The sequence below is a fragment of the Micromonospora sp. DH14 genome (genome assembly GCF_029809455.1).
Lineage (GTDB): Bacteria > Actinomycetota > Actinomycetes > Mycobacteriales > Micromonosporaceae > Micromonospora > Micromonospora parva.
The window spans coordinates 1-57281 of record NZ_JARVKT010000036.1; the positions used below are offsets into that span (position 1 = coordinate 1).

Genomic DNA, 57281 nt, shown 5'->3' on the forward strand with positions numbered 1-57281 from the left:
GATCAAGCCTGACCGCCCTGCGCCGGGCGGGCTGCCCCGGAAACCCAGAAGAGCAACCACAGGCGAGCAGATCAGGCAGCCGGCCAGTCCTGGGAGGCCATACGCGGCGAGACCGCCCCCGGAGGGGCGGCCTCGAGCCAAGAGAGGAAACCGGTAACTGTCGATCGCGCCATGGCGATCTCCACCGGTGCGTGGTGACTGGTACAGCGGAGAATCACCCAGTCGGCCGGCATGGAGAACCGTTCCTGACCTTCGGGCAACCGGCGGCGCTCCACGGCCAGCCCTTTACGGGAGAGCACCCGCTTGGGCCGGATGGCGAAGCTGAACATGCGGTACCAGCGCAGCTCGTCACCGACGAACCGACCGAAGCCGGGCGACCAGCCACGGCCGTCGAGCATGGTGGAGACCCGGACGCTGAGCCGGATGATGCCGCCGCTGCGGGTGACCAGAGCTCGCCGGACGAAGAGGATCAGAAGCGCGCCGAGGATGACGACAACGCCGATTCCGAAACCTTCGACGATCTCCATCCCCGGTGTGGCTCAGCGGCTCTGCGCGGAGACCGGGGTTGCGCTCTCGGCCAGCACGGTGACACCGTCGGCGCTCACCGAGAGGAAGCCGCCGGCCACCTCGTAGGCGACCTGCTCACCGCCGGCGAGCTTGATGCGCACCTGGCCGGGCTCGGCGAGCTGGCCGAGAAGCGGCGCGTGCCCCGGCAGGACACCGAGCTCGCCCTCGGTCGTCCGGGCGACGACCATCTCGGCGTCACCGGACCAGACCTTCTCCTCAACGGCGACGAGCTCGACGTGAAGCTGCTGTGCCACGCTGTCTCCTTGCTGCGGCTACGGATTGCCGAAAGTCTAGCCTGACGGTGCGGCGCGCCCAACGCGGGTGGGGACAACGACGCCGGGACTACTTGGTCTTGTTGACGAATTCCGGGTGCTCGAGCAGGAACGGGTCGAGTTGCTCGTTGTGCAGGGCGGTGAAGAAGTCCGGGACCCCTTCCTTGAACTGCTCACCCAGGTACTTCTTACCGTCGAAGACGCCACCACCGGGCAGCTTGATCATTTCGATGGTGTTCGGGCGGATGTCCTTCAGCGCGAGCCCGAAGTCGACAACGCTGTTTCCCCGACCATTGAAGATCAGCGACTGCCCGGCGGCGCGGAGCACCTTGTCCAGCTTGATGGGATTGGACACCACGTCGGCGCTGAACGCCTGGCCGACCATGGCCTTGACGAACTGCTGCTGGTGGCGCTGCCGCCCGTAGTCGGAGTCCGGGACGCCGTTCTTCGGGTACCGCTGCCGGACGTAGTCCAACGCCTGCCACCCACTCAGGTGCTGGTTGCCCTTCTTGTAGACCGCCTGCGGGCCGACGTAGCCCTCGCCACGGGTGTTGCCCGGACGCGGCGTGCCGTCCGGCTTCTTGTGCTCGGACCGCACGTCGCGCTCGATGTACATGTCGACACCACCCATGGCGTCGACGATCTTCTGGAAGCCGGTGAAGTTGATGATCGCGCCCGCGTCGAACCGCTTGATGCCGGTCACCTTCTGCACGGTGGTGGCCAGCAGCTCGAAGCCCCGTGCCGCGTCGGGGTTGGCCCCCGGCACCCTGCTGCCGAACGACATGGCAGCGTTGATCTTCGTGGTCTCGCCCGGGAACTCGGCCTTCTTGAACGCCGGAATATGCACGTAGAGGTCGCGCGGCAGCGAGAACAGGTAGGCCCGGTCCATCGACGCCGGCACGTGCAGCACCATGATCGAGTCGGCCAGTGGCGCGGCCGTCGGCGTACGCGGGTCGATGCCGACGAGCAGGATGTTGAGCGGACCCTTGATCTCGCTCTTCTTCGCCTGGGCACCCGCCGCCTGGTCGCCGAACAGGTCGGCCTTGCCGACGGCCCCCTCGTAGCGGGCCATGAGCACCTCGGTGCCAACCAGCACCGCACCGCTGAGCACTGTCAGCACGGCGCCGAACACCGTGCAGATCCTGGCCCACCGTGGCACACCTCGCCAGATGGACGGCTTGCGGCCACTCTTGCCGGCCTTACCCACGAGCATCTCCGTTCGTTACGCCCACGACGAGAAAGACGGGCGCACGTCCTCGAAAGGTTGCAAAGATCAACGCTCGTTCAGGTGAGCGCGCGGAACGAACCGTAGCTCGGGAGTCGCGGAAGTGCCGACCACGAGTAACGGACCGCGACGATGGTAAGACGCGAACATGAACAAAAGACTGCCCCGGCATTGCCGGGGCAGTCTTTTTGTTGCGGATCCGAGAGGGCTGGTCAGCCCTTCATCAGCTCCTCAGCCTTCTTCTCCAGGTCGTCGAGACCGCCGCACATGAAGAACGCCTGCTCGGGGAAGTGATCGTACTCACCCTCGCTGATCTTGCGGAACGCCTCGATGGTCTCCTTGATCGGGACCGTCGAGCCCGGCACGCCGGTGAACTGCTCCGCCGCGTACGTGTTCTGCGACAGGAAGCGCTCGATCCGCCGGGCCCGGGCCACGGTGATCTTGTCTTCCTCGGAGAGCTCCTCGATACCGAGGATGGCGATGATGTCCTGCAGGTCCTTGTAGCGCTGCAGGATCCGCTTCACCTCGGTGGCGACCTGGAAGTGCTCCTGGCCGACGAACTCCGGGGCGAGGATCCGGGACGAGGACGCCAGCGGGTCCACGGCCGGGTAGATGCCCTTGTCGGAGATCGACCGCTCCAGGTTGGTGGTCGCGTCCAGGTGGGCGAACGTGGTGGCCGGGGCGGGGTCGGTGTAGTCGTCCGCCGGCACGTAGATCGCCTGCATCGAGGTGATGGCCTGGCCCCGGACGGAGGTGATCCGCTCCTGGAGCTCGCCCATCTCGTCGGCCAGGGTCGGCTGGTAACCAACGGCGCTCGGCATCCGGCCGAGCAGGGTGGAGACCTCCGAACCGGCCTGGGTGAAGCGGAAGATGTTGTCGATGAAGAGCAGCACCTCCTGCTTCTTCACGTCCCGGAAGTACTCCGCCATGGTCAGCGCGGAGAGCGCCACCCGCAGACGGGTGCCCGGCGGCTCGTCCATCTGGCCGTAGACCAGCGCGGTCTTGTCGATAACGCCGGACTCGGTCATCTCGGCGATGAGGTCGTTGCCCTCACGGGTGCGCTCACCCACGCCGGCGAAGACCGAGGTACCACCGAAGTTACGGGCAACACGGGTGATCATCTCCTGGATGAGCACCGTCTTGCCCACGCCCGCGCCGCCGAACAGGCCGATCTTGCCGCCCTTGACGTACGGGGCGAGCAGGTCGATGACCTTGATGCCGGTCTCCAGCATCTCGGTCTTCGGCTCCAGGTCCGCGAAGGCCGGGGCCTTGCGGTGGATACCCCAGTGGTCGTCCGGGGTGAGGGTCTCGCCCTCTTTGAGGTTGAGCACCTCGCCGATCGCGTTGAACACGTGGCCCTTGACCGCGTCGCCCACCGGAACGGTGATCGGCTCGCCGCGGTCACGAACCTCCGCGCCGCGGACCAGGCCGTCCGTCGGCTGCATCGAGATGGCGCGGACCAGGTTGTCACCCAGGTGCTGGGCGACCTCCAGGGTCAGCGTCTTCTCACCGCCGGACAGGTCCACGGTGACGTTCAGGGCGTTGAACAGGGCAGGCATGGCGTCGCGCGGGAACTCGGCGTCGACGACCGGGCCGATGACCCGGACCACGCGACCCGTGGCCGTCTTGGTCTCTACTGGGGCAGTCATCACACTTCACTTCCCGACGCGGCCAGCGCGTTGGCGCCGCCGACGATCTCGCTGATCTCCTGGGTGATCCCAGCCTGGCGGGCCGAGTTCATCTCACGCGTGTACTTCTCGATCATCTCTTCGGCGTTGTCGGTGGCGCTCTTCATCGCCCGCCGCCTCGCCGCCGACTCACTCGCCGCCGACTCGATCAACGCCGCGTAGATCCGCGTGTTGATGTACCTCGGCAGGAGCGCGTCGAGCAGCGCCTCCGCCTCCGGCTCGAACTCGTACGCCGGCAGCAGCCCCTCGGAGCGCGGCCGGTCCTCCACCTGCATCGGACCAATGATCTTGGTGACCGGGTTCTGCGTCATGAGCGAGTGGAACTCGGTGTAGACGATGTGCAACTCGTCGACGCCGAGCACCCCGTCCGCTCCGGCGCCGCCGTCGACGTCGTCCGCACCGGCGGTGAACGCCTTGATCAGCGTCTCACCCACGGCGCGGGCGTCCTCGAACGACGGCTGCTCGCTGAACCCGGTCCAGTTCGCCTCGATCGGCCGGTCGCGGAACCGGTAGAACCCGACCCCCTTACGCCCGATGACGTAGAGCACCGGCTCCTTGCCGTCCGCCTTGAGGCGTGCGATCAGCGACTCGGCCATCCTGATCGCGTTGGAGCTGTAACCACCGGCCAGGCCACGGTCGCTGGTGACCAACAGGACGCCGGCCCGCCGCACCCGCTCGCGCGGGGTGAGCAGCGGGTGGTCGATCCGCGCGTTGGACGCCAGCGCCGTGAGCACACCGGTGATGGCCTGGGCGTACGGCAGGGACGCCTGCACCCGGGCCTGAGCCTTGGCGATCCGGCTCGTCGCCACGAGCTCCATCGCCTTGGTGATCTTCTTCATCGACTTCGCCGAGCGGATTCGTTGACGAAGAACGCGTACCTGGGCCGCCATCAGATCAGCTCTCGGCCGGGCGGTCGGTCGCGCCGTCGCGGAAGCGGGTCACCGTCTCGCGGTTCTCCTCGCCCTCAAGCGGGGCGGCCGGCGCGTCGTTGACCTTGCGCTCGTCCTCCTTGTTGAGGAAGACCTGCTTGAACTCGGTGATCGCCGTGTCCAGCGAGCTGACGATGTCGTCGCCCCACTGGTTGTCGGCGATCCCGGCCAGCACACCCTCGTGCTTGTGCCGCAGGTACTGGAGGAACTCCGACTCGAAGCGCCGGATGTCACCCACCGGGATGTCGTCCAGCTTGCCCTCGGTGCCGGCCCAGACCGAGACGACCTCTTCCTGCACCGGGTACGGCGAGTAGTTCGGCTGCTTGAGCAGCTCGACCAGCCGGACACCGCGGTCCAGCTGGGCCCGGGAGGCCCGGTCCAGGTCGGAGGCGAAGGCGGCGAACGCCTCCAGCTCGCGGTACTGGGCCAGGTTGAGCCGCAGCGAGCCGGCGACCTTGCGCATCGGCTTCACCTGGGCGGCGCCGCCGACCCGGGAGACCGAGGTGCCGACGTTGATCGCCGGACGAACGCCCTGGTTGAACAGGTCGGTCTCCAGGAAGATCTGGCCGTCGGTGATCGAGATGACGTTGGTCGGGATGAAGGCCGAGATGTCGTTGGCCTTCGTCTCGATGATCGGCAGACCGGTCATCGAGCCGCCACCCAGCTCGTCGGAGAGCTTCGCGCAGCGCTCCAGCAGGCGCGAGTGCAGGTAGAAGACGTCACCCGGGTACGCCTCACGGCCCGGCGGGCGACGCAGCAGCAGCGACACGGCCCGGTACGCCTCGGCCTGCTTGCTCAGGTCGTCGAAGACGATCAGGACGTGCTTGCCGCCGTACATCCAGTGCTGTCCGATGGACGAGCCGGTGTACGGGGCGAGGTACTTGAAGCCGGCCGGGTCGGACGCCGGCGAGGCGACGATGGTGGTGTACTCCATCGCGCCCGCCTCCTCCAGCTGCCCCTTGATCGAGGCGATGGTGGAGGCCTTCTGGCCGATGGCGACGTAGATGCAGCGAACCTGCTTCTTCGGGTCGCCGGTGCGCCAGTTGTCGCGCTGGTTGAGGATGGCGTCCAGGGCGACGGTGGTCTTGCCCGTCTTCCGGTCACCGATGATCAGCTGCCGCTGGCCCCGACCGATCGGGGTCATCGCGTCGATCGCCTTGATGCCGGTCTGCAGCGGCTCGAACACCGACTGCCGGGACATCACGTTCGGAGCCTGCAGCTCCAGCTCGCGGTAGCCCTCGTCGGCGATGTCGCCGAGCCCGTCGATCGGCTGGCCGAGCGCGTTGACCACGCGGCCGAGGAAGGCGTCACCAACCGGAACCGAGAGCACCCGGTTGGTGCGCTTGACCCGCTGCCCCTCCTCCAGCTTGGCGGAGTCACCGAGGACGACGACGCCGATCTCCCGCACGTCGAGGTTCAACGCCACGCCGAGCGTGCCGTCCTCGAACTCCAGGAGCTCGTTGGTCTTGGTCGAGGGCAGGCCCTCGACGTGGGCGATGCCGTCACCGGTGTCGGCGACGGTGCCGACCTCCTCGCGGGAGACGTCGGACGTGTAGGAGGAGACGTAGCGCTCCAGGGCGCCGCGGATCTCCTCCGTCGAGATGGTCAGCTCGGCCATCCTCTGCTTCCTTAAAATTCAGGGGCCCGGGATACCTAGTACCAACCGGTCCGAATGGCGTCTGTCAATCCGGGCGCTGCGGCGGCGGAGCCGCCCCAACGGTGAGGCGGCGGAACCACCGCATTGCTGGCGGCGAAGCCGCTCAGCGCTTCGCGAGCGCGTTGCGGGTCTCGTTGAGGCGGCGCAGGATGGTGCCGTCGTACAGGTCGGAGCCGACCCGGACGCTCACGCCACCGAGGACGGCGGGGTCGACCGTCTGCTTGACGGACACCTCTCGACCGTATATCGCGGTGAGGCTCGCACCCAGCCGACGCTCATCCTCGTCACTCAACGGGGCCGCGACGGTCACGTACGCCACCTGCCGGTCACGCCGGTCGGCGGCCAGCTCGACCAGCCGGGTGAGCGCTCCGCTGAAGGAGCGTCCCCCGAACCCGCCGAGCGCCGCCTCGACGAGGCGGACGGTGACCGGACGGGCCTTGTCGGCGAGCAGCTCGCGGGCCAGGGTGGCCCGCTGCTCGACCGGGGCGACCGGGTCGGCGAGCGCGTTGCTCAGCGCCGGCTGACCGGCCACGACCTGGCCGAAGCGGAACAGCTCGTCCTCGACCTCGCCCAGCTCGCCGGCGGAGTCGGCGCTGGCGAGCAGCGCCTCCACGCCGAGGCGCTCGGTGCCGTCGAGCAACTCCGACGGTGCCGACCAGCGGCCGGAGACCAGCACCACGAGCAGATCGAGCGCGTCGGCGCCGATCCGCCCGCCGAGCATGTCGCCGAGCAGAGCGCCACGATCCTCGCCGGACCGGGCCGGCTCGGAGAGCGCCCGGCGCAGCCGCGGCTCACGCCGCAGCAGGGTCGCCACGGAGAGGATGGCGTCGGCGGTGGAGGCCACCGCCGACGGCTCCGCGCCGCGGACGTACGCGTCGAGGCGCTCGGCCGCGATCTTGTACGACTCCCGGCTGGCGGCCTGCATCAGCGGGCCCCCGTGCTCTCGAGACCGCTCAGGAACCGGTCGACGGTGCCCTTACGCCGTGCCTCGTCGGCCAACGACTCGCCGACGATCTTGCTGGCCAGGTCCACCGCGATGGTGCCGACCTCCGCGCGCAGCTCGCGCACGATGGTGGCCCGCTCGGCGGCGAGCGCATCCTTGCCAGCCTGGATGACCCGGTCGGACTCTTCCCGCGCCTTGGCGAGGATGTCCTGCCGGATGCCCTCGGCGTCGGCCCGAGCGTCGTCACGGATCTTGGCGGCGTCGGTCCGGGCCTCGGCGAGCTGGGCACGGTACTGCTCGAGCAGCTGGTTCGCCTCGGCCTGGGCGGCCTCGGCGCGCTTGATACCGCCCTCGATCGCGTCGACCCGAGCCTGGAACGTCTGCTCCATGCGCGGGAAGACGAACTTCATCAGCACGAAGCAGAGCACGGCGAAGGCGACCGAGCCGACCACGACCTCCTGCCAGAGCGGGATGATCGGGTTGTGGGTCGACTCACCACCCTCAGCGGCGAGGAAAATCATGGTTACCTCCCGGTCAAAGGGTGGATCAGGCTGCGGAGCCGGCCCAGATGAAGCCGAAGGCGATGCCCAGCAGCGCCAGCGCCTCGATGACGGCGAAGCCGATCCAGACGTACGGCAGGGTCATCCGCGACGACTCCGGCTGACGGGCGGTCGACTGGATGTAGGCAGCGAAGACCAGGCCGACGCCGATGCCGGGGCCGATGGCGGCGAGGCCGTAGCCGATGGCAGCGGTGCTACCGGTGACCTCGGCGAGAACGCTAGCGTCCATTGGTGTGGTTCCTCCTGGTTATCACGCGTGACTCTCACGCGGGACGACAACGGTTGGTGCGGTGGATCAGTGCTCGTCGGCGAGCGCGCCCTGCACGTAGCTGGCGGTGAGGACGGTGAAGACGTATGCCTGCAGGCAGATCACCAGGAACTCGAGGAAGGTGAGCGCGATGGTCATCACCCAGGAGAGCACCGAGACCGGAGCAAGCCAGGCGTTGGCGCTCAGCATCGCGAAACCGCCGAGCGTGAAGACCAGCAGGAGCATGTGACCGGCGAACATGTTCGCGAAGAGACGAACCGCGAGCGAGAACGGCCGGACGATGAAGGTCGAGAAGAGCTCGATCGGGATCAGCAGCGGCAGGATGTACCACGGTGCCGGCGGGATGAGCGAGTTCTTGAAGTATTTGACGAAGCCGTGCTTCTTGATGCCGATGTAGTTGAACAGCACGTAGCTGATGATCGCGAGGATCGCCGGGAAGGCGATGTGCGAGTTCGGCGAGATCTGGAAGAGCGGCACGATCGCGAAGAAGTTCGTCAGCAGCACGAAGCAGAACAGCGTGGTGAAGTAGGGCGCGAACCGCACACCCTGGTGACCGATCATGTCGACGGCGATGTTGTTGCGCACGAAGCCGTAGATCGACTCGGCGAACCACTGCTTCTTGGTCGGCACCAGCTGCGGGTTCCGGTAGGTCGCCAGGAAGAAGATGATCAGGACGCCGACCGCGATCCAGACCATCGCCGTGATCTTGGTGAACCAGATTGAGTCCTGACCCCAGGGCAGGATGCTGGGCAGGTAGAAGTCGTCCACCGTGGGTGGGAATCCCGCCTGGCCCGCTGCCAGAACGTTCGCCTGTCCGAACACCGCGTCCCTTCCTAAGTTGGCGTGCCGAGCCGGCGAACGACCAGGATGATCCCCCCGGCCATACCGAGCACGACTCCGATGCCGGTGGCGACGCCACCGGTGTCGAGCCACTGGTCAACCAACCAGCCGATGAAACCCCACACGAGCATGCCTCCGACGAGGTAGCTGAGCGCGGTCCAACCCTGACCGGCGCCGGACGGATAATCGTCCGGTTCACCGGCGGGACGGGGGGTTTGGTCACCAGCCATGACGGGGCGAACGATATCAGCCGGGAAGACGAGGCTGTGCCTCACCCCCCGCACAACCGTGGTTGTGTGGGCTTCTCGTGGGCGCCGTCGTCTGTGGGCACGCTACTCCCCTTCCGCCCGTCGGAAAATGACCGGAGGCCGACACATTGCGGCGCGTCCGAAAGGTGGGACGACCGTCAGGTCAGCTGTGCGCGCGACGAGCGTGCACCGTGGTCAGCCACCAGATGTGTACCGCCGTCCACACTGCCACCCCGGCGACGATGCCGAGGCAAAGCGGGATCAACCCCGCCCAACCGGTCGACGCCACCGCCACCAGCACCCCACCCAGCAGGCTGAACTTCAGCACGTACAGCCCGACGCCGAGCGGCAGCAGCAACTGCGGGTTGACCTGGTCGGCCCGGGCCAGCACCACAGTGGTCAGGGTGTAGCTGAACACCGTGACACCCACGCCGGCCGCCGCGCCGAGCGCCCCGGTCAGACCGCCGGTCACCCCGCCCACCAGCGCGGCGACCGCGGCCAGCACCGCCGACGCGGCCAGCAGCACCGGCAGGTGCCGCAGCCGCCACCGCCGGTCGGTGTCCGGCTCGACCACCCCGGGCTCAGCCACGGGGGTACGCCGGGAACGTCGCGACCAGCTCGGCCACCTCGGCACCGAGCCGGGTCAGCTCATCGGCCCCGCCCGGAGCGTCGGGATCGGTGCGTACCGCGCGGGCGATCATCGTCGCCACCTGGCGCAGCTCCCCCTCGCGCATCCCCTGCGTGGTCACGCTCGGTGTGCCCACCCGGATGCCCGAGGCCACCATCGGCGGCTGCGGGTCGTACGGAATCGCGTTCTTGTTCAGGGTGATCGAGGCGGCGTCGCAGCGACGCTCGGCCTCGGTGCCGGTCACCCCCAGCTCCCGCAGGTCGATCAGGGCGAGGTGGGTGTCGGTGCCACCGGACACCGGGCGCATCCCCTCGTCGGCCAGCCCGGCGGCGAGCGCCTGGGCGTTGCTGACCACCTGCCGGGCGTACGTCTGGAACTCCGGCTGGGCGGCCTCGCGCAGCGCTACCGCCTTGGCCGCGACCGCGTGCATCAGCGGGCCACCCTGGGTGAACGGGAAGACCGCCTTGTCGATCCGCTGCGCCAACGACTCACGGCACAGGATCATGCCGCCGCGCGGGCCACGCAGCACCTTGTGGGTGGTGGCGCAGACGACGTCGGCGTACGGCACCGGGGACGGGATCGCCCGGCCGGCGACCAGGCCGATGAAGTGCGCCGCATCGACCATCAGGTACGCGCCGACCTCGTCGGCGATCTCCCGGAAGCGGGCGAAGTCGATCAGGCGCGGGTAGGCGGTGGCTCCACAGATGATCAACTTTGGTCGGTGCGCCCGCGCCAGGTCGCGTACCTCGTCGTAGTCGATCAGCTCGGTGTCCGGCCGGACCGGATAGCCGACCGGGTGGAACCACTTGCCGGAGAAGTTCACCCGGCTGCCGTGGGTCAGGTGCCCGCCGTGCGGCAGGTCCATCGCCAGCACCGTGTCCCCCGGCTGCACCAGCGCGGCGTACGCGGCCAGGTTGGCGCTCGCCCCGGAGTGCGGCTGGAGGTTGGCGTGCTCGGCCCCGAAGAGCTCCTTGGCCCGGGCGATGCCGATCTCCTCAGCCCGGTCCACCTCGGCGCAGCCGCCGTAGTAGCGCCGGCCCGGGTAACCCTCCGCGTACTTGTTGGTCAGCGTCGAACCGAGCGCCGCCAGCACCGCGGGCGAGGTCAGATTCTCGCTGGCGATCAGCTGCAGGCCACCCCGCAACCGGTCCAACTCGCCGAGGACCACCCCGGCGATCTCCGGATCGGTGGCCCTGAGCTGGGCGAAATCCGGCCCCCAGAAGGTGCTCGTCTCGGTCTCCACAGCAAACGAGTCTAGGGGGCAGCAGACTGGGACCCGTGAGATGCCTCGTCACCGGAGCGACCGGCTACATCGGCGGGCGGCTGACGCCGCTGCTGCTCGCCAACGGGCACACCGTGCGCTGCCTCGCCCGTAAGGCGGTGCGGCTGCGCGACGTCCCCTGGGCCTCGGCGGCCGAGATCGTCGAGGGCGACCTCAGCAAACCGGAGACGCTGGCCGCCGCGTTCGCCGACGTGGACGTCGCGTACTTCCTGGTGCACTCGCTGGGCCGGTCCGACTTCGAGGCGGCCGACCGGGCGGCGGCGACCAACTTCGCGGCGGCGGCGCGGGCGGCCGGCGTACGGCGGATCGTCTACCTGGGCGGCCCGGAACCGGCCTCCGACGCGGAGGTGCCATCCCCGCACCTGCGTTCCCGCGCCGAGGTGGGCCGGATCCTCCTGGCCAGCGGGGTGCCCACGGCGGTGCTCCGGGCCGCGGTGATCATCGGGTCCGGCTCGGCGTCGTTCGAGATGCTGCGCTACCTGACCGAGCGACTGCCCGTCATGGTCACTCCACGGTGGGTGCACAACCGGATCCAACCGATCGCGGTCCGCGACGTGCTGCACTACCTGGCCGGCTGCGCCGACCTGCCGGCCGAGGTCAACCGGGGCTTCGACGTCGGCGGGCCGGACGTGCTGACCTTCCTCGAGATGATGCAGCGCTACGCGCGGGTGGCCGGCCTGCGCCGACGGGTCATCGTGCCGGTCCGTCCGCTCACCCCGTCGCTCTCGTCGCACTGGGTCGGCCTGGTCACCCCGGTGCCCAACAAGATCGCCCGCCCGCTGGTGGAGAGCCTGATCCACGAGGCGGTCGCCCACGAACACGACATCGCCCGCTACGTCCCGGACCCGCCCGACGGCCTGACCGGCTTCGACCAGGCGGTGGCGCTGGCGCTGGCCAAGGTACGCGACGCCCAGGTGGAGACCCGCTGGTCCACCGCGAGCGGCCCGGACGCGCCCGCCGAGCCGCTGCCCAGCGACCCGGACTGGTCCGGCGGCACCGCCTACACCGACGTGCGGGAGCGGATGGTGGACGCCCCACCCGCGGCGCTCTGGCGGGTCGTCGAGGGCGTCGGCGGCGAGCACGGCTGGTACTCCTTCCCCCTCGCCTGGTCGATCCGGGGCTGGCTGGACCGGCTGGTCGGCGGGGTCGGGCTGCGGCGGGGTCGACGCGACCCGCACCGCCTCCAGGTCGGTGAGGCGCTGGACTTCTGGCGGGTGGAGGAGATCGTCCCGGGCGAGTTGCTGCGACTGCGTGCCGAGATGCGGCTGCCCGGCCGGGCCTGGCTGGAGATGCGCGTGCTGCCGGCCGAGGGCGACCGCAGCCGCTACCAGCAGCGCGCGGTCTTCCTGCCGCGCGGCCTCGCCGGGCACGCCTACTGGGGATCGGTGGCCCCGTTCCACGCTGTGGTCTTCGGCGGAATGGCCCGCAACATAGCCCGCAACGCCGAACAACCCCGCTGACGTCGTCGGTTAGTTGCCGGCCTGGGGTTGGGTTTGGAAGGCCGTTCGCTCGCTCGGCGGGACGAAGTCGCGGACCGGTTCGTCGCGCAGGGCGTACGACAGCACCGCACCGACCGCGTTCACCATCTGGGCCTGCACCGCCTGACCGACCGCGTCGCGGGGATCGTCCGGGTTGGCGGCCATCGAGGCGACCGCGAGCTGCGGCGTGAACGCCACCACCGTTTCCGTCTCGTACCGTTCCGAGCTGCCGGTCTTGCCGGCCACCGGGCGACCGAGCTTCGCCCTCAGCCCCGGTGCGGTGGCACCGTCGCAGCGCCCGTACATCGACTGGTCCCCGACCGGGCAGCGAGCCGCGTCGGTGGCCGCCCGCGCCACGTCGGCGTCGAGCACCTGCCGGCAGTCCGGCTTGGCGGCGTCGACCGGCCGGCCGTTCGAGTCGCTGATCGAGACCACCGGCAACGGCGCGCACGAGGTCCCCTCGGCCGCCACCGTGGCGTACGCGCTGGCCAGGTCCAGCGGGGTGGTCGCGGCCACGCCCAGGGTGAACGGCCCCCAGTCCTTCGCGCCGTAGCGGGCCAGCTCGGCGTCGGACTTGGCCCGCAGCACGATGCCGAGCCGCTCGGCCATCTCCACCACCCGGTCGGCACCGACCTTCTCGGTGAGCCAGGCGAAGTACGTGTTCACCGAGCGGCCGAACGCGCCCCACATGGTGCGGGGGCCGTCCATCGACGACGGGCTGGCGTTCGCCGGGCACCAGCGGCCGTCGCAACTCGCCGCCCCGGTCACCGGGAAGCGGGTGAGCAACTGGGTCGGCGCCACGAACTCGGTCGACAGCGGCAGGCCCGACTCCAACGCCGCCAGCAGGGTGAAGAGCTTGAACGTCGAACCGCCCTGGTACCCCTCGATCGCGCCACCGCCGGCGATCAACTGGTTGACGGTGTTCGGGTGGTTCTTCTGCCCGACCGGGTTGTCCGCCACGCTGTACGCGCGGTTCACCGACATCGCCAGCACCCGCCCGGTGCCCGGTTGCACGACGGCGGTGGGCACCGCCTCGGCCCGGCTCATCGGGTAGATCTTCAACACCTGCTCGGTGGTGGCCCGCTGCACTCCCGGGTCCAGCGACGACACGATGGAGAACCCGCCCCGGCGCAGCGCGCGCTGTCGCTCGTCGGCGGTCGCCCCGAACGCGGACTGGCTGCTCCACCAGCGGGTGAACCAGTCGCAGAAGAAGCCCCAGTCGTTGTGCGCGTCGGGCACCCCGGTGCAGTCGTTCGGGGTCGCGCTGGGCCGCAGCTGCAGCGGTTCGGCGCGCGCCGCCGCCGCCGCGTCCGCCGGCACCTGCCCGGACTCCACCAGCCGTTCCAGGACGTACGCCCGCCGGGCCACCGCGCTGTCGGCGTCGCCGTTGATCGGGTCGTCGCTGTCCGGCGAGCGCACCAGGCCGGCGAGCAGCGCCGCCTGGGCCAGGGTCAGCTCGGCCGGGGACCGGGAGAAGTACCGCTTGCTGGCCGCCGCGATGCCGTACGCCCCGGCCCCGAAGTAGGCGATGTTGAGGTAGCGGGTCAGGATCTCGTCCTTGTCGAGCTCCCGTTCCAGGGCGAGCGCGTACCGCATCTCCTGGAGCTTGCGGACGGTGGTGAGCTCGGTGGCTGCTTCCCGTTGCGCCTCGGTGAGCCGGGGGTCGTTGCTGAGCACGTTGCGGACGTACTGCATGGTCAGCGTGGAGGCGCCCTGGCGGGTCTGGCCGTCGCGCTTGTTGACGGTGAACGCGCGGACCACGCCCCGCAGGTCGACCCCGCTGTGCTGGTAGAACCGGACGTCCTCGGCAGCCACTATCGCCTGGCGCATCACCGGGGCCACCTCGTGCAGCGGCACGTCCACCCGGTCCTCCTGGTAGAAGGATGTGATCAGGGTGGTGCCGTCGTTGGCGTAGAGGTTGGACCGCTGCGCGGTGGGCGGCGTACGGAGTGTGTTCGGCAGCTCCGAGTACGGCGTCGACAGGGCGCTGAAGCCGATCCCGAAGACCAGGGCGAGGGGCAGGGCGGCGGCGGCCAGCACCAGCCCGGCCAGCACGCCGGCGATCACCACGGTCAGCAGTTTGTCGAGATGGGCCCGGATCATCAGCTCTCCCCGCAGGAGCCGGTCACGCTAGGACCCGTTCAGAATGACCCGGAACGCACCTTTAGCCCCGGGTTTTCCCCAAACCCGGAGGAAACTCGCACCACGCCCTGAGCGGCAGCGCGCACCATGCTCAGGGCAGCAGTACGCCGGCCAGCGGGTGGACCGTCTCCTCGATCTCGTCGGCGACCCGGCTGAAGCACTGGTCGCCACGACCCCACGGGTCGTCCAGGTCATCGGTGGGCAGCGCCGAAGCGCCCAGCCGCGCGTCGTGGGCCGCCGCCACCACTGCCACGCCCCGGGCGTACACGGCCTCCGGGGTGGCGTCGCCCGGCGGCAGTGCGGCAGCGTCCACCGCCGCCAGCAGCCGACCGAACTCGCCGAGGACGAACGTGCGGGCCGCCGCGTCCGGGCGGAGCGCCACCACGTACTCCTGCTGGTCGGCGGTGGCGGTCAGGACCAGGTCGGCGGCGTCGATGTGGTCCGAGCGCAGCTTGCGCGCCGCGAACCCGTCCACGTCCCCGCCACGGCCGGTGACCTGCCGTGCCGCCGGCGGGTTCATCTCCTCGCCCGCGTGCCAGCCACCCGTGCCGGCGCTGTGGCTGTGCACCAGCTCCTCGGCCTGGGCCGGGTCCTGCGCACGCCGGGTCAGGCGCTCCCGCACCGCCAGGGCGAGCAGCCGCTCCGCCATCGGCGAGCGGCAGATGTTGCCCATGCACACGTGCAGAACCGTGAACGGGGGCACTCAGACCGCCCGACCGTCGACGAGATCCGGAACCACGTCGCGCAGCTTCTCCAGTGGGATCGCCCCGGCCCGCAACAGCTGCGGCACCTCACCGGTCAGATCCACGATCGTGCTGGGCACCGGGTCCGGGCACGGCCCGGCCTCCAGATAGGCCCGCACCGAGTAGCTGAGCTGATCACGCGCCTCGTTGGCGGTGACAGCGGCCGGCTGGCCGGTCTTGTTCGCCGACGACACCGCCATCGGGCCGGTCTCGCGCAGCACCTCCAACGCCACCGGGTGCAGCGGCATCCGCACCGCCACCGTGCCGGTCTTGTCGCCCAGGTCCCACTGCAGGCTCGGCGAGTGCTCGACCACGATCGTCAACGCACCCGGCCAGAACGCCTCCACCAGGTCCCGGGCGGCGGTGGGCAGCGAGAAGACCAACCCGTCGAGGGTGTGCCGCGAGCCGATCAGCACCGGCGGCGGCATCTGCCGACCCCGGCCCTTGGCATCCAGCAGCGCCTTCACCGCGTACGGGGTGAACGCGTCCGCGCCGATCCCGTACACCGTGTCGGTCGGAAGAACAACCAGCTCGCCGTTCTTGACCGCCTCGATCGCCGCAGCGATGCCGCGGTCCCGATCGGCGGGCGACCGGCAGTCGTAGAGCATCACGAGGAGTCAGTCTGCCACGCCTCCCCGATCTAGGCCCGCTGGCCGTCCGCCCGTCGGGACGCGGTGGCGAAGCGGGGACGCCCGGTGAGGTCCGGATGCTCCGCCACGGCGGTGAAGCCGCCGTGCTCGGCGAGCAGCCCGGGCACCGCCACCCCGTGGGTGTCGTCGTGCTCGACGCCGAGGACGCCTCCAGGGCGCAACAGCACCGCCGCCCGGGCGACCACCGGCCGGATCACCGCCAGACCGTCCGCGCCCCCGAAGACCGCCTCCGCCGGGTCGTGCCCGGCGACCTCGGGCGGGACCACCACGTCGTCCGGCACGTACGGCGGGTTGCACAGCAGCACGTCCACCCGGCCCACCAGCTCGGCCAGCAGGTCCGGCGCGGTCACGTCGGCCTCGACCACCTCGATCGGCCGGTCCCCCGCCGCCGCCCGCTCCGCCGCGTTGCGCCGCAGCCAGGTCAGCGCCGCCGGGGACCGTTCCACGGCGACCACCCGCGCCGCCGGCAACTCCTGGGCCACCGCCAGGGCGATCGCGCCCGAGCCGCTGCACAGGTCCACCACCAGCGGCTCCGGCCGACCCTGGGCCTGCTCGATACCCCAGCCGGCCAGCAGCTCGGTCTCCGGCCGGGGCACGAAGACACCAGGGCCGACCGACAGCTCCAGGTGTCGGAACCCGGCCCGGCCGGTCAGGTGCTGCAACGGCTCACGCGCCGCGCGGCGGCGGGTCAGCTCGTCGAGCCGCACCAACTGGTCGCCGCTGAGGTCGTCGGCGAGCGCCAGTCGGCCCCGGGGAACCCCCAGCACGTACGCCGCCAACACCTCGGCCTCCACGCGGGCGGAGCCGACCCCGGCGGCGGCGAGCGAGCGGGCCGCCCGGGCCACCGCGGCGGACGGCCGGACCGGGCCTGTCCCTTCGGGGGGGTGTTGCGGCAAAGTACTCACGACATAATCATGAAGCGTCGCGGGCGACGTGACGAACAGGTGCGCCCTGGCGCGCACGACAGGAGGTTGGCGGGTGGGCTGGCTCGACCGGGTCGAGGACCAGGTTGACGCCCTCACGCACGCCCGGGCGTTGCAGGAGGCCAGCCGCTCCGCGGAGTCGTACGTCCTGCTGGAGCGTGTGATCCGCACCACCAACGACCCGGCGGCGCGAGCGGACGCCATGGTGCAGCGCCTCTCCGCGCTGATCAATCTCGGCCGTACCGCGGAGTTCACCAGGGCCATCGAGGAGGCGTCGGCGGCCGTCCGCGACCTCGCCGAGCCGTACCTGCACGGTCACCTCAACGCGCTGGCCGCGCTCGCCGCGCACCACCAGGGCGCACTGGACCGCTGCGTCATGCACCTCGTCCGTGCGGCCCGCGCGCTGGGCGCCGTCGCCGACCCGGACCGGGACACCGCCTGGGGCTGGCACGACCTGGCCATGGCCTACAGCTACCTGAGCTTCCACGGGTACGCGCTGGGCGCCATCGAGCGGGCCCGCCAGCTCGGGCTGACCGCCGGGATCCCGGAGGAGACGTTCGCCGCACCGGGCATCCGGCTGCGCAACGCCGTGGCCCTGGACCACAACGGCGACAGCGACGGTTGCCTGCGGGTGCTGCGGGACGTGGCGGCCGACCTGGCCCGCTTCGTCCGCGCCGGGCGGGCCGGGCAGCTGCGCCCGAGCAGCCTCGCCGCGTACGGCTACGCGGCCGCCCGACAGGCGGCGCTCGGCGACCAGGTGGCGACCGAGGGCACCGAGCCAGCCCGGTTGATCAGCCACGGTGGGGACAGCGCCCGTGCCCGCGACCTGCGTCAACTCGGGCAGGTGTGCCTCGCGGTCGCCGACGGTCGGCCGATCGAAGCGGTCGCCCGGCTGGACACCGTCCAGGTGTCCAACGAGACGCTCGGGGCGGCCGAGCCGGCCCGGCTGCGCAGCATCGCGCTGACCCGCGCCGGGGACCACCTGGCCGCGCACCGGGCCGACCGGCTGGCGTTCCGGCTCGCCGCGCAGCGCAACGACCGGCTGCGCGACGTGTACATCGACGGCATCGCCGCTCGCATCGACCACGAGGAGATGCGCCGCGAGGCGGCGCGCTTCGAGGGTGAGGCGTTGACCGACCCGCTCACCGGGCTGCCCAACCGCCGCCGGCTGGAGCGCTACATCACCGCAGTGGTCACCCGTGGCGAACGGGTGGTGATCGGCGTCTGCGACCTGGACGGCTTCAAGGCGGTCAACACCCGGCACGGGCACCACTCCGGCGACCTGGTGCTCCAACGCATCGCCGGCGTGATCAACCGGGTGATGCGCCGGGGCGACTTCGTGGCCCGCTACGGCGGTGACGAGTTCGTGGTGGTGCTGCCGGACACCGGCATGGCCGAGGCCGCCGAGGTGGCCCGCCGGATCGAGGCAGCGGTCCGACTGGAGGACTGGGAATCGTTGGTGCCGGGCACCCCGGTCGGGGTGAGCATCGGCTTCGCCGAGGTCTCCGGCGGCAGCGGGCTGCGCGACGCGCTCAGCGTCGCGTTCGAGCAGGCCGACCGCGAGATGCTCCGCGCCAAGACCCGCCCCCGCGCGAGCTGACCGCCCGGGGGGTGGCGTCGATCAAGGAGTTGTGGTGCCTCACAAAAAGCCCAGGGCACAACAATTCACCCACCACAAGTCCATGATCGACGAGGTGGGCCGCGATCAGCGGCGGGACAGCTCGGTGTCGCCGGCGAGCCGGGCGGCACGGTCGGCCTCGGTGAGGGCGTCCAGCACCCCGTCCAGCTCGCCGCCGAGCGCCAGGTCCAGGTTGTACGCGGTGTAGCCGATCCGGTGATCGGTGATCCGGTTCTGCGGGAAGTTGTAGGTGCGGATCCGCTCCGAGCGGTCCACAGTGCGTACCTGCGCCTTGCGCGCGTCCGAGGCGGCGGCGTCGGCCTGCTCCTGCGCGGCGGCGAGCAGCCGGGCCCGCAGGATCCGCATCGCCTGTTCCCGGTTCTGCAACTGGGACTTCTCGTTCTGGCAGGAGACCACGATGCCGGTCGGCAGGTGGGTGATCCGCACCGCCGAGTCGGTGGTGTTGACCGACTGGCCGCCCGGGCCGGACGAGCGGAACACGTCGATGCGCAGGTCGTTCTGGTCGATGGTGACGTCGACGTCCTCGGCCTCCGGCAGCACCAGCACCCCGGCGGCGCTGGTGTGGATCCGGCCCTGCGACTCGGTCACCGGGACGCGCTGCACCCGGTGTACGCCGCCCTCCCACTTGAGCCGCGACCAGACGCCGTTGCCGCCCTCCGGCACACCCTTGGTCTTGATCGACAGGGAGACGTCCTTGACCCCGCCCAGGTCGGAATCCTGCGCGTCGATCACCTCGGTGACCCAGCCGTGCCGCTCGGCGTAGCGGGTGTACATCCGCAGCAGGTCACCGGCGAACAGCGCCGACTCCTCGCCACCCTCACCGGCCTTGATCTCGACGATCACGTCCTTGGCGTCGTGCGGGTCGCGCGGAATGAGCAGCTCGGCTAGGCGCTCCTCCAGCACCGGCAGGGACTCGGCGATGGATTCCGCCTCACCCGCGAAGGACGGGTCCTCGGCGGCCAGCTCGCGAGCCGCGGCCAGATCGGCACGGGCCTGCTCCAACTCGTCGGCGGCCTTGTGCAGCGGCACCAGCTCGGCGTACCGGCGGCCGACCCTGCGCGCGGTGGCCTGGTCGGCGTGGATGGCCGGGTCGGCCAACCGCTTCTCCAGCTGCGCGTACTCGTCGAGAAGGCCGGCCAGACGCTCGCTGCTCATGCTGCGGATGCTCCTTCGACGGTGCGCGACGACCGGGCCGGGCCGGGGGGCCAGCGGCCGGGCGGAAAACTGAGGGAAACGCGGACGGCGCCCGCGTCCGGCGGAAAACCGGACGCGGGCGCCGAACGAGGAGCTACTTGGCCTTCTTGGCCTGAACCTTGGCGTACTTCTGCTGGAACTTCGCGACCCGGCCGGCGGTGTCGAGAACGCGCTGCTTACCGGTGTAGAACGGGTGGCAGGCGCTGCAGGTCTCGGCGTGGATCGCCCCGCCCTTGGCGGTGCTGCGGGTCGTGAACGTGTTGCCACAGGAGCAGCTGACCTCGGTGGTCACGTACTCCGGGTGGATGTTTGCCTTCATCTCGCCTCGGTCCTCTCGTTGGTGGTCGCCGGGTCGCCGTCATCGCTCGTCGCGCCGTACGCGACGGGCTCGGGCGTGAACCGGAACCGGTGGCCGATTGACCAGTGTGCCATGGGCCTGAGCCGACCCGGTAATCGGGCCGCACACCTCGTCCGGCATCGTCAACACGTGCCCACCCGTCCGCATTCCCACCCTCCGACGGGGCATTCGCGCACCCGGCGGACCGCCGCCAGGTACCCCGGCCGGGGTACGCCCGCCGAGCCGGAGGTGCGTCGATGACCCGCCTGATCGCCACCCGGGGACTGCCCGCCTCGGGCAAGACGACCTTCGCCCGCACGCTCCAGCCGTCCGTCGCGCGGGTCAACCGGGACGACCTGCGCCGGATGCTGCACGGCGAACGGTTGTTCACCCAGTGGGCCGAGGCGCAGGTGACCGCCGTGCAGCAGGCTCAGGTCGAGGCGCTGCTGCGGGCCCGCGCGGACGTCTGCGTGGACGACACCAACCTGCGCTCGCGGACCCTGCGGGGCTGGGCCGAGCTGGCCGCCCGGCACGGCGCGCAGTTCGAGGTGCACGACTTCACCGACGTGCCGCTGGACGAGTGTCTGCGCCGCGACGCCGCGCGCCCGGCCACCGACCAGGTGGGTGCGGACGCGATCCGCCGGCTGCACGAGCGGTACCTGCGGGGGCGCACCCTGCCGTTGCCGGTGCCACAGGCACGTACCGGACGCCCCGGCGCCGTGCACCCGTCGTCGACCGAGCCACCGGAGATCGTTCTGGTGGACATCGACGGCACTGTCGCGCTGGCCGTCTCCCGCAGCCCGTACGACATGACCCGGGTGGGCGAGGACCAGCCGAACCCGGCGGTGATCGCGGCGGTCCGGGCGATGCACGCCGCCGGGTACGGGGTGGTCTTCTGCTCGGGGCGGGACGCCTCCGCCCGCGCGGCCACCGAGGCCTGGCTGGCCCGGCACGTACGAGTGCCCTACCTGGGTCTGCACCTGCGGGCGGTCGGTGACTCCCGCAAGGACTCGGTCGTCAAGCGGGAGATCTACGACCGGGAGATCCGGGACCGTTACCGGGTGGCCGGCGTCTTCGACGACCGCGTCCAGGTGGTCCAGATGTGGCGGGCCCTCGGCCTCACCGTCTTCCAGGTGGCCGAGGGCGACTTCTGAGCCCGGGCGGGGCCCTTCGCGCCGGAAGGGCCCCGCCCGCTGCTCACCGGGTGAGGGCGATGGCGGCCTCGGCGCTGAGGCCGTTGACAGTGACAGTCAGGCGTATCGGCGCGCCGGACCGCAGCGCCGTCAGGGTGCCGGTGGCCGGGTCGAAGCGGGCGGTGTGCCACTGGCGTACCCCCGCCGCCGAACCGATGTGCACCTGCGGCGACCCGGACCAGTCGGCGCTGACCGGCGCGGCCACCGGGACCGTACGCCCACCGGGCTGGGTCAGCGTGGCGCTGACCGGCACCGGGGTGCCCACCGCGACGCTGGCCGGGGCGGTCACCGTGAGCCGGTCGGCGTGCGCGTGGAACTCCGCGTCCACCCAGGCCGGCCCCTCGGCGAGCGGGTCCCGGCGGGCGCGCTCGGCCTCGGCCGGGGTGACCGGGTCCACGCCGAACTCCGTCCAGCCGGTGAAGCCGCCCTGGTCGGCGGGGGTGGATGGCGTCTTGCCGGCGTTGCCGTTGATGACGTAGGGCACCCCGTCCACCCGGTCGGCGTGGAACGTGCCGACGTGCCCACCCACGAACAGCGCGCCCTTGCCGGTGCGGTGCTGGAAGTCGGCCATCCACTGCTCCAGCAGCGCCGCCTCCTTGCGGTCACCGAGCTGGCTGGCCTGCGCCGGGCTGGGGTCGCGCGCCGGGTGGTGGTGCAGCACGACGACCGAGCCGACCCGCTGGTCGGTGGCCGCCGCGTCCAGCGCCTCGCGCAGCATCCGCACCTGGTCGAAGCCTCCGCCGCGCAGGGTTCCGGTGGACGAGTTCAGCGTGACGAACCGGGTGCCGTTGTGGTCGAACACCCGTGAGGTGGCACCGAACGCGGCCTCGAAGTTGCTGATCGGCGCTCCCATGATCTCGTGGTTGCCGGGCACGTAGTACCAGGGCAGGGCGTCGCCCAGCTCCTCGGCGAGGACGCGCTTGGCCAGCGCGAAGTCGGCCGGGTAGGCGGTGTCCACGAAATCACCGTTGATCAGCAGGAAGTCCGGCCTGGCGGCCTTGACCTCGCGCAGCGTCCGGCGGGCCTGGGCGACCAGGTCACTGTCCGGGTCGGCGGCGACGAACTGGGCGTCGGAGAGCACCGCGAACCGCCACGGCGCGCCGTCGACGGTGCCGTCGCGTACCACCACCCGATCGGTACGCGGCGGCACCGCCGGCACGTCGACGGTCGGTGGCACCTTCGCCACCAGGTCGTCGATGATCACCTCGCTGGAGTACTGCGCCGCGGCGTTCGTCTCGGCCACGTAGAACCGGCGCACCCGCACCGGGTACTGCACCCCGGCCGGCACCGCGAACTCCACGTACCGCCACCCGGTCCAGGTGATCAGGGGCCCGCGCAGCACGTGCTGGGTGTCCTGGGCGTCGTGCAGGTGCAGGCTCGGCCACTCCCCGGTGCCGTTGCCGTGGATCCACATGCCGAACGCCTGCGGCTGGCCGGGCACCTCGATCCAGGCCGGCGGGTCGGCGTACGCGGCCCGCGTGCCGGTGGACTGGCTGAAGTCGTACGTCATCCGCAGGCCCGTGCCGGTGTGTCCCGGCGCCGGCGCGACCGACCCGCTGGCACGGGCCTGGCTGAACCGCCAGGATCCGGCGTCGTCGAAGCCGGCCACCGGCACGTCGGTCAGCCCGACGGTGACCGGCAGGACGGTGCTGGCCCGCCCGACGTGCACGGTGACCAGGGCGGAGCCGGTGTCCCGCAGCGCGCTGACCGCGAGGTTGCCGTCCGCGGTCGGAGTGATCCGCAGCAGGTCCCGGTCGTAGTCGAGGGTCAGGTCGGCCGGCTCGATCGGCGCGGTGTTGCCGTCGCCGTCGTACCCGACCACGCCGACCACCGCGTTGCCGTCCCGCCCGGTCAGCCCGACGCGCGGCACGGTGGCGCCGATCCGGGTCAGCGGGCCGAGCACGGTGAGACCCAGCGAGCCGGTGGCCCGGCCACGTGCCGCGGTGACCGTGCTGGCCCCCGGTGTGCCGGCGTGGAACACCCCGTCACCGCCGACCCGGCCGCGTGCCGCCGGGGTCACCCTCCAACTGGGGGCGCCGGCCGCCGGGCCGTACGTCTCGTCGTAGCCGGCGGCGGTGAGGACGCGGGTCAGACCGGGAAAGACCCGGTCGGGCCGACCGCCGCGCACCGGCGAGATGCCCGGGGCGGCGGTGGGGTCGCTGGCCGTCTGCACCCAGTAGCCGGTGAGCCGGCCGCTGCCCTTCGGCGCGTAGATGCCCAGGCCGTTGGGCACGGCCCGCTCGGTACCGTCCGACGGGCCGTTCTCCACCTGCACGGCGGGTGCGCCCGGCTCCCGGGCCAGCAGCGTGGACGAGCCGCCACCGTCGAGGTTGAGCGCGTGGTGGGCGCCGAGCTCGGCCATCATGCGGCCCATCTCGGTCTGCGTCACGCCGCGGCTGTCGACCTGCCGGCCGTCCACCGTCATCATGATCATCTTTCGGCCGTCGGCGCTGAAGCCGACGGCGGTGCGCGGAGCCAACGTCGGGTCGGCGATGCTCTGCGCGACGCCGTCGCGGACCAGCACGTTGCCGCCTCCGACGGCGGCGTGCAGGCTGCTGCCGTCGGACGGCGTCGGACGCCAGGCCACCGTCACCGGGTCACCGGGGCGAAGACCAGCGAGGACGTCCGCACCGGCGTCACGGCCGAGCAGCACGGTGCTGCCGGCGGCGATCGGTCCGCTGCCGGCCACAGCGCTCACCCCGGTCACCCGACCGCCGGAGACGGTGACCTCGACCACCCGGGCCGCGCCCTCCACCGCCCGCTGCCGGGAGTACGTCCCCCAGAGTTCGGTGAACGCGCCGATGCCGTCGGCCTGCACCATGTTGTTGAACTGGGTCAGCGGCACCGGCCCGGTGGGCAGGGTGGCGCTGCCGTCGAAGTTCACCTCGATCACCCGGCCGAGCCCGCTCGTGGTGACCGCCACCGCGTTGTGGTGGCCGCCGACCGCCGACTGGATCAGCTCGCCGTCGCGGATGCCGACACCCTGGGCGGCACCGGAGTTGTTGATGTCGAAGAAGTCGCCGTTGACGGCGGCGACGGCCCGCGTGGCGTCCGCCGCCGTACGCAGGGGCTCGGCCCGGCTGACCGCCCCGGAGTTGACGTAGTCGACGGTGGACCCACCGCCGAGGTCGGTGGTGAGGGCGTCGGCGCGCAGCCAGCCGTCGGCGTCGTACCGGTCGAAGGAGGTGAGCTGCACTCCCGGAGCGACCGGTCGGGTGGTCTTCGTGGTCTCCAGTCCGCCGGCCGGCTCCAGACCGTCGGTGGCCGAGGTCGGGGCGGTCGCGGCGGGGTCGGTGACCAGCCCGACGGAATTGAACGGCCACGACGACGCGGACGGTGCGTCCTCGGCGACGGTGGACGGGGCGACGGCGGTCGGGGCGACGACGGACGGGGCCGGCGGGGCGGCGGTGGCCGGCAGCGGCGCGGCCAGCGAGAGCAGTGGCGTCAGCAGCAGGACGCCGGTGCGGCGGGCGGATCGTCTGCGGGTACGCATGGACGACAGTCAACCCGGTCCTGAATAGAAGTTTCAAGACCCCTGGACTGAAGCGAAGGAAAACTCCAGAATGACATCATCGACCGCACCGGGCTGGGGGAATGACGAAGGGGCACGACCACAACGGCCGTGCCCCTTCGTCGGTCAGCGCAGGACTGTCACTCCCCCGGCGTCGACTTCGCGATCTGCATCAGGAACTCGATGTTCGTGCGGGACTGCTTGAGCCGGTCCAGCAGGAGATCCATCGCCGCCTGCGAGTCCAGCGAGTGCAGCACCTTCCGGAGCTTGTGGATGATGGCCAGCTCTTCCGGTGCGAGCAGGACCTCTTCCTTACGCGTACCGGACGGGTTGATGTCGATGGCCGGGAAGGTCCGCTTGTCGGCGATCTTCCGGTCCAGCTTCAACTCGGCGTTGCCGGTGCCCTTGAACTCCTCGAAGATGACCGTGTCCGCCATGGAACCGGTCTCCACCAGCGCCGTGGCGATGATGGTCAGCGACCCGCCGTTCTCGATGTTGCGGGCCGCGCCGAGGAAGCGCTTCGGCGGGTAGAGCGCCGTGGAGTCGATACCACCCGACATGATCCGGCCGCTGGCCGGCGCCGCCAGGTTGTACGACCGACCGAGCCGGGTCACCGAGTCGAGCAGCACGACCACGTCGTGTCCCAACTCGACCAGACGCTTGGCCCGCTCGATGGCCAGCTCGGCCACCGTGGTGTGGTCCTGCGGCGGACGGTCGAACGTGGCCGCGATGACCTCGCCCTTGATCGACCGCTGCATGTCGGTGACCTCTTCGGGCCGCTCGTCGACCAGCACCACCATCAGGTGGCACTCCGGGTTGTTGCGGGTGATCGCGTTCGCGATCGCCTGCAGCACCATCGTCTTACCCGCCTTGGGCGGAGACTGGATGAGTGCCCGCTGGCCCTTGCCGATCGGCATGACCAGGTCGATGACCCGGGTGGTCAGGATGTGCGGCTCGGTCTCCAACCGCAGGCGCTCCTGCGGGTAGAGCGGAGTGAGCTTGTAGAACTCCGGACGACGCCGCGCCTCCTCCGGCTCCATCCCGTTGATCGTGTCCAGCCGCATCAGCGGGTTGTACTTGTCGCGCCGCTGGTCACCGCTGTTGCCGCCCTCACGGGCCGCCCGCACCGCACCGGTGATCGCGTCACCGCGGCGCAGGCCGTACTTCTTGATCTGGGACATCGAGACGTACACGTCGTTCGGGCCGGCCAGGTAACCGGTCGTCCGCACGAAGGCGTAGTTGTCGAGCACGTCGATGATGCCGGCCACCGGGACGAGCACGTCGTCCTCGCTGACCTGCGGCTCACGCCCGCCGGTGTCGGCACCGGTCTCGGCGCGCTCGCCGCGCCCGCGGCGACGGTCCCGGAAACGGCTGCGCCGGCCGCGCCGGCCGCCACCCTCGCCGTCGTCGTCGTCGCTGTCCCGCTCGGCCCGCTGACCACGGTCGTTGCGGTCGTTGCGGTCGTTACGGTCACCGCGGTCTTGACGGTCGTTGCGCTCGGCCCGCTCACCCCGGTCGGCACGCTCACCGCGATCGTTGCGCTCGCCCCGGTCGGTACGCTCGGCCCGCTCACTCCGGTCGTTGCGCTCGCCCCGGTCGGCCCGCTCGCCCCGGTCTGCACGCTCGGCCCGCTCGCCACGGTCGGCCCGCTCAGCACGCTCGCCACGGTCGGCGCGCTCACCGCGCTCCGCCCGCTCCGCCCGCTCGGCCCGCTCCGGACGCTCGGCCCGGTCGCGACGGGTCTCGCCACGGTCGGCCCGCTCGCCGGCTTCCGCCTCGTCGGCACGGGTTTCGGTCGTACGCGCCTCGGTCGCCCGCGCCTCGGCGGGGCGCGCCTCGGTGGCACGGGCCTCCGCCGCCGCGGTCCGGCTGCGCCGGGTGCGACTACGGCCCTCGGTCTCGGCGGCCGGCTCGGCCGGCGCCTCTTCGGCACCGCGTCGACCCTCGGCTGCCGGCCGGTCGGCGGTCTCCCGCACCTCGGCCCGCACCCCCTCACGGGTCGGCGCGGCTGCGGCCGCGACCTCGGCCCGTGGTCGAGGGGTCCCGGCGGCGTTGCCGCCCTGCCGCTCGGAAATCGCGGCGATCAGCTCGCCCTTGCGCATGCGAGCCGTGCCGGAGATGCCGAGCGACGCAGCCAGGCTCTGCAGCTCTGGCAGCAGCATCGCCGACAGACCGGTGCCGCTACGCCGACGACGGGCGGGAGCGGCGGCGGTGGCATCGCCAGCGACGTTGGAAACATCCGACGTCACGTCGGTGGTGTCGCTCAATGGATTCCTTCCCTCGATAGGCCGGGACTGCCCGGAGTCGGAACTCAGGTGGCCGGGCGGCCTCGGTGCACCCGCCTCGCAAGGACGCGTCGCGGGAGTCTGTGACACAGCAGCCGGTCGGTATCCCGACTCACCAACGTCGGTGAGCAGGTCTCGCCGTCTGCGGCGACCTGTGGAAACTGCGGCGCGGCGTGGGCCTTGGGCAGGGGTAGACGGGCTGACCGCCGAGAGCTTCGGGGGTGCGCCGCCCCGCAGGAGATCGCGTGCTTCGCGGCTGTGCTAGGTCTAGAGCGTAATCAACTCTTCCGACCTGCGGCAACAGGGTCCCGCTCGGCGTGTCCAAGTGTACCCCGGGCGACCCGCGCGCCGCTGACGTCTATCGGTAACTGCCAGATCTCCCAGTCTGTTCCCAGCGGGAAGTCCGCTGGCGGCTCACTGAGCGCCAGGACAGTCGGCCCCGCCCCACTGACCACAGCTGCCACACCCGCCGCGCGCAACGCGTTGACCAGCGCAGACGTGGCCTGCATCCCGGCTGCGCGATAGTCCTGGTGGAGCCGGTCGACGGTGGCCGGCAGCAGCAGGGCCGGGTCCGTGGTGAGCGCGTGCACCAGCAGGGCCGCCCGCCCCGCCGTCAACGCGGCGTCACCATGCGGCACGGTGGCCGGCAGGGCCGCCCGCGCGGTCGCTGTCAATCCGCGTTCCGCCGGGACGAAAACAGTGGGACGCACCGCGTCGGCGACCGGCAGGGACACCGCCCGGGCACCACCCGGCTCGGACCAGGCCACCGTGAAACCGCCGAGCAGGCACGGCGCCACGTTGTCGGGGTGACCCTCGATCTCGGCGGCCAGCCGCAGCGTGCCGGCGTCGTCGAGGCGGTGCTCCCCGTCGACGACGAGGGCCCGGGCCAGCAGCACCCCGGCGACGATCGCGGCGGACGAGGAGCCCAGCCCACGCGCCTGCGGGATCCGGTTGACGCACTGCACGCTCAGCCCGCCGGGGTGGCCCCCCAGCACGTCGAACGCGGCGCGCATGGCCCGCACCACCAGGTGTCTGTCGTCGTCGGGCAGCTCACCGGCGCCCTGCCCGGCCACTGTCACCCGGACACCGCTCGACGTGACCTCGGCGGCCAGGTCGTCGTAGAGCCCGAGGGCGAGGCCCAGCGCGTCGAAGCCCGGGCCCAGGTTGGCGCTGGTCGCCGGGACGCGGACCCGGACCGACTCGGCGGTGAAGTTCGTCGGCACGCGCTCATGCTAAGGCCTGTTTCATAAGGGCGGTCGAGCCGAGGCGGAGTCCGGGCGGCGATCCGGCAAGGCGCGGTTTCGTCCGGATACCGGTGTCGTATCCGGACGGAACCGCAACGCCGCCGGTCGTCGTCCGGGCCCGCCGCAGGCCGGCCAGTTCTTGTGAAACAGGCCTTAGGGCCCGGGACCGACGAACCGGTCCCGCGCCCGCTGCCTGGGATCGCCGAGTTCAGCCGGCCGGGTCCGGGACCGGCTCGGCGGCCGGATCGGTGAGCGAGAGCCGGCGGGTGGCGATCCGCCAACCGACCGCGTACACGAGGGTGATCAGACCGCAGCCGGCGAGCACCACCCGTTCGTCGACGACGTCCACCACCAGGGCCACCGCCAGTTGGCTCACCGAGATCGCCAGCGTCGCCAGCATCATGTCGGTGGCGAAGACCCGGCCCCGCAACCGGTCCGGGACCTCGCCCTGCAGGGCGAAGTTCGACATCACCCAGTTACTGCCGCCCGCGAAGTGCGCCACGAAGACCAGCAGCAGCACCAACGGAAACCAGCGCACGACGGAGGTGCCCAGGTAGGACAGGCCGTACAGCGACATGGACAACGCCAGCCCGGGCAGCAGCCAGGCCCGGTTGGTCAGCACCCGGCGCATCAGGATCGGCCCCACCAACGCTCCCGCGCCGCGTACCGCGAAGAGCAGGCCGGCGCCGAGCGGGCCGACACCGTAGACACCGGCCAACAGCGGGAACACGGTCAGCACGCCGTTGCCCAGGCCCACCGCCGACTTCACGGTGACCAGCGCGAGCACCCGGGGGCGGTGACCGATGTAGCCGAGCGCCTCGCGGACGGCGGACCAGGTCCGCTGGGCCGGTTGGTCGGCGTCCCGGGGCACCTGCAACGGCCGGCGGATCCGGGTGGCGAGGGCCGCGGCGACCGCCAGGCCCACCGCCGCCACCCAGAAGCAGACGTACGGGCCGGCAGCGGTGCTCAGCACGCCGCCGAGCGAGGCACCGACCACGGTCATGGTGCCCCAGGCCGAGCCGGCGACGGCGTTGCCGGCGGCGAGTTCGTGCGGCTCCAGCACGTTGGGCAGCGCGGCCTGGGCCGCCGGCGAGTAGAACGCCTTGGCCACCGCCACCGCGCCGATCGCCACCAGCGCCAGCCACGCCGTCGCCGCGTTGCGCACGCCGAGCAGCAGCAGCACGCCCGCCAGCGCCGCCACGTTCGCGGCGATCATGATCTTCCGGCGGTCGAAGCGGTCGGCGATCGTGCCGGTGTACGGCAGCAGCAGCGCCACGATGCCGGTGTCCACCGCCAACACCAGCGCGCCCCAGACGCCGCTGCCGGTCAGCTGCGGCAGCAGCACCAACAGCGGCACCATGACGAACCAGTCGGCGCCGAAGACCACCAACTCGGCGAGGAAGAGGTTGCGGAAGCTCCGATTGCCGGTCAGAACCGAGAGGGTGGACGCCACGGAGCGCGACCCTACCTGGTCGGTGTCGGCGCGACACCCGCTCCCAGCAGCGCCGAGACCGTGACGAATGTGTAGCCGCGAGACCGTAACCCGTTGATCATGTCGGCCAGGCCCCGCAGTGCCACCAGCCGCCGGCGCGCCCCCACGTCGTGGCCGAGCACGATCGTTCCCGGTCGGACGCCCGCCACGATCCGCCGGGCGTGGCCGGCCGGATCGTCGGGGAACTCCCGCTCCACCATCTGCAGCGACCAGAGCACCAGTCGGTAGTCCAGTCGGGCCGCCGCGTGCAGCACCGCACCGCCCAGGTGGCCGTACGGCGGACGGAGCAGCACCGGCGGCGTCCCGGTCAGCTCGGCGATCACGTCGTGGCTGCGGCGCAGGTCGTCGTACGCCTCGTCGGCGTCCAGTTCGGCCAGGTCCCGGTGCTGCCAGCTGTGGTTGCCCACCTCGTGCCCGCCGAGCCGGTCGCGGACGACGTCGGCGTACCGATGGACCTGCGCCCCGACCATGAAGAAGGTGGCCGGAACCCGGTGCTCGGCCAGGGTGTCGAGCACCATCGGAGTCCACTGTGGTGCGGGGCCGTCGTCGAAGGTGAGCGCCACCAGGCGCTGGTTGGTCGGTGCCGACCAGACGACCTCCAGCGCGCCGGAGCCGACATCCTGCTGACCGTTGCCGAGGGTGGCGCTGGCGGGGCCACCGGCGATCGGCAGTCTGCGATGGCCGACCCACCACGCCTCGGACGTCCCCGCGCCGACGGCCACACCTCCCACCACCAGCAGGCCACGGCGCAGCAGGTCGCGTCGCCCCCACCCGCGCGCGCCCTCGGTCATCCGCCCGCCCCGCTCCACCCACACCCCCATCCATCTACGAAGAGTATGCAAGAAGTTACACAAAGTGCGGAGCGGTCGGGTCGGAGTGTTTCGGCTGAAACAACTGGAACGCCCCCGGCAGAATCCACCGGGGGCGTTCCGAACCTCGCTGCGACCTACTCGGTCGGCTCCGCCGGAGGCAACGGCGAGGTGCGGCTACGGGGCAGCCGCAGTACCTCGAACTGGTCCGTGCCCTCCACCAGCGCGGCCGACGGCGCCGGTCGCCCGGCCGGCTGCGCACCTTCGGCCGTGGCCGTGGCCGTGGCCGTGGCCGGGGCCGGGGCGGGCGCGCCGCTCGGCACCGCGACCTGGTTCGGGGCTGGCGCCTCGTCCGCCTCCACGGTGGTCACCGCCGACCCCCCGGAGCGCCGCCGCGCGCGCCGAGCGCGCAGCGACTCCTTGGTGTGCTCCACCATCGTGTACAGCGTCGGCACCAGGATCAGCGTGAGCAACGTCGAGCTGAGCAGACCACCGATCACCACGACCGCCAGCGGCTGCGAGATGAAGCCGCCCTCACCGGTCAACCCGAGCGCCATCGGCAGCAGCGCGAAGATGGTCGCCACCGCTGTCATCAGGATCGGGCGCAGCCGGCGACGGCCACCTTCGACCACCGCCTCCTGGACCCCCATGCCCTGCGCCCGGTACTGGTTGATCAGGTCGAGCAACACGATCGCGTTGGTCACCACGATGCCGACCAGCATCAGCACACCGATCAGCGCCGGCACGCCGAGCGGCGTTCCGGTGATCAACAGCAGGCCGATCGCACCGGTCGCCGCGAACGGGATGGAGATCAGCAGGATCAGCGACTGGGTGAGGCTGCGGAACGTCGCCACCATGATCAGGAAGACGATCGCGATCGCGGCCAGCACCGCCAGGCCCAGGTCCGCGAAGGCGTCCGCCTGATCCGCGCTGACACCACCGATGGTGAAGCTCGCACCCGGCACGTTGATGCCGTCCAACCGCTTCTGCAACTCGGTGCTGGTCGCGCCCAGGTTCGAGCCGGTCGCCGAGCCGGTCACCGACACGCTGCGCTCACCGTCGATCCGACTGACCTGCTGCGGTCCCTCGCCCTGGGTGACCTTCGCGATGTCGCCCAAGGTGACCGGACCCACCGGCAGCGCCCGCAGCGCCTCCACCGTCGTCGGTGGCTGCGTGCCCAGCCGCAGGACCACGTTCTGCTGCCGGCCGTCGAGCGTGACCTGCCCCAGCGGCGCTCCCCGGAACGCCTGCGACACCAGCTGCCCCACGGCGGCCTCGGTGAGCCCGACCCGACCGGCCGCGACCCGGTCGACCGTCACGTCGACTCGCGGCACCTGCGCGGCCAGGCTGGTGGTGACGTCCTCGACGTCCGGCACCCCGGCCATCGCCGTGCGGGCTTCCTCGGCGGCCCGGGCCAGCACCTCCGGGTCGGTGGCCTGGACGATCACCTCCAGCTGGCTGGTCGACGCCTCCTGCCCGCCACCGAAGCTGATCTCACCCAGCCCGCTGCCGAGCTTGTCGAACTCCTCGCGCAGCACCTCACGCATCTGCTTCGCGTCGGTGTCACCGTCGAGCGCCAACGACCAGTTGGCGACGTTGTTGCCGCCGCCGCCAGCCCACGGGTTGTCCCCACCGCCCGCGGTCACCTGGTACGTCTTGACGCCCTTGGTGCGGGACAGCACCGACTCGACCTGCTTGGCCGCCGCGTCGGTGGCCGCCAGACCACTGCCGGCCGGCAGTTCCTGGCTCATGTTGAGGGTGTCCTGACCGGAGTCGTCCAGGAAGTTGGTCTCCAACTTCTGCGACAGACCGAAGGTGCCGAAGAGCACCAGCAGGCCGAGCCCGACGGTGATCCAGCGGGTGGACCGCTTCCGGGTGGCGAAGCCGATCACCGGCAGGTACCCCCGCTGCAACGGGCTGCGCAGCTCCTTCTCCTCCGCGCCGCGCCGCACCGCCTCGTCGTCGGCGGTCCCGCCGCGCGGCTTGAGGAACCAGTACGCGAGGACCGGGATCACGGTCAGCGACACCAGCAGCGAGGCGAGCAGGGCCACCGTCACGGTGATCGCGAACGGCGCGAAGAGCTGGCCCACGAACCCGCCGACCAGCGCGATCGGCGCGAACACCGCCACCGTGGTGAGGGTGGACGCGGTCACCGCACCGGCCACCTCCCGGACCCCGGTGATGATGGCGTGCCGCTTCTCCTCGCCGTACTCCAGGTGTCGTTTGATGTTCTCCAACACCACGATCGAGTCGTCGACCACCCGACCGACAGCGATGGTCAACGCGCCGAGGGTGAGCAGGTTGAGCGAGTAGTCACCGATCCACAGGGCGATCAGCGCCACCAGCACGGAGAGCGGGATGGAGACCGCGGTGACCACCGTCGAGCGCACCGACAGCAGGAAGACCAGGATGACGATGACCGCCATCACCAGGCCCAGCAGGCCCTCGGTGGTCAGCGACTCGATCGACTTCTCGACGAACGGCGCCTGGTCGAAGACCACCGTCAGCTCCGCGCCGGAGGCGTCCTTCAGGTCGTCGAGCCGGTCACGGATCTCGTGCGAGATCTGCACGGCGTTGCCGTCCGGGGCCGCGGTGACCGCGACACCGAGGCTGTCCTTGCCGTTGGTACGGGTGATCGCGGTGGCCGGAGCGAGCTGCTGCTCGACGGTCGCCACGTCACCGAGTCGGACCGGTGCCGCAGCCGGGGCGACCACGATGCCGCGCAGCTCCTCCAGGTTGGCGATCGGCGTACCGACCTGCACCGGGAGGGCCAGCGTGCCGTCGGTCACCGCGCCGGCCGGCACCGCCACGCCGTTGGTCTTCAGCGCCGCGCCGATCGCCGTCGGTTGGATCTTCGCGGCGGCCAGCTTCGCCGGGTCCGGGGTGACCACCACCACGTCGTCCCGGTCGCCGGTCACCTCGACGGTGCGTACCCCCTCGATGCCCTCCAGCTCCGGCACCACAGTGGCGCGCAGCTTCTCGGCGAGCGCCCGCTCGTCCCCGCTGCCGGCCGCGGCCAGCACCACCGCCGGGAGATCGTCGGTACTACCCGCGATGACCTGCGGGTCCACGCCCTCCGGCAGCTGGGCGTCGATACGGCTCAACGCGGTCTGCATCTTGTTGACCACGTCGTCCAGGTCGGTGCCGAACTCGTACATCACCTGGACGGTGGCCGCGCCCTCGCGGGACGTGGAGGTGATCTTGTCAAGCCCGGGGATGCCCTGCAGGGCGTTCTCGATCGGCTCGGTCACCTGGGACTCGACGATCTCGGGACCGGCGCCGGGGTAGGGGGCCACGATGAACGCGGCCGGGAACTCGAGCGACGGCAGCAGTTGCTGCTTCAGCGACGGCACGGCGAACGCTCCGAACACCGTGGTCACCACCGCGATGAGGGCAATCAGCCCTCGGTTGGCGAGGCTGAATCTGGCGAGCAGCGACATCGGCCTGGCTCACTCCTGAAAGAGAATGCGGGCGGGGATACCCGAAAGTGTGCCGGACTCGCCTACCTCGGCCCCCGCCGCCCCCGGGCCGCCCACCCGCCGTCGATCACCACCCGGACGGTGGCGCTCAGGCGAGGTCGAGGGCGCGGGCCGCCGCCAGCGGGTCGTTCCCGATGGTCACCGGCGCCGGCGCGGTGGAAATCGCCCATTCCGGGTCCTTCAACCCGTGACCGGTCACCGTGCACACGACAGTGGAACCGGGCGGCACCGCGCCCGCCGCGCCCTGCTGGAGCAGACCGGCCACGCTGGCCGCGCTGCCCAGCTCGACGAAGACCCCCACCTCGCGGGCGAGCAGGCGGTACGCGGAGAGGATCTCGCGGTCGGTCACCGACGCGATCAGGCCACCGGAGGCGTCCCGCGCATCCAACGCCTTGGTCCAGCTCGCCGGGTTGCCGATCCGGATCGCGGTGGCGATGGTCGACGGCTCTGGCACCACCTGGCCGGTCACGATCGGGGCCGCCCCGGCGGCCTGGAAGCCGTACATCTTCGGCGTCCGGGTGGTGGCACCGGCCGCCATCTCCTCCGAATAGCCCATCCAGTACGCGGAGATGTTGCCGGCGTTGCCGACCGGCAGGCAGTGGATGTCGGGCGCGTCACCGAGCGCCTCGACGATCTCGAAGGCGGCGGTCTTCTGCCCGTGCAGACGGTCGATGTTGACCGAGTTGACCAACGCGACCGGGTAGTCCTGGGCGAGCTTGGCGGCCGTCGCGAGGCAGTCGTCGAAGTTGCCGTTGACCTGCAACAGCTTCGCGCCGTGCACCAGCGCCTGGGCCAACTTGCCCAACGCGATCTTGCCCTGCGGCACCAGCACGGCACAGGTCAACCCGGCCCGGGCCGCGTACGCCGCGGCGGAGGCGCTGGTGTTGCCGGTGGAGGCGCAGATGATGGCCTTGTTGCCGGCCTCGACCGCCTTGGACACCGCGAGGGTCATCCCCCGGTCCTTGAAGGAGCCGGTCGGGTTTGCGCCCTCCACCTTCAGGTGCACGTCGCAACCGAGCCGGGCGGACAGCACCGGCGCCGGCAACAACGGGGTGTTCCCCTCGTGCAGCGTGACGACCGGCGTGGCCGCGGTGACCGGCAGCCGATCCCGGTACGCCTCGATCAGACCCCGCCACATGTCGTTTCTCCTCGCCTCTGGCCCCGCGCGCCGACCTCGTTCGGGCCACCTTGAACCAACCTGCCCGAGCTGTCGAGGGCAGACCCCGACCAACCCACCTGACGGGACGCGCGAGCCGTCCCGTCGATGGTGCAACGACTCAGGCGTCGCCCTCGACCCGCAGCACACTGGTCACCGACCGGACAATGTCCAGCCCTCGCAGCTCGCCGACGGTCGCCGCGAGCGCGGCGTCCGGGGCCACGTGCGTGACGATGACCAGCTCGGCGTCGCCGTCGCGACCCCCCGGACCGCCCGCCGAGCCCTGCCGCACCGTCGCGATCGACACGTCGTGCCGGGCGAACACGCTCGCCACCGACGCCAGCACACCCGGGCGGTCGGCCACGTCGAGGCTCACGTGGTAGCGGGTCAACGCCTCACCCATCGGCCGGACCGCCAGGTCCGCGTACGCGCTCTCGCTGGCCGCGCGCACCCCGGCGAGCCGGTTGCGGGACACCGCGACCACGTCGCCGAGCACCGCGCTGGCGGTGGGCGCCCCGCCGGCGCCCCGACCGTAGAACATCAGCTGCCCGGCCGCGTCCGCCTCCACGAAGACCGCGTTGAACGCGTCACCGACGCTGGCCAGCGGGTGGCTGCGGGGGATCATCGCCGGGTGCACCCGGACGCTGACCGTCTCCCGGCCGGTGGGGTCCACGCCCCGGGCCGCGATGCAGAGCAGCTTGATCGTGCAGCCCATGGCCTGGGCGCTGGCCATGTCCGCGGCGGTCACCTCGGTGATGCCCTCGCGGTGCACGTCGGCGGCGCCGACCCGGGTGTGGAACGCCAACGAGGCGAGGATCGCCGCCTTCGCCGCCGCGTCGAAGCCCTCCACGTCAGCGGTCGGGTCGGCCTCCGCGTACCCCAGGGCGGTGGCCTCGTCGAGGGCCTCGGCGAAGCCGGCGCCGGTCGCGTCCATCGCGGAGAGGATGAAGTTGGTGGTGCCGTTGACGATGCCGGTGACCCGGTTGATCCGGTCGCCGTGCAGCGACTCGCGCAGCGGGCGCAGCAGCGGGATGGCCCCGGCCACCGACGCCTCGTAGTAGAGGTCGCCGCCGCCCTCGGCGGCCGCCTCGTGCAGGGCCACCCCGTCCTCGGCGAGCAGCGCCTTGTTGGCGGTGACCACGCTCTTGCCGGCGCGCAGCGCCTCGACCAGCCAGCCGCGGGCCGGCTCGATGCCACCGACCACCTCGACCACCACGTCGACGTCGTCGCGCTTGATCAGGCCGAGCGCGTCGGTGGTGAACAGGTCCTCGGCGACCGGCAGGTCACCCCGGTCGCGGCCGAGCCGGCGGACGGCGATGCCGGCGATCTCCAGCGGAGCGCCGATCCGCGCGGCCAGGTCGGCCGACTGCTCGTGCAGCAGCCGGACCACCTCCTGGCCGACAGTGCCACAGCCGAGCAGCGCCAAGCGCACAGGTGACGTCATCCAACATCCAATGCGAGCAGGTCCTCTTCGGTTTCCCGCCGGACGATCAGGCGCGCCTGGCCGTCGCGCACCGCGACCACCGGTGGCCGGGGCACATGGTTGTAGTTGCTGGCCATGCTTCGGCAGTACGCACCGGTGCCGGGCACTGCGACAAGATCTCCGGGCTGCACGTCGGCGGGCAGGAATTCATCCTTCACCACGATGTCCCCGGACTCACAGTGCTTTCCCACCACGCGGGCGAGCAACGGCTGCGCGGTCGAGGCGCGCGAGGCCAGCGTCGCCGAGTAGGACGCGTCGTACAGGGCGGTGCGGATGTTGTCGCTCATCCCCCCGTCGACGCTGACGTACGTCCGGAGGCCGTCGAGATCCTTGACCGTGCCGACCTCGTAGAGGGTGAACACGGCCGGCCCGACGATGGCCCGGCCCGGCTCGATCGACAGGTGCGGCACCGCCAGGTTCTCCGCGGCGCACTCCGAATCGACGATCTTGCGAAGTCGCTTGGCCAGATCCTGTGGTGTCGCCGGGTCGTCCTGGGTGGTGTACGCGATGCCGAAGCCGCCGCCCAGGTCCAGCTCGGGCAGCTCCACCCCGCGCGCGTCGCGGATCTGCGCCTGGAGGGCGAGCACCCGGCGGGCCGAGACCTCGAAGCCGCTGGCGTCGAAGATCTGCGAGCCGATGTGCGAGTGTAGACCGCGCAGCTCCAGCACACCCTCGTCGAGGATCTTGAACGCGGCGTTCGCGGCGGCCCCGCCCGCGAGGGAGAAGCCGAACTTCTGGTCCTCGTGGGCGGTGGCGATGAACTCGTGGGTGTGCGCCTCGACGCCCACGGTGACCCGGACCAGCACCCGGGGCCGGACCCCGCGCTCGCGGGCCAGCGCGGTGAGCCGGTCGATCTCGGTGAACGAGTCGACGATGATGCGGCCCACCCCGGCGTCCAGCGCCCGGCCCAGCTCGGCGACCGACTTGTTGTTGCCGTGGAAGCCGATCCGCTCCGGCGGCATCCCGGCCGACAGCGCGGTGGCCAACTCGCCGCCGGTGCAGACGTCCAGGTGCAGGCCCTCCTCGGCGATCATCCGGACCACCGCCCGGCAGAGGAACGCCTTGCCCGCGTAGTAGACGTCCTCGGTCGGGAAGGCCGCCCGGAAGTCACGGCAGCGCGAGCGCAGGTCGGCCTCGTCCAGGACGTACACCGGGGTGCCGAACTCGGCCGCGATGTCGCGGACGCTCAGGCCCGCGACGGCGACCGCGCCGTCCGCGCCGCGCGTCACGCTGCGCGGCCACAGCGCCGGCACGAGGGCGTTGACGTCGGCAGGGGTACGCAGCCAGGCCGGCCCCTGGTTGCTGATGTCCGCGTGCAGCGCACCAGCCTCATGAGCCCTCATGTCACATCCTCTCGGGGGCGGAGACGCCGAGCAGGTGCAGACCGTTGGCGATCACCGTGCGGGTGGCGTTGTTGAGCCAGAGCCGGGCGCGGTGCAGGTCGGTGACCTCCTCGTCGCCCAGCGGCAGCACCCGGCAGTTGTCGTAGAACCGGTGGTAGGAGGCGGCGACGCTCTCCTCCAGGTAGCGGGCCACCCGGTGCGGCTCGCGCAGCTCGGCGGCGGTGGCCACCACCGCCGGGAACTCGGCGAGCGCCTTGAGCAGCTCGTTCTCCTTCTCGTGGTCGAGCAGCTCCGGGCGGAACGCCTCGGCGTCACCCGGAACCAGCCCCACCTCGGCGGCGTTGCGGGCCACGCCCGCCGTCCGGGCGGCCACGTACTGCACGTAGTAGACCGGGTTGTCGCGGGTCGCCCGGGTCCACAGCTCGATGTCGATGTCGATCGGCGAGTCGCTGGAGTAGCGGGCCAACGCGTACCGGGCGGCGTCCACGCCGATCGCCTCGACCAGGTCCTCCAGGGTGATCACCGTGCCGGCCCGCTTGCTCATCCGCATCGGGGCGCCGTCGCGCAGCAGGTTGACCAGCTGCCCGATGAGGATCTCCAGGTTGCGCTCCGGGTCGTCGCCGAAGCAGGCGGCCATCGCCTTCATCCGGCCGATGTAGCCGTGGTGGTCGGCGCCCAGCATGATCACGACCCGCTCGAACCCGCGCTCGCGCTTGTCCAGGTAGTAGGCGCAGTCCGCGGCGAAGTACGTCCACTCGCCGTTGGACTTGCGCAGCACCCGGTCCTTGTCGTCACCGAAGTCGGTGGTACGCAGCCAGGTGGCGCCCTCGGACTCGTACAGGTGTCCCTGCTGGCGCAGCCGGGCCAGGGCGAGGTCCAGCTCACCCCGGTCGTGCAGGTCCTTCTCGTTGAAGTAGGTGTCGAACTCCACCCCGAAGTCGCGCAGCGAGCTGCGGATCTCGTCGAACATCAGCGCGACGCCCTCGACCCGGAAGATCTCCTGGGCGGCGTCGTCGTCGAGCGAGCGCACCTCCGGCCGGCGGGCCTGCACCTCGCTGGCGATCTCGGCGATGTACGCCCCGCCGTAACCGTCCTCCGGAGCCGGCTCGCCCTTGGCGGCGGCGAGCAGCGACCGGGCGAACCGGTCGATCTGCGAACCGGCGTCGTTGAAGTAGTACTCCGTGCCGACCTGCGCGCCGGTGGCCCGCAGCAGCCGGCTCAGCGCGTCACCGACGGCCGCCCAACGGACCCCGCCGATGTGCACCGGCCCGGTCGGGTTGGCCGAGACGAACTCCAGGTTGATCTTCTCGCCGGCGAGCCGGTCGCTGTGGCCGTACTCCGAGCCGGCCTCGACGATCATCCGCGCGAGTTGACCGGCGGCAGCGGCGTCGAGCCGGATGTTCAGGAAGCCTGGCCCGGCGATTTCCACCGATTTCACACCCGCCGCCCGACCCAGCTCGTCGGCCAGGGCCGTCGCCAACTCCCGGGGCGGGACGCCCACCTTCTTGCTCAACTGCAGCGCGAGCGTCGAGGCGTAGTCGCCGTGCTCGGGGTTGCGCGGTCGCTCCACCACCGTGCTCGCCGGCAACGCGGCGCGGTCGAGGCCACGCTGGTCGAAGACGGCGTGGGCGGCGGCAAGGACGACCGAGGCTAGTTCTGCAGGAGTCACCCATCCATGTTATCGGGGGTAGACTCGGGCACTCGGCGGCTCCCCTGCGCGTCATCCGGCCCGCCACTCCCCTGACCGACCGACTTGACGAGGCACGATGAGCATCAGCACCCCGGGTGGCCCTGAGCGCCGCCCGACCGTGGTCAGCACCGGCAAGAAGCCGGCCGCAGGCCGGCCGGCGTCCGGCGCCAAGGCCGGCTCCGGCAAGCCGGCGGGCAAGCCGGCAGGCTCCCCCCGGGCCGGCGGCAAGGGCCCGCGCAAGCCGGTCACCCCGGTCAAGGTGAGCCAGGGCCGCGCCTGGGGTCCGATCGCGCTCTTCGTCGCGGTGGGCGTGCTCGCTGCCGGCATCATCGGGTACGGCGCCTGGGCGTCGTTCCAGGGCTCCAAGCCGTGGGACAAGCGGGCCAACGCCATCGACGGCATCGTCAACATCCGCAAGTCCGACCCGGACAGCCTGAAGTACGAGTCGCACAAGTCGGGCCCGCTGACCTGGAACTACTCGCCTCCGGTGGGTGGGGTGCACAACGCCGCCTGGCAGAACTGCATGGGCGACGTGTACGACGCCCCGATCGCCAACGAGCACGCGGTGCACAGCCTGGAGCACGGCGCGGTGTGGATCACCTACCGCCCCGACCTGCCGAAGGACCAGGTCGACAAGCTCGCCGGCAAGGTGCGCGGCGTCGAGAAGACCTTCATGAGCCCGTACGAGGGCCTGGACAAGCCGATCTCGCTGCAGGCCTGGGGCTACCAGCTCAAGGTCGACAACGCCGACGACTCGCGGATCGACGAGTTCATCAAGGACCTGCGGGTGAACGCCTCCGCCGAGGGCCCGACGGCGCTCTGCAACACCGGCATCACCGCCACCGGCACCACGCCGCGTGAGCTTCAGCAGCCCACCCAGTAAGGACCGCAATGACCGCTCCGGCGACCACCGACAGCGAGCACGACGACATCCCGGCCACCCCGGACGAGGGTGGCCGGGCCCCGGCGTCGCGCTACGGCGTGCTGGCGCTCGCCATCATGCTGGTGGTGGGGCTCCTCCTCGGGTACGCAGGCGGTCTGCTCACCCCGCGGCTCACCCAACCCGGTGACGCCTCGGTCGAGGCGGGCTTCGCCCGGGACATGACCACCCACCACGCGCAGGCGGTGGAGATGAGCCTGATCGCGTACCGGTCGGCGACCCTCCCCGAGGTGCGGCAGATCGCTGTCGACATCGCCACCGGGCAGCAGGGCGAGATCGGCGCCATGCAGACCTGGCTGCGCGAGTGGGGCCTCAGCCCGACCGGGTCGAAGCCGCCGATGTCGTGGATGTCCGACGGTGCCACCGTCAAGGACGGTCTGATGCCCGGCATGGCCACGCCGCAACAGATGACCGCCCTGCGCGAGGCTCAGGGCATCGATGTCGACCGGCAGTTCCTGGCCCTGATGTACGACCACCACCTGGGCGGCATCCACATGATCGACGCGGCGCTCGGCGCCACCGACAACGCCGAGGTGCTGCGGGTGGCGAACACCATGAAGGCCACCCAGCAGACCGAACTGAACAACCTCCGGCAGCTCCAGGCCCAGGCAGCCAAGGGCTGACCGACCCACGGGCACACCGGGCCCGCGTCTCCGCCGAACGATGGCGGGACGCGGGCCCGCCCCGTACCAGCCATACCTGCCGATGCCCAGCCCACGCACCCGGCCCATTGCCCACGCCCGACCCACGCCCGACAACCCACGCCCGACCCACGCCCGACAACCCACGCCCGGCCCCGCCCGACCGATGCCGGCCCCGCCCGACCCACGCCCAGCCCCGCCCGACCCATGCCGGCCCACGCCCGGCCCATGCCCAGCCCCGCCCACGCCCGGCCCCGCCCTTGATCGACTCGGGTTTCAGGAAACTGGGGTGTCGACGTGAGCGGGACACCACGACTTCCTGAAACCCGAGTCGATCAACGCCCACCGGCCAGCTTGCGCCTTACCCCCGCCCCATCGGGCCTGCCCGCCACCCGGGCGTCCCGACGTTTCCCAGCGCCCCGGCCCTCCCCGCCACCTCGCACCTCGCCGGTGATCGACTCGGCTTTCAGAAAGCCGGGCTGTCAAGGCGACCGCGACACCCCAACTTTCAAGAACCCGAGTCGATCAACGGACCCGCCCGTCGGCATGCGCCCCGACCACCGCACGCTGTTCCCCGCCTTCCGAACTCCCCGACGACCCGATCTCCCCGGCCACCTGCCCCGACCCCCGCTCCCCTCCCCGGCCCCGGTCACTCGGCCACTCGACCACCCCGACCACCCCGACCACCCGACCACCGGCCACCGGCCACCGGCCACCGGCCACCCGACCACCCGACCACCCGACCACCCGACCACCCGGTCACCCGGTCACCCGGTCACCCGGTCACCCGGTCACCCGGCGGATGATCGACTCGGGTTTCAGGAAACTGGGGCGTCGACGTGAGCGGGACACCACGGCTTCCTGAAACCCGAGTCGATCAAGGCGCGAGCAGGGCGGCTTGTGCCCCGAAAGATACCCTTTGTCCCTTGTGGGGTTATCGCGAGGCACGGGCGATTACGTTGCTTAGAGAGTTTTCTCCACACATATCGTGACCAGTTGCGATTCGGGCTCGTTGCCCAAGACGTGGGGGTTGCACTCAGAGACGCACGGCGTTCGGTCACCAGCTGGTGCCGACGCCACACCATCGGTGGTGACGGGGCGGTGGCAGCCGTCCGTCGCGGACAGCGGCAGGGCGAGCCGGGAATGCTCAGCCGCGAACAGGAACTCGAGTTGATCGACACGCTGCGGGGCGTCCACCCCGACGAGTTCGGCCTGGACGAGGAGTTGTGGACGCGGCAGAGCCTCACCACGCTCATCCAGCGGCGCTTCGACCTGCCGTTGGACGCCGGCGCCGTCGGGGCGTACCTGCGGGCCTGGGGGTTGGGTCCGCGGGAGCCGCGCGAGCGGGCCTGCGGGCTCTGCGTCAGTGCGGTCGAGCGCTGGGTCCGCAGCGAGTACCCGGCGATCACCCGGGCCGCCCAGGAGCACCTCGCGGAGGTCTACTGGATCGGCCGGGTCCGGCTGCGCGGCACGATGCCGGCCGCCGACGTGATCTCCGCCGTCTCGTCCCGCGGCCGGGTCCGCTTCATGATCACCACACCGACCGTGGACCCGCCGCTACCCCGCGACTTCGTGCTGCGGCTCAGCGGCGAGGAACAGCGCACCGTGCACCTGATCGTGGACGGCTCCTGGCCCCGCAACGAGTGGCCCCGCCGACTCCCCCGGCGGATCGTCCTGCACCCGCTGCCAAGCTGCGGACGGGCGGTAGCCGCCTGAGCGCCGGGTGGGCCGGTCCGACACGATCGGCTCACCCGATACCGATTCGGCGTACGCACAGGAGGTTTGCTAGTCTTCTCCAGTCGCTGAGCCCCCGTAGCTCAGGGGATAGAGCACCGCCCTCCGGAGGCGGGGGCGCAGGTTCGAATCCTGCCGGGGGCACCATCCATGACCAGCACGAAAAGGCCCTTGACCAGGGGAAACCCGGTCAAGGGCCTTAGTCGTGTGTCCGGCTGTGTCCGGCCGTCACCGGCCCGTGGCGGGTGTCTGTGCCATATCCCTGCCAAAGTTCGGAGGCTCGGTCAGTCGTGGCCGAACGCTCGTTCGACGCGCTGCCGGAGAGCGGCCTCACCACCGTCTAGGCACTTGGCGTAGATCCTGAGCAACACCTCCACCGACTGTCCGGCCCAGTCGGCTACCTGCGTCGGCGGCACTCCCCCGTTGAGCTGTGTCGATACGGCAGCATGCCGAAGGTCGTACGGGGTGCGTGCCAGCGGGGAGGCGTAGACCTCGGGAGTGAACACGGCAGCACGCGCCCACCGCCACACACGGTTGATTGTCCCCTTGGGCAATTCCTCCTTGTTGCGCTCCCCCACAAACAACCGGCCGTCCGGGCCGTATCCGAATAGCTCGATATGGGCGTTGATAATTGCGGTTAGTTCGGGTGGACAGGGAACCGTTCGCGTCTCCCCTCGGGCGCGCTGCTTGAGCTGGCGGCTGTCCCGATTCTTTCCGCTGTCGGTCCATTCCCGACCCGCGTGCGGGTTAGCTCCGTCGAGCGTGAATTCTCCCCAGCCCTCTTCCGGTAGGTGAAGGTTCGGCTTTGCGAGGCGAACCGCTTCCTCCGGTCGCATAGCCGCGTAGTAGAGGCAGGCGTAGAAGGCGACCATGCGCGGACCAATGCGCCCCTGTTCCCGCACCCCGTTCAGCAGCGTTCGCACCTGAACCGGGTTGGCCACTGATCGCCGGTCGATCGTCACAACGGTTTTTGGTGGCTTCCACTTCAGTTGCGGCAGCGGGTTTGCCAGCAGCACGCGCCTTTCCACTGCGTATTCGATTGCCGTGTTAAAAATCTTCCGGCGGCGACTGATGACGCTCGGCGCGGCCGGTGCACCGTCGAGTCGCACTGTGAGGCCATCCAGCACCGGCCGCAGCACTTCCGCGCGGCTAAGGCTTGCCACGTCACGAGTGTTCCGCTTAACCCAACTGAGTACCTTCGCCACGTTGGCGGGCATGTCCTCGGCGTTGCGGCGGGCGGTGTTGAATGCCCAACGGCCCAGGGCGTGGCGAAGCAGCTTGCCGTCTGGTCGCCCCTTTCCATTAGTCAGCATGAGTACGGTAAGCGCGGTCAGCGCTTCGGCGTGAGTGCGTCTAGTCGTGGCAGCCACGTGCGGCCATTTCATATCGGCAAATGAACACGCCAGGTCATACCACGACATGGCAACTGTTTCACGCCGCATGGTGACCGGACGCCCCGATTCGACGTCGAACGCTTCGCCCTTTCGAGCAGCCGTTACCAGTTCAGACCGGAAGCTTTCCGCGAGAGCCTTTGTCTTAAACACCTCTTTACGTGGCTGACCGGCAACCTGCCAGCGAACACGGTAAGTGCGCCCCTTCTTTCCTTCGTACGTTTCGGTCGTCCAGATGCGTACGTCATAGGTGGTGTTCAAGCGGCCTCCTCATAGAGCGATTCAAGCCAGGATTCGTAGTCGCGCCGCTCGATCCGGATTTCTCCGTTCGGCAGCTTCCGGGCGGGCGGACCTTTGCGCTTTGCGCGCCAGTCGTAGAAGGTCGACCGGCTAATCCCAAGGTCGTCGCAAACATCGGAGATGGTGAGGTGTCGGTTTGCGGGGGTGGCCATAGGGCGTCCTTCCACGAAGGGGCGCGCAACGCCCCGATTCGAACGCTGATGGCCCTCCGGCTCACATGGGCAAGCCGAGAAGGGTCGGGGTGGTGGTGCGGCAGGATGGCGTAGGACGGCCCGCTGAGAGCGCCGTAGACGCAAGATCCGGGCAGGGTTGGAGTAAGACATAGGGCCGGATCGGCTGTGTGGCTCTCAGCGGGCCGCGTCCGTGGTCCGTCGCGGCCGGTCGGTTGTGCTGCGCCAGAGCGGCTGAACCATCTCCGCATCTCCGCATCTCCGCAAACATGGCTGTGAGCTGGGCAAATGCTTGCGGAGATGGAGCGGGGTGGTGAGGGGTCATCTCCGCAAAGAGCCGGGATCTCCGCAGTTGGTTGCGGAGATGCGGAGATCGATGATCCTCTCTGGTCTGATCTCCGCAGAGTGTTTCCCCAGGTGGTGAGGGGTCGGTGCGGCGTTGCGGAGATGCGGAGATGGTTCAGCGGGTTTCACCCCTCGTGCTGCTCGACCCAGAACACGGCCCGGTCGCCCCGGTCGTTGCGGCCGGCCCGGACAACGTGGTCACCGCGCCACCGCCCGGCCTGCCCGGTCAGGAGTCGGCCAAGTTGCAGCGGGTTGGGTAGCCGGCCGTTGTGGGTGGTGATGAACTGCCCATCCCACGGGTCGTTCACGTCGCTACCGAGGTGCATCGGCTCGCCGTCTTGCCGCAGCTCGGCGGCGGTCATCGCACGGCCGCCGTGGCGGTCGTGCCAGCAAGTGAGGAACGCGCGCCAGCGCGTTTCGTCTTCATCGATCTCCCGAATGTCCGCCGCGTTGGTCAGGAACCCATCGATCCCGTGATGCGCCAGAAACCCGCCGAGGGCTTGCGCCCATGGCGTGAACTGCCGCATCGACAACCCCGACACCCGAGGTGCACCCCGGCGCGTCCAATCGAGGACCAGCACCAGCAGGTGCCACAGGACGGTGAGTTGGTTCGCCGGGTCGGTGATCCACTGGTCAAGGTGAGGGATGCCGAACCCGCGTTGGTCGCGCAGCTCGGGGCGGGGCATGTCCGGGTCGAGCCGTACCCGCACGGTGCGGGATGCCATGTCGCCACCGACTTGGAGGTTGTTGCCGGTGGCCATCCATAGCCGGTCGTTGACGGTGGCGACGTTGCGCGACGCACCCAACTGCCGGTCGGACCAGACACCGGAGGTGACGAGCTGGGCGAGCACGGCCGAGTCGATGACGGTTCCCTCGGCCAGGTTGTCCCAGATCACCACACCGACCTGCTCGGCCAGCACCGCCGTGATGGACTTGCGCAACTCTTCATCGGAGTACGCCCACGTCATGACCCGCTGCCCATAGAGCATCCCCGGCCCAGCGGTCAGGATCGTCTTACCGCTGGATGGCATGGTGGCGTCGATCAGCGCGAACGGCGTCAGGGAGCGGGTGAAGTGCCGCAGGATCGGCGTGGCCAGAAGCGCCACGTAGTTGGCCCTGTCGGCAGCGGATGCCCACGGGAAGTCCCGCAGGAACCGGCCGAGCAGGAACGTGCGCGCCTCGTCTACCTGCTCCGGCGTCGGCTCGTCCGGCACCGGCGGCAGCGCCACCTTAGACGCCAGGTAGAGGCCGGTCGCCGGGTCGTAACCCGGTTGCTGCAACAGGGTGCCGTCCCGGCGCAGCACCGGGGCACCGATGATCCCGCGCAGCGGCGGCACCCCAGGCCACGTCTTCCCGGCCAGCACCGACGACAGGATGTCCCGAGGTGGGGTCACTTCGTCTTCGTAGACCTCGGGATCTCCGGTGTCGCTCTTGCGGGTCTTGAGCCGGTACACGTAGGCGTGCTCGGCAAGCAGCCCGGCCAGCCCGGCAGGGTTGACCATGCTGGCCGACACCGGCAGCGGCGAGTCCTCATCGGCGGCGGTCGCCAGCCCACCGGACACGGCCTCCATGTGCACCAGGGAACCGGCGGACACGTAGGTGTCGGGTAGCAGCCCGTCGACCAGCGCGGCTTTGAGCACGCGGATCGTTTCGGGACCGGAGCCGATCTGCAACCGGGTCGTCATGCCGCCGCCCTCCCCACCCCGGAGAGGGTGCGCGGGTTGTTCGCCCCGGTCCGCAGCCCGGACGCGATCGTGCGGGCGACCTCCCCGGCGGGCAGGCCGAGCGACAGCGCGGCCGGTTCCAACACGGCGGTCACGTCGGCGTCGGTGAGCGCTCCCCCGGCGACGAGCTGCCCGAGCGCCACGGCTGAGGCGAACAGGGCGTGATTGCGCTGCCCCTCCGGTGCTGCGGTGAGGTGGTCGACCTGCCGGCGGATCGCTGCCGCTAGGTACGCGCCGCGCCGATCCGGCGGCAGCGCTACCGGGGCGGGCCGGTGCGCGGGTCGCGGGGCGGGGGCGAGCAGTCCGGCCAGCCACGCGGGCAGCGGCGCGGGGTCGCAGTCCAGCGCCACCGCGTAGGGGTGGCCGGCGGCGGTGCTTGCGGCGCCCACGACGTAGCCGCCGTGGGCGCGGGTGTCGACCTTCCACCCCAGCCCGCCCCGGTCGCCGGTCGTGTTGCGCAACGCCGTGCCGGTGGGGTGGCGGTAGTAGAGGTGGCTGCCGCCGCTGGCCGTGGTCACGGTGTACGTGGCGTCGATGCCGCCGTGCGCGGCGGCGAGGGTGGCGAACACGTCCAAGCCGTCACACGCCCCGGCCCACCGTGGCGGCGGGGTGTCGTCGGCGTGCTTGGGCACGTCGAGGTCGACCACGACCAGCCCGGACGGGCCGCACGCGATGCCGATCCCGTAGGGGCGGGTCGACCACGCCCGGCGGATGCGCTGCGGGTCGGTGGTGGCGCGTTCCTCCCAACCGACGTGACGGCCGGCGGCGCGGCAGCGCGGGTCGAGGCGGGGGCAGTGCTCGGCGGTGCAGCGGTTCGGGAACGCGGGCCGCTTGGCCGCATCCGGGTTGTCGGGCTGATCGTCGGGACGCAGCGGAAAGACGTGCCAGCCGCGCGCAGCGTGCGCGAGCGCGGCGGTCAACAGGTCAGGCATGGGGCATCTCCCAAAGGCTCAGGGGGGATGGAGGTCACGCCGGGCGGCGTGACGCGCGCTCGGCGGCGAGGTCGACCACCGCGCCACGGCCGGTCGACCGCCGTCCGGCGGCGACGCTCAGGCGCAGATAGAGCCGGTAGCGGCCGGCATCGGCACCGGTCAGCGCGTGGCGGGTGCCGCGCTGAACCACGTGCCCGGCGTCAGTCAGCGCGGCCGTGGCGGCGTCCAACTCGGCGCGGGTGCCGATGAGCCACACCTCCAGGCCGTGAGGCCCGGCCATCAGGCCGCCCGCCCGGGTCGGGGGCGACTCAGGATGGCCGCGCGGGTCACGGCCTGCCGCAGGTCACCGAGCAACCCGACCAATTGCCGGCGGGCGGCCAGATCGGACGGCGCGAGCGCCACCCTGACGCGCACCTCGGCGTGCTCCCGCCCGGCGGCGGTGCGCACCCGCACGAGGACGGCACGGGCGCGGCCGGCAACGTCGACCACGATTTCGTCGGATCGGTGCTCACCGAGGCCGCAGCGGTGGTCTTTGCCGCACCAGTCGGTGTGCCCGTCGCGGGTGCGGCGGTTCATCGGTTGGCCTCGGCGCGCAGGCGGTGAAAGTGGTTGTAGACGCGTCGGCCGGTGCGCAGCCGGTGGCCTCGGTCGCAGCGGCGGCAGGCACGCGGCCGGCGCAGCACGCGGGTGGTGATTCGGCCGGTGCCGGCGCACCGCTGGCAGGTCTTGACGGGCTTGACCCAGCACAGCCCGGCGTAACCGAGCGTGATCAGGGCGGGGATCGCGACGAGGACGATAGCGGCGGTCAGGTGGGGGTTCACAAGTGCCTCCCGGGCCGGTTTTTGGGTGCACGGGGCCGTGAGCTGCTATCTGCTAGGTCGCAGCTCATGATTCGGATCGGGTGCTAGCGAGGGTGCTAGCGCTAGCAGGACGGACCGCTAGCGCTAGCACCCTCGCGGCGGGTTATCCGGCGGACCGCTTCCGGTCACGCTCCGCAATCGCGGCGAGCACGTCGGGGTGCTTGATGCCGCGCCGGGTGGTGGCCTTACCGTCGATGCGCCGGCCCACGTCGCCGACCTTCACCAGCGGGTGGGGCTTGAGCGCGGTGGTGAGCTGCGCCGCCTCCCACCCGCCGTACACGTCGGGCCGCAGCTCGGCCAGCAGCGCGCACAGCGTCTCGTTCCACACCGCCTTCTCATCGCCCGGCCACACCCGCGCCAGATCACCCAGCACGTCCGCGACCGGGGCCACATCGCGGGTCTGCTCGTCCAGCTTCGGCAGCGTCCCCGCCGTGGTCCGCAGCGCCACCGCGCGGGCCACGATGCGGGCGGCGGCGGTGGTGTCGACGTAGAACGACCGCACCGCCGACGCCTTCGCACCGAACCCGCGCAGGATGCCCCACCCCGCCTCGGCCACCGGCTGAAAGACCGTCGCCCGGTAGCCGTTCTTATAGGCCGAGGTGCCAAGGATCATGTCGTTTGCCGTCTGGTCAGCAACGGACAGGCAGAACCGCGAGTTGACGTTGCGGGTAATGCCGGTCGGCAAGCTGTCCTTGTCGGGGATCTGCGTACCGATCAGGATGATCACGCCCAACGCGCGGCCGAGCTTGATGACCTTTTCCAGGATGTCCCCGGCGTCCTTGCCGTACTTGCTGGTCATCAGCTCTTGCAGCTCATCGAACCACGCCACCAGCGGGTGCAACCCGGACCCCTTGAGGCTGGCCAGCTCGGGCGTGACCTTGTTCTCGGGTGCCTTGCCCAACCGCGCGTAGTGCTCGATGCGCTTCGACCGGCGGCGGCACTCCTCATACAGCCACTCGATGAAGGCGAAGCAGCGGGCGAGGGTGTCGTCATCAAAGCCGTTGCCGTACTCGGCCATGACCGGCTCCAACACCGCGAAGTCGCCAACGCCCTTCAACTCGTAGCCTCGGATCTCGGTACGGGCGTCGAGGGCGGCGGCCAGGATCAGATCCCGCAGCGCGAACGTCTTCCCCGACCCGGGCTGCCCGCCGAACAGGTAGTTGCGGAACATCAGGTCAACCGCGACCGTGTCCAGCCGTGGGGTGGTGGCGAACGGGAACGCCTTGAACACGTCCACCTTGGCCGACTCCGACAGCAGCGGCCAGGCCGGCTGCTTCATCTGCGACGCCGGCTCATACCCGACCCACAACGCCAGCCGGCCCGTGTGACCGGGTGCCGGTTCCGGCCACACCTGATCCAGCGGTAGCCGCATCGCTGAGGCCAGCCGGCCGCGCCGGGCGACCACCTCGGCGGCCTCCACCCCGTACGGCAGGTCGACCACGGCCAGGTGCCCGGGGCCGTCGCGGTGAATGTCCACCGGGAAGCTGATCGCCTTCGGGTCCTTGGCAACCGCCGAGTTGATCGCGGCCATCTGCAACGAGGTCAACGCCCGACGCACCAGCTCGGCGGTCAGCTTGCGGTACCGGGTGCCCTCGGTAACCCGGTCGGTCAGCGGCTTGTCCGCCGGTCGACCGAGCGTGGCCAGCAGCGGCACCACCACCGCCAACGCGACGTAGCGCCACCACGGCGGACCCATGGCCAGGACAATCGCCCCGGTCACGGTCGCACCAGCACTGGCCGCGAGCACCCACCACCGCCACACGCTCTGGCGCTGCCGCCGGGCGTCCAGCTTGAGCCACACGTCCGCCTCACCACGCGTCGCGGCAGCCTGCCGCAAGTGCCAGTTGCCCTCTTCGGCGCTGGCCCAGTGCACCGCCCGACCGAGGCCGCGGAACAGCCCAACCGGTGCCCACACAGCGGTTTTCGCGGCATACTTCGGCAGCCGCACCGCGTGGTAGGCGGTGACGTAGCCGGCGTCCTTGCTCTGGTGCCGGGCCGCCGCGCGCAGGCCGCGCCACGAACGCGCCCACTCGGCCAGGATCGGCCGGCGCTCGCGCTGCCGGGCCAACACGTCCGGCGGGATGTCCTCGGCCGCGTCGACCAACCCGCCGAGGCGCTCCGGCCCGTCGTCGACCGTCTCGGCGTCCTCGCCGGTGTCGTCGTCGGCCGGGGGGCGGGGGCGGGGCACCCGGCGGGCGCGGGCGTCGTCCAGGTCGACCACCTCGGCATCCGGGCCGGTGGTGAGATCGTTTTCGGCGGCCTGCCAGTCGAAACGGTCGCCGGGCTCGTTGTTCGGGGCGCTCATCGGGACTCCTTCCCGGTGCGGATGACAGCGAGGGGGGCGCACAGACGGCCGTAGGCGTCGATCTGCCACGGCGTGGTGCGGATCAGGCCACGCGCGGTGAGCGCGGCGGCAACGGTGGTGAACTCCCGCTCATCGGGCCGGTCGTAGTCCTCCATGCGGATCGGCAGGTCGACCCACTCGGTGCCCTGGTTGTAGTCAATGAGCAGGATGTAGCCGCCGCACGCAGCGGCGGTGATCGTGGCGCGCAGCGGCGTGCCGAGCCAGATCGGGCGGCGGGGCCGCAGTCGGGTCGCTGCTTTCCGCAGCGCCCGCAGGGGTGACAACATCAGTGACCTCTCCTGGATGTCTGCAAGACGGACGGGGTGAGACCGGCGGCGCAGCACTGGTTTCCAGGCCATGAGGGCTGCGCCGCCGGGCGGGGCTACTCGGTGTCGGTCAGGTTCGCGATGGCAGCGGAGAAGTGGTCCTGCACGAGGGTGATCACCAGGGCGGACGCGAACGCCAGACCGGGAATGAGCAGGTGAAGCAGCACCTGCATGCCCTGCTCAGGCAAGCCGCCCGGGTACGCCTCGGTCAGCGACGGCATGACGTTCATCGCGGCAGTGCTGGCCAGCAGCCCATACTCGACCTTGCGGACGGTGCGCTCGTGCACGCTGCGCCCGACTGCGGAGAGCTGCCCTCGGGCGATGAGCAGGCCGACCAGCAGGATGGAGAACGCCGGGTCGACCAACCACGCGACCAGCCACGTCGGGGACCACGGCTCGGCGTGTCCGGCGGCGAACCGCTGAACGTTGACCATCGTGAACGCAAGCGCGAACAGCAGCGCCGACCACGCCATCGCGGTCCAGCGCGCCCGCTGGCGCATCAACCGGACCGCCTGCACGTCCGGGTCCATCAGCAGTCGACGCAACTGCCGAGCCTCCGCAGCTTTCGCGGTCCACTCCTGAACCCGGCGGGTCCGTCCCTGCATCAGCGCGTCCCGCGCTGCCTGCATCCGCTCGGCCCGGCGCTCCCCCCGGCTCAACCGGCGGGTCGGCGCGGGCGGGGCGGGCGTGTCCGGGCGACTGACCGGCGCGACCTCGGCCGGCGGCGTCGGCGGCGTGATCTCCGGCGCGGGCGTCGGGTCCGGTACGACCGGCGGCGCGGCCTCGGGTGCGGCCGGCGTCGGGGTCGGGTCCGGGATGACCTGATCGGTGGTGTCGGCCGGCGGCGCGGCGGGCTCGGTCTTGAGCAGTGCGAGCAGTTCGCCGGCCTTCGGTGCGCCGATGCGGAACTCCCGCATGAGCCGGTTCCGTGACGGGAACGCCTCCCCGTCCGGCAGGTCCAGCGCGCGGGCGGCGGGCAACAGGTCCTCGATCGGTTGGGGGTAGCGGGTGCCGTTGATGGTCGGGGCGGTCATGCTGCGTCCTCCTGGGGGAAGGCGCACGCGAGGCATTCGCCCAGCGAGCGCGGGATGAAGTACGGCCGCACCGTGTGGCAGGTCGGGCAAGTGCGGCGGGCCGTGAGTGCCTTGCCGATCGCGGCGCGCTGCGCGGGGGTCGCGGTGCGCTTCGGCGCGGCCAGGTCGAGGCGGTACAGGTAGGCGGTGCGGGTGCCACCAACGCCGCGCCAGAGCACCTGAGCGGCGATCGGCTGACCACCCGGGCGCAGGCCAGCGGCGGTCAGTTGACGGCGGGTGGCGTAGCCGGGCGGGGCACCCCGCCACCAGTAGGTGGGGATGCCGTACCGCGCCCCGTCCGGGTCGTGAAAGGCGGCGCGGATGCGAGCCATCAGGCCGCGCGACGCGGGTCGGTACGGGTAGCGGTGTCGGCGGCGGCGCGGGTGACACGGGCCTCGGCCCGGCGCAACCGCCGCCAGTCCAGCGGCGACGGGCCGCCGTGGTCCTCGGCGTAAAGCAGCGTGATCTCGGCGTCCAACAGGTCCAGCTCGGCCGCGATCAGCGGCCATTCCGCGTCGATCGCGGTCAGGTCGGCGGCGGTCGGTTCGGCGGTGACGGGGGCAAGGTGCGTACGCACGGGGGAACCTCCGATGAAGTCAATGAAGTGGGGGAAAGCCCGGGGTGCGACCAGACCGGCCGCACCCCGGGGTGAACAGAAATAGAGAGGCAGAAGTCCATGCCGCGCGCCGGATCCGGCCCGCTCGCCCCGCTCGCCCGGGATCTACCGGGGTCGGCCACCGTGTGGCTCAAGGCGGGGATGCCGCAGACGGATCTACGCGGCGCTTCTGCTGTGAAGTTCTCAATGAACGACTGCGCGGAGGCTCGTGGGCGTGCAGCTCCGTGAGGGGCTGCCTTCCCCGGCTGCCTGCCGGCTTGTGTGACGTACGCAACCTAACAACTGATATGCCGACGGGTCAACTGTTAGGTTCAAAGACGCGCCTGAGCTGCGGCAACAGCGGCAGCGGACCTACCATCTGATAGGTCGCTGGTAGGCTTCCGCTGCTCCTGTCTGACCGCGAGAGGACTCCCATGCCAACCCCTGATCCCCGGCTGTCTCGCTCTGAGGCGCTTCATCAACAGGTGGCCCGGACTATCCGCAACGACATTGAGTCAGGCACCCTTCGCGATGGCCAGGTGCTTGATTCGACGCGTGAACTTGCCAATCAGTGGGGCGTGAGCGTCTTTACCATTACTGAGGCAATGCGACTGTTGGCCGAAGAGGGGCTAGTGGTCAGCAAATCTCGCTCTAAGCGCGTAGTGCACGCTCCGGACCAGTCGAAGAGAAATGAGATCCGCCTTCAATCGCCACGCGTCCTAATCGTCGGGGGGTACGCCGGCAGCGGTAAAACCGAGCTGGGCCGGATACTCGCTCGCGAGACAGGCTGGCCAATGCTGGACAAGGACACCTTGACACGTCCGGTTCTTGAGGCCGCGCTAGAGCTGATTGGACTATCTCCGCATGACCGAGAATCTGAGCAGTACCTCAAACTGTTGAGGCCACGAGAGTATGAAGCCCTGATGGAAGCCGCAGCCGAAAACGTCGCTTGCGGCAACAGTGCCATCATCACTGCGCCTTTCATTGCCGAATTCAACGATTCGGCTTGGCTAGACCGCACGCGGTCATCTTTTGTCGACAAGAACGCGGCCGTTACTTTCGTCTGGGTCTATTGCGACGAAGGAAGCATGCAGACCTATATCCGGCGTCGGGGAGCCGCCCGCGATGCAGCAAAGCTCGCAGACTGGGATGGTTACCTTGGCCGGATCAATCTAGATTTCAGGCCACCAGTTCCGCACATGCTGATCAACAATTGCATTTCCGGTGCACCGCTCAAGGCGCAGGCGAGAACACTTCTCCGTGAGGTTATGGGCGGAGAGGCCGAGCAGTGAGGGTTGGCATCATCCTTTACGGACCGCCCGCTGCCGGCAAAGACACGGTGACGCAGGCCCTTCACAGCGCCGACACGCGCTGCTCACTCTTCAAGCGTTTGAAGGTCGGCGGCGGGCGCACCGATGGCTATCGGGTGATCAGCGAATCGCAACTAGCAGACCTTGCCGATAGAGGCGAAATCGTTTGGGAGAATCGTAGGTATGGTGCGGTTTACGCGGTCGACCGCACCGGCCTATCGACGCATTCGGCCTCCGGGGTACCGGTGCTACACCTCGGGCAAAGCGCGGCTATCGAGGCCGTACGGGATGCCGATCGCTCAATCGCTTGGTTAGTTGTGTATCTCTGGTGCGCCCGAGACATAGCCGAACAACGGATGCGCGGGCGAAACACAGGAGACGTGCCTGCCCGACTGAGCGCCTGGGATAGCACCGAAAGCATAGAGGCGGACTTGCGCATTGATACCGGGACCACCGATCCTGATCGCGCCGCAGGGCAAATACTGCTTGCGATGGGGAAATTGCACGCTCACAATTAACAGCGGATATGGGTACCACACAGCGGCGGGGCATCGATGCGGCAGACTTTCCAGCCGCCGTCAATGCCCCGCTCTTGCTTTGTCTTAAAGCGCCATTCGTGGCCCGTGCCGACTACAAAGATGGGCTGCCCATCGGTAGCAACTTCGGAGAAGCGAAGTTTTATCGTCGCGGAAACAGTCCCGTCGCCGTCAAGCTGCTTCCAATCGGATGACTCCACTTTGATGCTCCTGCCGGTTGCTTTGATCACTTCACGCATTCGGCTTGTCTCTTTTAAGAGGTCATCGCGGCGACTGTCGCAGAGGCAGCGTTCTACGCCGAAGCCGTCTCCGTACTCCGCGAACGCCGCCAGCAGGTATGCGTTCGCGGCGGCGATGGGGTCGGCTTCACCCTTGCCGGCCTGTGCCGTTTTCACGACTGCCCATCCTGCCGGCACCGCCAGGCATCCTGTCGCAACGAGCGCGGCGATGATCGCGAGTCGCAGCGGCCACGAGCGAGGGAAGGGGGGTCGGGCGATCATGGCATTGAGGCTACTAAGCCGATCAAGGTTCGTGGGACCTTCGTACGTCTGTACGATCCCCTGTGTGAGAGAGCAGCTAGGGCGGTGGTGGAACGGGTCTTGGGGCCGACTCACGCGTCGTGACATCTGGCTTGCTCGTGAGATCCGATGGCACGTCGTGGCTAGGTCGGGCAGCTCTGAGACTGGCGAGGTTCGGCGCTGGAACTTCGGCAATGAGGACGAGGCACGGCACATGGTCCGGCGGCTGATTTCCGCCGACGGCGGGCAGTGGCGCGAGCAGCCAAGCAAGGCGGCAGAGCCGCCGGAGTGAGCCGCTGTGCCATATGCGTGCCAAAGTTGCCCCCGCCGCCGCACTGTCGCTCACGCCGGGCCAGGTCAGGGCGGGTACACGACCGGAAGGCATACCCCCCTCCGGAGGCGGGGGCGCAGGTTCGAATCCTGCCGGGGGCACACTCGCTGAAAAGTTCGACCGTCACGAGAGGCTCCTGACCGGCGATTCGGTCGGGAGCCTTCTTCATGGTGGGCCGCATGCCCACCGGCAGGGCAGGACAGCCGCCGGCAGGACAGCCCCCATGCCCGGGGCGAACACCGGCGCTGGCAGTGGGCGCTCGCGCACCCCACGACGACCCGCGACGCCACGAGATCAACAATGTCGACCATGCTGTTTCTCGGTTTGCTTCTCGCGGCGCTGGCTGGGGCGGTCATCGCGACCGTCCTCACCGTCCGTGGGCTCCGCGCGGTCTTCAGGAATCGTGAACGGTCACCTCGCCTGCGGGCGACGGCGCTCCTCGTCGGGGCGGGCGCCGTCGCCATGTACGCCTGGGGTCTGCTCCACCTCGGCTACGCGGTGCTGCAAGCCGAGGACGGTGGCGCCGGATCCTCCCCGGTCGAGCCCTGCCGTCAGGCCGGGCCGGAGATGGCAAGCCTGGTCGTCGGGTACGACGTCGACTTCCTGCCGCTGCACTTCGAGTGCCGCCTCAGCGGTGGCGGCACGTACGTCACCTCGTCGGTGCCCGGGTACGTCACCCCGACCACCATCGTCCTCGGGTTGGTCAGCGTCAGCTGCGCAGCCCTCGTGGTCGGCGCCGGACGGCGCGAACAACGGCCGGTCGGGTGAGCGTCGATCGTCAGCCGCCGACGTACGCCGCCAGGTGCTCACCGGTGAGGGTGGAGCGGGCGGCGACCAGGTCGGCCGGTGTGCCCTCGAAGACGACCCGGCCACCGTCGTGGCCGGCGCCGGGGCCGAGATCGATGATCCAGTCGGCGTGCGCCATCACCGCCTGGTGATGCTCGATGACGATCACCGACTTGCCGGCGTCGACGAGGCGGTCGAGCAGGCCGAGCAGGTGCTCGACGTCGGCCAGGTGCAGGCCGGTGGTCGGTTCGTCGAGGACGTAGACGCCGCCCTTCTCGGCCATGTGGGTGGCCAGCTTGAGCCGCTGCCGCTCGCCGCCGGAGAGGGTGGTGAGCGGCTGGCCCAGGCTCAGGTAGCCGAGACCGACGTCGGCGAGCCGGTCGAGGATGGCGTGCGCGGCCGGTGTACGGGCCTCGCCGGCGCCGAAGAACTTCTCGGCTTCCGTCACCGACATCGCGAGCACCTCGCTGATGTCGCGGTCGCCGAGCCGGTATTCGAGCACTGACGGCTGGAACCGCTTGCCCTCG

53 protein-coding genes and 1 tRNA gene (1 of these 54 running past the window's edge) are annotated in these 57281 nt (G+C 70.6%); 10 read left to right on the top strand and 44 right to left on the bottom strand.

Features of this window, described 5'->3' with window-relative positions; all coding sequences use genetic code 11:
• Positions 1-71: 71 nt before the first annotated feature.
• The 13 genes from QCZ28_RS29690 to glyA form a co-directional block, all read right to left on the bottom strand.
• Positions 72-527 (bottom strand): DUF2550 domain-containing protein, encoded by a 456-nt coding sequence (locus QCZ28_RS29690; protein ID WP_030333188.1) that lies wholly within the window; start codon positions 525-527, stop codon positions 72-74.
• A 12-nt stretch (positions 528-539) separates the two neighbouring features.
• Positions 540-821 (bottom strand): F0F1 ATP synthase subunit epsilon, encoded by a 282-nt coding sequence (locus QCZ28_RS29695; RefSeq protein ID WP_030333186.1) that lies wholly within the window; start codon positions 819-821, stop codon positions 540-542.
• A gap of 88 nt (positions 822-909) precedes the next feature.
• Complete coding sequence (locus tag QCZ28_RS29700) at positions 910-2052, bottom strand: LCP family protein (RefSeq protein ID WP_279519711.1); 1143 nt, start codon at positions 2050-2052, stop codon at positions 910-912.
• Between the two features lie 224 nt (positions 2053-2276).
• Positions 2277-3713 (bottom strand): F0F1 ATP synthase subunit beta, encoded by a 1437-nt coding sequence (gene atpD / locus QCZ28_RS29705; RefSeq protein ID WP_130404086.1) that lies wholly within the window; start codon positions 3711-3713, stop codon positions 2277-2279.
• Positions 3713-4642 carry a F0F1 ATP synthase subunit gamma gene (locus tag QCZ28_RS29710; RefSeq protein ID WP_130404088.1) on the bottom strand — a complete coding sequence of 310 codons (930 nt, stop codon included), beginning with the start codon at positions 4640-4642 and terminating at the stop codon, positions 3713-3715. The genes atpD and QCZ28_RS29710 overlap by 1 nt, the downstream gene beginning before the upstream one ends.
• Before the next feature lie 4 nt (positions 4643-4646).
• Positions 4647-6299, bottom strand: a complete 1653-nt coding sequence (atpA, locus tag QCZ28_RS29715; protein ID WP_279519712.1) for a F0F1 ATP synthase subunit alpha — start codon at positions 6297-6299, stop codon at positions 4647-4649.
• A gap of 142 nt (positions 6300-6441) precedes the next feature.
• On the bottom strand, positions 6442-7263 hold the full coding sequence (locus QCZ28_RS29720; RefSeq protein WP_279519713.1) for a F0F1 ATP synthase subunit delta: 822 nt from the start codon (positions 7261-7263) through the stop codon (positions 6442-6444).
• On the bottom strand, positions 7263-7802 hold the full coding sequence (locus tag QCZ28_RS29725) for a F0F1 ATP synthase subunit B (protein ID WP_279519714.1): 540 nt from the start codon (positions 7800-7802) through the stop codon (positions 7263-7265). The genes QCZ28_RS29720 and QCZ28_RS29725 overlap by 1 nt, the downstream gene beginning before the upstream one ends.
• Positions 7803-7827: 25 nt before the next feature.
• Complete coding sequence (locus QCZ28_RS29730; RefSeq protein ID WP_130404096.1) at positions 7828-8070, bottom strand: F0F1 ATP synthase subunit C; 243 nt, start codon at positions 8068-8070, stop codon at positions 7828-7830.
• Between the two features lie 66 nt (positions 8071-8136).
• A complete protein-coding gene (gene atpB, locus QCZ28_RS29735; protein WP_279519715.1) occupies positions 8137-8931 on the bottom strand; it encodes a F0F1 ATP synthase subunit A in 795 nt (264 codons plus the stop codon).
• Positions 8932-8942: 11 nt separating this feature from the next.
• The gene (locus QCZ28_RS29740; RefSeq protein WP_030333169.1) at positions 8943-9179 is read right to left on the bottom strand and encodes an AtpZ/AtpI family protein; all 237 of its coding nucleotides are present in this window, start codon (positions 9177-9179) and stop codon (positions 8943-8945) included.
• 181 nt (positions 9180-9360) lie between these two features.
• Positions 9361-9786 carry a hypothetical protein gene (locus tag QCZ28_RS29745; RefSeq protein WP_279519716.1) on the bottom strand — a complete coding sequence of 142 codons (426 nt, stop codon included), beginning with the start codon at positions 9784-9786 and terminating at the stop codon, positions 9361-9363.
• Positions 9779-11068 (bottom strand): serine hydroxymethyltransferase, encoded by a 1290-nt coding sequence (glyA, locus tag QCZ28_RS29750; protein ID WP_279519717.1) that lies wholly within the window; start codon positions 11066-11068, stop codon positions 9779-9781. The genes QCZ28_RS29745 and glyA overlap by 8 nt, the downstream gene beginning before the upstream one ends.
• Before the next feature lie 35 nt (positions 11069-11103).
• Between glyA and QCZ28_RS29755 the strand changes: the two genes are divergently transcribed.
• Positions 11104-12567, top strand: a complete 1464-nt coding sequence (locus QCZ28_RS29755) for an SDR family oxidoreductase (protein WP_279519718.1) — start codon at positions 11104-11106, stop codon at positions 12565-12567.
• Between the two features lie 9 nt (positions 12568-12576).
• On the opposite strand, the gene QCZ28_RS29760 is transcribed toward QCZ28_RS29755, so the two are convergent.
• The 4 genes from QCZ28_RS29760 to prmC form a co-directional block, all read right to left on the bottom strand.
• Complete coding sequence (locus tag QCZ28_RS29760) at positions 12577-14688, bottom strand: transglycosylase domain-containing protein (protein ID WP_279519719.1); 2112 nt, start codon at positions 14686-14688, stop codon at positions 12577-12579.
• Between the two features lie 130 nt (positions 14689-14818).
• Complete coding sequence (locus tag QCZ28_RS29765) at positions 14819-15430, bottom strand: phosphotyrosine protein phosphatase (protein ID WP_279519720.1); 612 nt, start codon at positions 15428-15430, stop codon at positions 14819-14821.
• A complete protein-coding gene (locus QCZ28_RS29770; RefSeq protein ID WP_030333157.1) occupies positions 15431-16078 on the bottom strand; it encodes an L-threonylcarbamoyladenylate synthase in 648 nt (215 codons plus the stop codon).
• Positions 16079-16110: 32 nt separating this feature from the next.
• Positions 16111-17025: a peptide chain release factor N(5)-glutamine methyltransferase gene (prmC, locus tag QCZ28_RS29775; RefSeq protein WP_279519721.1), complete on the bottom strand. Its 915-nt coding sequence runs from the start codon at positions 17023-17025 to the stop codon at positions 16111-16113.
• A 73-nt stretch (positions 17026-17098) separates the two neighbouring features.
• Between prmC and QCZ28_RS29780 the strand changes: the two genes are divergently transcribed.
• Positions 17099-18643 (top strand): GGDEF domain-containing protein, encoded by a 1545-nt coding sequence (locus QCZ28_RS29780; protein ID WP_279519722.1) that lies wholly within the window; start codon positions 17099-17101, stop codon positions 18641-18643.
• A gap of 105 nt (positions 18644-18748) precedes the next feature.
• On the opposite strand, the gene prfA is transcribed toward QCZ28_RS29780, so the two are convergent.
• Positions 18749-19837, bottom strand: coding sequence for a peptide chain release factor 1 (gene prfA, locus QCZ28_RS29785; RefSeq protein WP_279519723.1), 1089 nt, complete (start codon positions 19835-19837; stop codon positions 18749-18751).
• Between the two features lie 133 nt (positions 19838-19970).
• Positions 19971-20195 (bottom strand): 50S ribosomal protein L31, encoded by a 225-nt coding sequence (gene rpmE, locus QCZ28_RS29790; protein ID WP_030333150.1) that lies wholly within the window; start codon positions 20193-20195, stop codon positions 19971-19973.
• Positions 20196-20470: 275 nt separating this feature from the next.
• On the opposite strand from rpmE, the gene QCZ28_RS29795 reads away from it, so the two are divergent.
• Entirely contained in the window at positions 20471-21367 is an 897-nt protein-coding gene (locus QCZ28_RS29795) for an AAA family ATPase (RefSeq protein WP_279519724.1), read from the top strand.
• A 43-nt stretch (positions 21368-21410) separates the two neighbouring features.
• On the opposite strand, the gene QCZ28_RS29800 is transcribed toward QCZ28_RS29795, so the two are convergent.
• The 10 genes from QCZ28_RS29800 to argS form a co-directional block, all read right to left on the bottom strand.
• Complete coding sequence (locus tag QCZ28_RS29800; protein ID WP_279519725.1) at positions 21411-24899, bottom strand: phosphodiester glycosidase family protein; 3489 nt, start codon at positions 24897-24899, stop codon at positions 21411-21413.
• A gap of 158 nt (positions 24900-25057) precedes the next feature.
• Complete coding sequence (gene rho, locus QCZ28_RS29805) at positions 25058-27184, bottom strand: transcription termination factor Rho (protein ID WP_279519726.1); 2127 nt, start codon at positions 27182-27184, stop codon at positions 25058-25060.
• Positions 27185-27480: 296 nt separating this feature from the next.
• Positions 27481-28425, bottom strand: coding sequence for a homoserine kinase (gene thrB / locus QCZ28_RS29810; protein WP_279519727.1), 945 nt, complete (start codon positions 28423-28425; stop codon positions 27481-27483).
• A 229-nt stretch (positions 28426-28654) separates the two neighbouring features.
• On the bottom strand, positions 28655-29899 hold the full coding sequence (locus tag QCZ28_RS29815; RefSeq protein ID WP_279519728.1) for an MFS transporter: 1245 nt from the start codon (positions 29897-29899) through the stop codon (positions 28655-28657).
• 11 nt (positions 29900-29910) lie between these two features.
• A complete protein-coding gene (locus tag QCZ28_RS29820; protein ID WP_279519729.1) occupies positions 29911-30759 on the bottom strand; it encodes a polysaccharide deacetylase family protein in 849 nt (282 codons plus the stop codon).
• A gap of 125 nt (positions 30760-30884) precedes the next feature.
• Positions 30885-34187 (bottom strand): efflux RND transporter permease subunit, encoded by a 3303-nt coding sequence (locus tag QCZ28_RS29825; RefSeq protein WP_279519730.1) that lies wholly within the window; start codon positions 34185-34187, stop codon positions 30885-30887.
• 127 nt (positions 34188-34314) lie between these two features.
• Positions 34315-35364: a threonine synthase gene (gene thrC, locus QCZ28_RS29830; protein ID WP_279519731.1), complete on the bottom strand. Its 1050-nt coding sequence runs from the start codon at positions 35362-35364 to the stop codon at positions 34315-34317.
• Positions 35365-35503: 139 nt separating this feature from the next.
• On the bottom strand, positions 35504-36814 hold the full coding sequence (locus tag QCZ28_RS29835) for a homoserine dehydrogenase (RefSeq protein WP_279519761.1): 1311 nt from the start codon (positions 36812-36814) through the stop codon (positions 35504-35506).
• Between the two features lie 8 nt (positions 36815-36822).
• Positions 36823-38208: a diaminopimelate decarboxylase gene (gene lysA, locus QCZ28_RS29840; protein ID WP_279519732.1), complete on the bottom strand. Its 1386-nt coding sequence runs from the start codon at positions 38206-38208 to the stop codon at positions 36823-36825.
• Between the two features lies 1 nt (position 38209).
• On the bottom strand, positions 38210-39877 hold the full coding sequence (gene argS, locus QCZ28_RS29845; protein ID WP_279519733.1) for an arginine--tRNA ligase: 1668 nt from the start codon (positions 39875-39877) through the stop codon (positions 38210-38212).
• 97 nt (positions 39878-39974) lie between these two features.
• On the opposite strand from argS, the gene QCZ28_RS29850 reads away from it, so the two are divergent.
• Both QCZ28_RS29850 and QCZ28_RS29855 read left to right on the top strand, forming a co-directional pair.
• Entirely contained in the window at positions 39975-40781 is an 807-nt protein-coding gene (locus QCZ28_RS29850; RefSeq protein ID WP_279519734.1) for a DUF3105 domain-containing protein, read from the top strand.
• A gap of 8 nt (positions 40782-40789) precedes the next feature.
• Positions 40790-41461, top strand: coding sequence for a DUF305 domain-containing protein (locus QCZ28_RS29855; protein ID WP_279519735.1), 672 nt, complete (start codon positions 40790-40792; stop codon positions 41459-41461).
• 543 nt (positions 41462-42004) lie between these two features.
• Here the strand turns inward: QCZ28_RS29855 and QCZ28_RS29860 are convergent.
• A complete protein-coding gene (locus QCZ28_RS29860) occupies positions 42005-42226 on the bottom strand; it encodes a hypothetical protein (RefSeq protein WP_279519736.1) in 222 nt (73 codons plus the stop codon).
• Between the two features lie 276 nt (positions 42227-42502).
• On the opposite strand from QCZ28_RS29860, the gene QCZ28_RS29865 reads away from it, so the two are divergent.
• Complete coding sequence (locus tag QCZ28_RS29865) at positions 42503-43195, top strand: winged helix-turn-helix domain-containing protein (protein ID WP_279519737.1); 693 nt, start codon at positions 42503-42505, stop codon at positions 43193-43195.
• Between the two features lie 90 nt (positions 43196-43285).
• Positions 43286-43360, top strand: a tRNA-Arg gene (locus QCZ28_RS29870).
• Positions 43361-43497: 137 nt separating this feature from the next.
• On the opposite strand, the gene QCZ28_RS29875 is transcribed toward QCZ28_RS29870, so the two are convergent.
• The 12 genes from QCZ28_RS29875 to QCZ28_RS29930 all read right to left on the bottom strand — a co-directional run bounded on the left by QCZ28_RS29875 (position 43498) and on the right by QCZ28_RS29930 (position 53255).
• On the bottom strand, positions 43498-44865 hold the full coding sequence (locus QCZ28_RS29875; RefSeq protein WP_279519738.1) for an integrase: 1368 nt from the start codon (positions 44863-44865) through the stop codon (positions 43498-43500).
• A complete protein-coding gene (locus QCZ28_RS29880) occupies positions 44862-45056 on the bottom strand; it encodes a helix-turn-helix domain-containing protein (protein ID WP_279519739.1) in 195 nt (64 codons plus the stop codon). The genes QCZ28_RS29875 and QCZ28_RS29880 overlap by 4 nt, the downstream gene beginning before the upstream one ends.
• A gap of 488 nt (positions 45057-45544) precedes the next feature.
• Positions 45545-47104, bottom strand: coding sequence for a hypothetical protein (locus QCZ28_RS29885; protein ID WP_279519740.1), 1560 nt, complete (start codon positions 47102-47104; stop codon positions 45545-45547).
• Entirely contained in the window at positions 47101-48075 is a 975-nt protein-coding gene (locus QCZ28_RS29890; RefSeq protein WP_279519741.1) for a bifunctional DNA primase/polymerase, read from the bottom strand. Before QCZ28_RS29890 ends, QCZ28_RS29885 begins: the two co-directional genes overlap by 4 nt.
• Before the next feature lie 34 nt (positions 48076-48109).
• Positions 48110-48355, bottom strand: coding sequence for a hypothetical protein (locus QCZ28_RS29895; protein ID WP_279519742.1), 246 nt, complete (start codon positions 48353-48355; stop codon positions 48110-48112).
• Positions 48355-48651, bottom strand: coding sequence for a hypothetical protein (locus QCZ28_RS29900; RefSeq protein WP_279519743.1), 297 nt, complete (start codon positions 48649-48651; stop codon positions 48355-48357). The genes QCZ28_RS29895 and QCZ28_RS29900 overlap by 1 nt, the downstream gene beginning before the upstream one ends.
• Positions 48648-48896, bottom strand: coding sequence for a hypothetical protein (locus tag QCZ28_RS29905; RefSeq protein ID WP_279519744.1), 249 nt, complete (start codon positions 48894-48896; stop codon positions 48648-48650). Before QCZ28_RS29905 ends, QCZ28_RS29900 begins: the two co-directional genes overlap by 4 nt.
• A gap of 142 nt (positions 48897-49038) precedes the next feature.
• Entirely contained in the window at positions 49039-51240 is a 2202-nt protein-coding gene (locus QCZ28_RS29910) for a cell division protein FtsK (protein ID WP_279519745.1), read from the bottom strand.
• Complete coding sequence (locus QCZ28_RS29915) at positions 51237-51566, bottom strand: hypothetical protein (protein ID WP_279519746.1); 330 nt, start codon at positions 51564-51566, stop codon at positions 51237-51239. Before QCZ28_RS29915 ends, QCZ28_RS29910 begins: the two co-directional genes overlap by 4 nt.
• A gap of 95 nt (positions 51567-51661) precedes the next feature.
• Positions 51662-52639 (bottom strand): hypothetical protein, encoded by a 978-nt coding sequence (locus QCZ28_RS29920; protein WP_279519747.1) that lies wholly within the window; start codon positions 52637-52639, stop codon positions 51662-51664.
• Complete coding sequence (locus tag QCZ28_RS29925; RefSeq protein ID WP_279519748.1) at positions 52636-53010, bottom strand: RRQRL motif-containing zinc-binding protein; 375 nt, start codon at positions 53008-53010, stop codon at positions 52636-52638. Before QCZ28_RS29925 ends, QCZ28_RS29920 begins: the two co-directional genes overlap by 4 nt.
• A complete protein-coding gene (locus QCZ28_RS29930) occupies positions 53010-53255 on the bottom strand; it encodes a DUF6284 family protein (RefSeq protein WP_279519749.1) in 246 nt (81 codons plus the stop codon). Before QCZ28_RS29930 ends, QCZ28_RS29925 begins: the two co-directional genes overlap by 1 nt.
• Before the next feature lie 503 nt (positions 53256-53758).
• Here QCZ28_RS29930 and QCZ28_RS29935 point away from each other — a divergent pair.
• Together QCZ28_RS29935 and QCZ28_RS29940 are read left to right on the top strand one after the other, a co-directional pair.
• A complete protein-coding gene (locus QCZ28_RS29935) occupies positions 53759-54565 on the top strand; it encodes a GntR family transcriptional regulator (RefSeq protein ID WP_279519750.1) in 807 nt (268 codons plus the stop codon).
• Entirely contained in the window at positions 54562-55101 is a 540-nt protein-coding gene (locus QCZ28_RS29940) for a kinase (RefSeq protein WP_279519751.1), read from the top strand. Before QCZ28_RS29935 ends, QCZ28_RS29940 begins: the two co-directional genes overlap by 4 nt.
• On the opposite strand, the gene QCZ28_RS29945 is transcribed toward QCZ28_RS29940, so the two are convergent.
• The gene (locus tag QCZ28_RS29945) at positions 55098-55619 is read right to left on the bottom strand and encodes a hypothetical protein (RefSeq protein ID WP_279519752.1); all 522 of its coding nucleotides are present in this window, start codon (positions 55617-55619) and stop codon (positions 55098-55100) included. The two genes, QCZ28_RS29940 and QCZ28_RS29945, sit on opposite strands and share 4 nt — an antisense overlap.
• A gap of 658 nt (positions 55620-56277) precedes the next feature.
• On the opposite strand from QCZ28_RS29945, the gene QCZ28_RS29950 reads away from it, so the two are divergent.
• Positions 56278-56736, top strand: coding sequence for a hypothetical protein (locus QCZ28_RS29950; protein WP_279519753.1), 459 nt, complete (start codon positions 56278-56280; stop codon positions 56734-56736).
• Between the two features lie 10 nt (positions 56737-56746).
• Here QCZ28_RS29950 and QCZ28_RS29955 read toward each other — a convergent pair whose 3' ends face one another.
• A protein-coding gene (locus QCZ28_RS29955) for an excinuclease ABC subunit UvrA (RefSeq protein ID WP_279519754.1) crosses the window boundary here: on the bottom strand, positions 56747-57281 show its 3' end. 1847 nt of this gene lie beyond the right edge of the window; only the last 535 of its 2382 coding nucleotides appear in the window; its start codon lies off the right edge, out of view; the stop codon is at positions 56747-56749.

What these genes read in the sequence shown, in the direction of transcription:
- QCZ28_RS29690 (WP_030333188.1), bottom strand. Translation starts at nt 527, where the DNA reads ATGGAGATCGTCGAAGGTTTCGGAATCGGCGTTGTCGTCATCCTCGGC.
- QCZ28_RS29700 (WP_279519711.1), bottom strand. Translation starts at nt 2,052, where the DNA reads ATGCTCGTGGGTAAGGCCGGCAAGAGTGGCCGCAAGCCGTCCATCTGG.
- atpD (WP_130404086.1), bottom strand. Translation starts at nt 3,713, where the DNA reads ATGACTGCCCCAGTAGAGACCAAGACGGCCACGGGTCGCGTGGTCCGG.
- QCZ28_RS29710 (WP_130404088.1), bottom strand. Translation starts at nt 4,642, where the DNA reads ATGGCGGCCCAGGTACGCGTTCTTCGTCAACGAATCCGCTCGGCGAAG.
- atpA (WP_279519712.1), bottom strand. Translation starts at nt 6,299, where the DNA reads ATGGCCGAGCTGACCATCTCGACGGAGGAGATCCGCGGCGCCCTGGAG.
- QCZ28_RS29720 (WP_279519713.1), bottom strand. Translation starts at nt 7,263, where the DNA reads ATGCAGGCCGCCAGCCGGGAGTCGTACAAGATCGCGGCCGAGCGCCTC.
- QCZ28_RS29725 (WP_279519714.1), bottom strand. Translation starts at nt 7,802, where the DNA reads ATGATTTTCCTCGCCGCTGAGGGTGGTGAGTCGACCCACAACCCGATC.
- QCZ28_RS29730 (WP_130404096.1), bottom strand. Translation starts at nt 8,070, where the DNA reads ATGGACGCTAGCGTTCTCGCCGAGGTCACCGGTAGCACCGCTGCCATC.
- QCZ28_RS29740 (WP_030333169.1), bottom strand. Translation starts at nt 9,179, where the DNA reads ATGGCTGGTGACCAAACCCCCCGTCCCGCCGGTGAACCGGACGATTAT.
- QCZ28_RS29760 (WP_279519719.1), bottom strand. Translation starts at nt 14,688, where the DNA reads ATGATCCGGGCCCATCTCGACAAACTGCTGACCGTGGTGATCGCCGGC.
- QCZ28_RS29770 (WP_030333157.1), bottom strand. Translation starts at nt 16,078, where the DNA reads ATGCTCTACGACTGCCGGTCGCCCGCCGATCGGGACCGCGGCATCGCT.
- prfA (WP_279519723.1), bottom strand. Translation starts at nt 19,837, where the DNA reads ATGAGCAGCGAGCGTCTGGCCGGCCTTCTCGACGAGTACGCGCAGCTG.
- rpmE (WP_030333150.1), bottom strand. Translation starts at nt 20,195, where the DNA reads ATGAAGGCAAACATCCACCCGGAGTACGTGACCACCGAGGTCAGCTGC.
- QCZ28_RS29795 (WP_279519724.1), top strand. Translation starts at nt 20,471, where the DNA reads ATGACCCGCCTGATCGCCACCCGGGGACTGCCCGCCTCGGGCAAGACG.
- QCZ28_RS29800 (WP_279519725.1), bottom strand. Translation starts at nt 24,899, where the DNA reads ATGCGTACCCGCAGACGATCCGCCCGCCGCACCGGCGTCCTGCTGCTG.
- QCZ28_RS29820 (WP_279519729.1), bottom strand. Translation starts at nt 30,759, where the DNA reads ATGGGGGTGTGGGTGGAGCGGGGCGGGCGGATGACCGAGGGCGCGCGC.
- QCZ28_RS29825 (WP_279519730.1), bottom strand. Translation starts at nt 34,187, where the DNA reads ATGTCGCTGCTCGCCAGATTCAGCCTCGCCAACCGAGGGCTGATTGCC.
- thrC (WP_279519731.1), bottom strand. Translation starts at nt 35,364, where the DNA reads ATGTGGCGGGGTCTGATCGAGGCGTACCGGGATCGGCTGCCGGTCACC.
- lysA (WP_279519732.1), bottom strand. Translation starts at nt 38,208, where the DNA reads ATGAGGGCTCATGAGGCTGGTGCGCTGCACGCGGACATCAGCAACCAG.
- QCZ28_RS29850 (WP_279519734.1), top strand. Translation starts at nt 39,975, where the DNA reads ATGAGCATCAGCACCCCGGGTGGCCCTGAGCGCCGCCCGACCGTGGTC.
- QCZ28_RS29855 (WP_279519735.1), top strand. Translation starts at nt 40,790, where the DNA reads ATGACCGCTCCGGCGACCACCGACAGCGAGCACGACGACATCCCGGCC.
- QCZ28_RS29880 (WP_279519739.1), bottom strand. Translation starts at nt 45,056, where the DNA reads ATGGCCACCCCCGCAAACCGACACCTCACCATCTCCGATGTTTGCGAC.
- QCZ28_RS29885 (WP_279519740.1), bottom strand. Translation starts at nt 47,104, where the DNA reads ATGACGACCCGGTTGCAGATCGGCTCCGGTCCCGAAACGATCCGCGTG.
- QCZ28_RS29890 (WP_279519741.1), bottom strand. Translation starts at nt 48,075, where the DNA reads ATGCCTGACCTGTTGACCGCCGCGCTCGCGCACGCTGCGCGCGGCTGG.
- QCZ28_RS29895 (WP_279519742.1), bottom strand. Translation starts at nt 48,355, where the DNA reads ATGGCCGGGCCTCACGGCCTGGAGGTGTGGCTCATCGGCACCCGCGCC.
- QCZ28_RS29900 (WP_279519743.1), bottom strand. Translation starts at nt 48,651, where the DNA reads ATGAACCGCCGCACCCGCGACGGGCACACCGACTGGTGCGGCAAAGAC.
- QCZ28_RS29910 (WP_279519745.1), bottom strand. Translation starts at nt 51,240, where the DNA reads ATGAGCGCCCCGAACAACGAGCCCGGCGACCGTTTCGACTGGCAGGCC.
- QCZ28_RS29915 (WP_279519746.1), bottom strand. Translation starts at nt 51,566, where the DNA reads ATGTTGTCACCCCTGCGGGCGCTGCGGAAAGCAGCGACCCGACTGCGG.
- QCZ28_RS29920 (WP_279519747.1), bottom strand. Translation starts at nt 52,639, where the DNA reads ATGACCGCCCCGACCATCAACGGCACCCGCTACCCCCAACCGATCGAG.
- QCZ28_RS29925 (WP_279519748.1), bottom strand. Translation starts at nt 53,010, where the DNA reads ATGGCTCGCATCCGCGCCGCCTTTCACGACCCGGACGGGGCGCGGTAC.
- QCZ28_RS29945 (WP_279519752.1), bottom strand. Translation starts at nt 55,619, where the DNA reads ATGATCGCCCGACCCCCCTTCCCTCGCTCGTGGCCGCTGCGACTCGCG.
- QCZ28_RS29950 (WP_279519753.1), top strand. Translation starts at nt 56,278, where the DNA reads ATGCTGTTTCTCGGTTTGCTTCTCGCGGCGCTGGCTGGGGCGGTCATC.